The sequence below is a fragment of the Polaribacter sp. MED152 genome, assembly GCF_000152945.2.
GTDB lineage: Bacteria > Bacteroidota > Bacteroidia > Flavobacteriales > Flavobacteriaceae > Polaribacter.
The window spans coordinates 2,119,290-2,176,960 of the sequence record NC_020830.1; the positions used below are offsets into that span (position 1 = coordinate 2,119,290).

51 protein-coding genes and 1 riboswitch (2 of these 52 cut by a window edge) are annotated in these 57,671 nt (G+C 30.1%); of the genes, 36 read left to right on the forward strand and 15 right to left on the reverse strand.

The genetic code is table 11. The annotated features are described in order from the left end of the window. The 7 genes from MED152_RS09430 to MED152_RS09460 all read left to right on the forward strand — a co-directional run. A protein-coding gene (locus MED152_RS09430) for a TerB family tellurite resistance protein (protein WP_015481641.1) crosses the window boundary here: on the forward strand, window positions 1–164 show its 3' portion. The gene continues 601 nt to the left of window position 1, outside the view; 164 of the gene's 765 nt are visible here — the last part of the coding sequence; the start codon falls outside the window, past its left edge; it ends in the stop codon at window positions 162–164. Between the two features lie 226 nt (window positions 165–390). Continuing rightward, on the forward strand, window positions 391–3,864 hold the full coding sequence (ileS, locus tag MED152_RS09435; RefSeq protein WP_148284812.1) for an isoleucine--tRNA ligase: 3,474 nt from the start codon (window positions 391–393) through the stop codon (window positions 3,862–3,864). A gap of 4 nt (window positions 3,865–3,868) precedes the next feature. Further along, the gene (locus MED152_RS09440; RefSeq protein WP_015481643.1) at window positions 3,869–4,246 is read left to right on the forward strand and encodes a TraR/DksA C4-type zinc finger protein; all 378 of its coding nucleotides are present in this window, start codon (window positions 3,869–3,871) and stop codon (window positions 4,244–4,246) included. 46 nt (window positions 4,247–4,292) lie between these two features. Next, window positions 4,293–4,937, forward strand: coding sequence for a hypothetical protein (locus tag MED152_RS09445; RefSeq protein WP_015481644.1), 645 nt, complete (start codon window positions 4,293–4,295; stop codon window positions 4,935–4,937). 42 nt (window positions 4,938–4,979) lie between these two features. Next, on the forward strand, window positions 4,980–5,609 hold the full coding sequence (locus MED152_RS09450) for a lipoprotein signal peptidase (RefSeq protein WP_015481645.1): 630 nt from the start codon (window positions 4,980–4,982) through the stop codon (window positions 5,607–5,609). Between the two features lie 86 nt (window positions 5,610–5,695). After that, window positions 5,696–7,501 (forward strand): excinuclease ABC subunit UvrC, encoded by a 1,806-nt coding sequence (gene uvrC, locus MED152_RS09455; protein ID WP_015481646.1) that lies wholly within the window; start codon window positions 5,696–5,698, stop codon window positions 7,499–7,501. Beyond that, window positions 7,491–9,686 (forward strand): patatin-like phospholipase family protein, encoded by a 2,196-nt coding sequence (locus tag MED152_RS09460; protein ID WP_015481647.1) that lies wholly within the window; start codon window positions 7,491–7,493, stop codon window positions 9,684–9,686. The genes uvrC and MED152_RS09460 overlap by 11 nt, the downstream gene beginning before the upstream one ends. A 3-nt stretch (window positions 9,687–9,689) precedes the next feature. On the opposite strand, the gene MED152_RS09465 is transcribed toward MED152_RS09460, so the two are convergent. Continuing rightward, window positions 9,690–11,936, reverse strand: a complete 2,247-nt coding sequence (locus MED152_RS09465; protein ID WP_015481648.1) for an inorganic phosphate transporter — start codon at window positions 11,934–11,936, stop codon at window positions 9,690–9,692. A 270-nt stretch (window positions 11,937–12,206) separates the two neighbouring features. Between MED152_RS09465 and MED152_RS09470 the strand changes: the two genes are divergently transcribed. Together MED152_RS09470 and MED152_RS09475 are read left to right on the forward strand one after the other, a co-directional pair. Beyond that, window positions 12,207–15,011, forward strand: a complete 2,805-nt coding sequence (locus tag MED152_RS09470) for a TonB-dependent receptor (protein WP_015481649.1) — start codon at window positions 12,207–12,209, stop codon at window positions 15,009–15,011. Window positions 15,012–15,068: 57 nt separating this feature from the next. Further along, window positions 15,069–16,277 (forward strand): hypothetical protein, encoded by a 1,209-nt coding sequence (locus MED152_RS09475; protein WP_041383968.1) that lies wholly within the window; start codon window positions 15,069–15,071, stop codon window positions 16,275–16,277. Between the two features lie 65 nt (window positions 16,278–16,342). Here MED152_RS09475 and MED152_RS09480 read toward each other — a convergent pair whose 3' ends face one another. Beyond that, window positions 16,343–16,780, reverse strand: a complete 438-nt coding sequence (locus tag MED152_RS09480; protein ID WP_015481651.1) for a cation transporter — start codon at window positions 16,778–16,780, stop codon at window positions 16,343–16,345. A gap of 94 nt (window positions 16,781–16,874) precedes the next feature. Between MED152_RS09480 and MED152_RS09485 the strand changes: the two genes are divergently transcribed. Next, a complete protein-coding gene (locus MED152_RS09485; RefSeq protein ID WP_015481652.1) occupies window positions 16,875–17,747 on the forward strand; it encodes a DMT family transporter in 873 nt (290 codons plus the stop codon). Between the two features lie 53 nt (window positions 17,748–17,800). On the opposite strand, the gene MED152_RS09490 is transcribed toward MED152_RS09485, so the two are convergent. Both MED152_RS09490 and MED152_RS09495 read right to left on the reverse strand, forming a co-directional pair. Next, window positions 17,801–19,849 (reverse strand): pitrilysin family protein, encoded by a 2,049-nt coding sequence (locus MED152_RS09490; RefSeq protein ID WP_015481653.1) that lies wholly within the window; start codon window positions 19,847–19,849, stop codon window positions 17,801–17,803. A gap of 36 nt (window positions 19,850–19,885) precedes the next feature. Next, window positions 19,886–21,199, reverse strand: coding sequence for a pitrilysin family protein (locus tag MED152_RS09495; RefSeq protein ID WP_015481654.1), 1,314 nt, complete (start codon window positions 21,197–21,199; stop codon window positions 19,886–19,888). 255 nt (window positions 21,200–21,454) lie between these two features. Here MED152_RS09495 and rplU point away from each other — a divergent pair, with 255 nt between their 5' ends. The 15 genes from rplU to MED152_RS09570 all read left to right on the forward strand — a co-directional run bounded on the left by rplU (window position 21,455) and on the right by MED152_RS09570 (window position 35,430). Continuing rightward, window positions 21,455–22,120, forward strand: coding sequence for a 50S ribosomal protein L21 (gene rplU, locus MED152_RS09500; RefSeq protein WP_015481655.1), 666 nt, complete (start codon window positions 21,455–21,457; stop codon window positions 22,118–22,120). A 38-nt stretch (window positions 22,121–22,158) separates the two neighbouring features. Next, entirely contained in the window at window positions 22,159–22,419 is a 261-nt protein-coding gene (gene rpmA / locus MED152_RS09505; RefSeq protein WP_015481656.1) for a 50S ribosomal protein L27, read from the forward strand. A 115-nt stretch (window positions 22,420–22,534) separates the two neighbouring features. Beyond that, the gene (locus MED152_RS09510; protein WP_015481657.1) at window positions 22,535–24,442 is read left to right on the forward strand and encodes a sensor histidine kinase; all 1,908 of its coding nucleotides are present in this window, start codon (window positions 22,535–22,537) and stop codon (window positions 24,440–24,442) included. Between the two features lie 5 nt (window positions 24,443–24,447). After that, window positions 24,448–25,152, forward strand: coding sequence for a LytTR family DNA-binding domain-containing protein (locus MED152_RS09515; protein WP_015481658.1), 705 nt, complete (start codon window positions 24,448–24,450; stop codon window positions 25,150–25,152). A gap of 220 nt (window positions 25,153–25,372) precedes the next feature. Next, window positions 25,373–26,605, forward strand: a complete 1,233-nt coding sequence (locus MED152_RS09520; RefSeq protein ID WP_015481659.1) for a 3-deoxy-D-manno-octulosonic acid transferase — start codon at window positions 25,373–25,375, stop codon at window positions 26,603–26,605. Beyond that, window positions 26,606–27,163: a YeeE/YedE family protein gene (locus MED152_RS09525; protein ID WP_015481660.1), complete on the forward strand. Its 558-nt coding sequence runs from the start codon at window positions 26,606–26,608 to the stop codon at window positions 27,161–27,163. Between the two features lie 17 nt (window positions 27,164–27,180). Beyond that, window positions 27,181–27,594: a YeeE/YedE thiosulfate transporter family protein gene (locus MED152_RS09530; RefSeq protein WP_015481661.1), complete on the forward strand. Its 414-nt coding sequence runs from the start codon at window positions 27,181–27,183 to the stop codon at window positions 27,592–27,594. Continuing rightward, entirely contained in the window at window positions 27,595–28,587 is a 993-nt protein-coding gene (gene moaA, locus MED152_RS09535) for a GTP 3',8-cyclase MoaA (protein ID WP_015481662.1), read from the forward strand. It begins immediately after the preceding gene. Between the two features lie 201 nt (window positions 28,588–28,788). Beyond that, window positions 28,789–29,337: a GRAM domain-containing protein gene (locus MED152_RS09540; protein ID WP_015481664.1), complete on the forward strand. Its 549-nt coding sequence runs from the start codon at window positions 28,789–28,791 to the stop codon at window positions 29,335–29,337. Continuing rightward, window positions 29,334–30,521: a molybdopterin molybdotransferase MoeA gene (locus tag MED152_RS09545; RefSeq protein WP_015481665.1), complete on the forward strand. Its 1,188-nt coding sequence runs from the start codon at window positions 29,334–29,336 to the stop codon at window positions 30,519–30,521. The genes MED152_RS09540 and MED152_RS09545 overlap by 4 nt, the downstream gene beginning before the upstream one ends. After that, window positions 30,521–30,997, forward strand: a complete 477-nt coding sequence (gene moaC / locus MED152_RS09550) for a cyclic pyranopterin monophosphate synthase MoaC (RefSeq protein ID WP_015481666.1) — start codon at window positions 30,521–30,523, stop codon at window positions 30,995–30,997. The genes MED152_RS09545 and moaC overlap by 1 nt, the downstream gene beginning before the upstream one ends. Beyond that, window positions 30,990–32,093: a molybdenum cofactor guanylyltransferase gene (locus MED152_RS09555; RefSeq protein WP_015481667.1), complete on the forward strand. Its 1,104-nt coding sequence runs from the start codon at window positions 30,990–30,992 to the stop codon at window positions 32,091–32,093. Before moaC ends, MED152_RS09555 begins: the two co-directional genes overlap by 8 nt. Beyond that, complete coding sequence (locus MED152_RS09560; protein WP_015481668.1) at window positions 32,094–33,170, forward strand: HesA/MoeB/ThiF family protein; 1,077 nt, start codon at window positions 32,094–32,096, stop codon at window positions 33,168–33,170. Between the two features lies 1 nt (window position 33,171). After that, window positions 33,172–33,657 (forward strand): hypothetical protein, encoded by a 486-nt coding sequence (locus tag MED152_RS09565; RefSeq protein WP_015481669.1) that lies wholly within the window; start codon window positions 33,172–33,174, stop codon window positions 33,655–33,657. A gap of 3 nt (window positions 33,658–33,660) precedes the next feature. Continuing rightward, complete coding sequence (locus tag MED152_RS09570; RefSeq protein WP_015481670.1) at window positions 33,661–35,430, forward strand: DNA mismatch repair protein MutS; 1,770 nt, start codon at window positions 33,661–33,663, stop codon at window positions 35,428–35,430. Window positions 35,431–35,435: 5 nt separating this feature from the next. Here the strand turns inward: MED152_RS09570 and gldD are convergent, their stop codons facing one another. From gldD to mutY, 4 genes are read right to left on the reverse strand one after another with little or no spacing between them, the layout of a single operon-like run. Continuing rightward, complete coding sequence (gene gldD / locus MED152_RS09575; RefSeq protein ID WP_015481671.1) at window positions 35,436–36,002, reverse strand: gliding motility lipoprotein GldD; 567 nt, start codon at window positions 36,000–36,002, stop codon at window positions 35,436–35,438. Beyond that, window positions 35,995–37,323: a gliding motility-associated protein GldE gene (gene gldE, locus MED152_RS09580; protein ID WP_015481672.1), complete on the reverse strand. Its 1,329-nt coding sequence runs from the start codon at window positions 37,321–37,323 to the stop codon at window positions 35,995–35,997. The genes gldD and gldE overlap by 8 nt, the downstream gene beginning before the upstream one ends. Before the next feature lie 19 nt (window positions 37,324–37,342). Then, window positions 37,343–37,777 (reverse strand): single-stranded DNA-binding protein, encoded by a 435-nt coding sequence (locus MED152_RS09585; RefSeq protein WP_015481673.1) that lies wholly within the window; start codon window positions 37,775–37,777, stop codon window positions 37,343–37,345. A gap of 40 nt (window positions 37,778–37,817) precedes the next feature. Then, entirely contained in the window at window positions 37,818–38,861 is a 1,044-nt protein-coding gene (mutY, locus tag MED152_RS09590; protein WP_015481674.1) for an A/G-specific adenine glycosylase, read from the reverse strand. 141 nt (window positions 38,862–39,002) lie between these two features. Between mutY and MED152_RS09595 the strand changes: the two genes are divergently transcribed. Together MED152_RS09595 and MED152_RS09600 are read left to right on the forward strand one after the other, a co-directional pair. Next, the gene (locus MED152_RS09595; protein ID WP_015481675.1) at window positions 39,003–39,293 is read left to right on the forward strand and encodes an HU family DNA-binding protein; all 291 of its coding nucleotides are present in this window, start codon (window positions 39,003–39,005) and stop codon (window positions 39,291–39,293) included. A gap of 288 nt (window positions 39,294–39,581) precedes the next feature. Beyond that, a complete protein-coding gene (locus MED152_RS09600; RefSeq protein ID WP_015481676.1) occupies window positions 39,582–41,132 on the forward strand; it encodes a ribonuclease E/G in 1,551 nt (516 codons plus the stop codon). A gap of 84 nt (window positions 41,133–41,216) precedes the next feature. Here MED152_RS09600 and MED152_RS09605 read toward each other — a convergent pair whose 3' ends face one another. Next, window positions 41,217–42,272: an endonuclease gene (locus MED152_RS09605; protein ID WP_015481677.1), complete on the reverse strand. Its 1,056-nt coding sequence runs from the start codon at window positions 42,270–42,272 to the stop codon at window positions 41,217–41,219. 139 nt (window positions 42,273–42,411) lie between these two features. On the opposite strand from MED152_RS09605, the gene MED152_RS09610 reads away from it, so the two are divergent. The 7 genes from MED152_RS09610 to truB all read left to right on the forward strand — a co-directional run bounded on the left by MED152_RS09610 (window position 42,412) and on the right by truB (window position 49,782). After that, complete coding sequence (locus tag MED152_RS09610) at window positions 42,412–45,165, forward strand: carboxypeptidase-like regulatory domain-containing protein (protein ID WP_015481678.1); 2,754 nt, start codon at window positions 42,412–42,414, stop codon at window positions 45,163–45,165. A gap of 20 nt (window positions 45,166–45,185) precedes the next feature. Further along, window positions 45,186–46,607 carry a DUF5689 domain-containing protein gene (locus MED152_RS09615; RefSeq protein WP_015481679.1) on the forward strand — a complete coding sequence of 474 codons (1,422 nt, stop codon included), beginning with the start codon at window positions 45,186–45,188 and terminating at the stop codon, window positions 46,605–46,607. A gap of 66 nt (window positions 46,608–46,673) precedes the next feature. After that, the gene (gene mce / locus MED152_RS09620; RefSeq protein ID WP_015481680.1) at window positions 46,674–47,075 is read left to right on the forward strand and encodes a methylmalonyl-CoA epimerase; all 402 of its coding nucleotides are present in this window, start codon (window positions 46,674–46,676) and stop codon (window positions 47,073–47,075) included. 73 nt (window positions 47,076–47,148) lie between these two features. Next, window positions 47,149–48,027, forward strand: a complete 879-nt coding sequence (locus MED152_RS09625) for an ABC transporter permease (RefSeq protein ID WP_015481681.1) — start codon at window positions 47,149–47,151, stop codon at window positions 48,025–48,027. 3 nt (window positions 48,028–48,030) lie between these two features. Next, window positions 48,031–48,273 carry a DUF3098 domain-containing protein gene (locus MED152_RS09630; RefSeq protein ID WP_015481682.1) on the forward strand — a complete coding sequence of 81 codons (243 nt, stop codon included), beginning with the start codon at window positions 48,031–48,033 and terminating at the stop codon, window positions 48,271–48,273. A gap of 3 nt (window positions 48,274–48,276) precedes the next feature. After that, a complete protein-coding gene (locus tag MED152_RS09635; RefSeq protein ID WP_015481683.1) occupies window positions 48,277–49,074 on the forward strand; it encodes an undecaprenyl-diphosphate phosphatase in 798 nt (265 codons plus the stop codon). A 12-nt stretch (window positions 49,075–49,086) separates the two neighbouring features. Continuing rightward, window positions 49,087–49,782, forward strand: a complete 696-nt coding sequence (gene truB / locus MED152_RS09640) for a tRNA pseudouridine(55) synthase TruB (RefSeq protein WP_015481684.1) — start codon at window positions 49,087–49,089, stop codon at window positions 49,780–49,782. 5 nt (window positions 49,783–49,787) lie between these two features. Here truB and MED152_RS09645 read toward each other — a convergent pair whose 3' ends face one another. The 4 genes from MED152_RS09645 to MED152_RS09660 form a co-directional block, all read right to left on the reverse strand. After that, entirely contained in the window at window positions 49,788–50,153 is a 366-nt protein-coding gene (locus MED152_RS09645) for a hypothetical protein (RefSeq protein WP_015481685.1), read from the reverse strand. A gap of 89 nt (window positions 50,154–50,242) precedes the next feature. Then, a complete protein-coding gene (locus MED152_RS09650) occupies window positions 50,243–51,529 on the reverse strand; it encodes an APC family permease (protein ID WP_015481686.1) in 1,287 nt (428 codons plus the stop codon). Window positions 51,530–51,734: 205 nt separating this feature from the next. After that, a complete protein-coding gene (locus tag MED152_RS09655) occupies window positions 51,735–52,598 on the reverse strand; it encodes an RNA polymerase sigma factor RpoD/SigA (RefSeq protein ID WP_015481687.1) in 864 nt (287 codons plus the stop codon). 24 nt (window positions 52,599–52,622) lie between these two features. Next, complete coding sequence (locus tag MED152_RS09660) at window positions 52,623–52,814, reverse strand: hypothetical protein (RefSeq protein WP_015481688.1); 192 nt, start codon at window positions 52,812–52,814, stop codon at window positions 52,623–52,625. Between the two features lie 367 nt (window positions 52,815–53,181). On the opposite strand from MED152_RS09660, the gene MED152_RS09665 reads away from it, so the two are divergent. Continuing rightward, window positions 53,182–53,649, forward strand: coding sequence for a hypothetical protein (locus tag MED152_RS09665; protein WP_015481689.1), 468 nt, complete (start codon window positions 53,182–53,184; stop codon window positions 53,647–53,649). A 55-nt stretch (window positions 53,650–53,704) separates the two neighbouring features. Here MED152_RS09665 and MED152_RS09670 read toward each other — a convergent pair whose 3' ends face one another. Further along, window positions 53,705–56,056 carry a TonB-dependent receptor gene (locus tag MED152_RS09670; RefSeq protein ID WP_015481690.1) on the reverse strand — a complete coding sequence of 784 codons (2,352 nt, stop codon included), beginning with the start codon at window positions 56,054–56,056 and terminating at the stop codon, window positions 53,705–53,707. 74 nt (window positions 56,057–56,130) lie between these two features. Further along, window positions 56,131–56,223, reverse strand: a riboswitch (TPP riboswitch). Between the two features lie 193 nt (window positions 56,224–56,416). Between MED152_RS09670 and MED152_RS09675 the strand changes: the two genes are divergently transcribed. Beyond that, the gene (locus MED152_RS09675) at window positions 56,417–57,592 is read left to right on the forward strand and encodes a BamA/TamA family outer membrane protein (protein WP_015481691.1); all 1,176 of its coding nucleotides are present in this window, start codon (window positions 56,417–56,419) and stop codon (window positions 57,590–57,592) included. Here MED152_RS09675 and arfB read toward each other — a convergent pair. Next, window positions 57,589–57,671: the end of an alternative ribosome rescue aminoacyl-tRNA hydrolase ArfB gene (gene arfB, locus MED152_RS09680; RefSeq protein ID WP_015481692.1), read on the reverse strand. Its footprint extends 322 nt past the window's final position; 83 of the gene's 405 nt are visible here — the last part of the coding sequence; its start codon lies off the right edge, out of view — the gene reads right to left on this strand; the stop codon is at window positions 57,589–57,591. The genes MED152_RS09675 and arfB overlap by 4 nt on opposite strands.

Below are 57,671 nucleotides of genomic sequence, written 5' to 3' on the forward strand. Positions count from 1 at the left end.
ACGCAACAAATGATGAGGTTAAATCTGCCTACAGAAAGATGGTAAAAAAATACCATCCAGATAAAGTACAAGATTTGGGTGAAGAACATATAAAAGGTGCAAAAGAAAAATTTCAAAGCATACAAACAGCCTACGAAAACATTAAAAGTGAACGTGGAATGTAACCTATAATTTATTACGAAAAAGTTAAAGATTTCTATTAAAATAAGTAAACTTTAATTTTAAGTAACCACACTTAAAAATTACTAGAAAATCCTTAATTTCGCAGTCTCATTAAAAATGAGCCTAAATGAAAGCGAAAACTTTAATTTTTAGAGCTTTATGATGATCACATTGTAAGTTTCTAAAATGATAAAAGTTGAAAGCGCATCATGAATTAAAATAAAAAAAATCCAGATGAAATTTCCTGAATACAAAGGACTAGATTTACCAAAAGTAGCAGAAGAAATCTTAAATTCTTGGCAAGAGAATAATATATTCGAAAAAAGTATTACATCTAGAGAAGGTGCAGAACCTTTTATATTTTTTGAAGGTCCACCATCAGCAAATGGTTTACCAGGAGTTCACCATGTTTTGGCAAGAGCTATTAAAGATATTTTTCCTAGATATAAAACCATGAAAGGTTTTCAGGTTAAAAGAAAAGCTGGTTGGGATACTCATGGTTTACCTATAGAACTTGGTGTAGAGAAAGAATTAGGAATTACTAAAGAAGATATTGGTAAAAAAATATCTGTAGAAGATTATAATGCAGCTTGTAGAAAAGCGGTTATGAGATATACAGATATCTGGAACGATTTAACTCAGAAAATGGGGTATTGGGTAGATATGGAAGACCCATACATTACCTATGAACCAAAATATATGGAATCTGTTTGGTGGTTGTTAAAACAGATTTATAACAAAGAATTAATCTACAAAGGGTATACAATTCAGCCTTATTCACCAAAAGCAGGTACAGGTTTAAGTTCTCACGAATTAAATCAGCCAGGTACTTACCAAGATGTTACAGATACAACTGTTGTTGCACAGTTTAAAGCTATAAATGATACTCTACCAGATTTTTTACAAAACGAAGGTGATATCAATTTTATAGCTTGGACAACCACACCTTGGACATTACCAAGTAATACAGCATTAACTGTTGGCCCAAAAATAGACTATGTTCTTGTAGATACGTTTAATCAATATACATTTGAACCTGTAAAAGTAGTGTTGGCTAAAAATTTAATTAGCAAGCAATTTGGAGGTAAAAATGCATTTGAAGTAGAAAACAGAGAAGCATTACAAGACTACAATAAAGGCGATAAAAAAATACCATATTTTGTTGTAAAAGAATTTATTGGTAAAGATTTAGTAGGTATAAAATACAAGCAATTGTTAGATTATGCTTTGCCAAATGATAATCCTCAAGATGCGTTTAGAGTAATTTCTGGAGATTTTGTTACCACAGAAGATGGTACAGGAATTGTACATACAGCACCAACTTTTGGAGCAGATGATGCTTTGGTTTCTAAGCAAGCATCACCAGAAATTCCACCATTATTGGTAAAAGACGAGAATGATAATTTAGTTCCGTTAGTAGATTTACAAGGTAAATTTAGACCAGAAGTAAAAGATGATGTTTATGGTTTTGCAAATGAATATGTAAAGTCTGAATATTTAACGGAAGATGATCTTGCAGAAGAATTAAAAGTACAGCAAGAAAAGTTAAAAGATGTACTAAAAAATCAGAAGCAGTATTTATCTGTAGATGAACGTTTAGGTCTTAAATTAAAGAACGAAAACAAAGCGTTTAAAGTAGAAAAATACAAGCACAGTTACCCAAATTGTTGGAGAACAGACAAGCCAATTTTATATTATCCATTAGATTCTTGGTTTATCAAAATTACTGATGTAAAAGATAGAATGCACGAACTAAATAAAACCATAAACTGGAAACCAGAATCTACAGGAACTGGTCGTTTTGGAAATTGGTTGGCAAACGCAAACGATTGGAATTTATCTAGATCTCGTTATTGGGGAATTCCATTACCAATTTGGAGAACAGAAGATGGTAAAGAAGAAATCTGTATAGGTTCTGTAGAAGAACTAAAATCAGAAATGGCAAAAGCTATAAAAGCTGGAGTTTTAGATAAAGATATTTTTGAAGATTTCGAAGTAGGTAACATGTCTGATGAAAATTATGCGAAAATAGATTTGCATAAAAATATTGTAGATGATATTACACTAGTTTCAGCTACAGGTAAACCTATGAAACGTGAATCTGACTTAATAGATGTTTGGTTCGATTCTGGTTCTATGCCTTATGCTCAATGGCATTATCCATTTCAAAATAAAGAATTGGTAGATACTACTTGGAGAAAGGCAGATTTTATTGCAGAAGGTGTAGATCAAACACGTGGTTGGTTCTATACTTTACATGCAATTGCCACTATGATTTTTGATGATGTTGCTTATAAAAATGTGGTGTCTAATGGTTTAGTGTTAGATAAAAACGGTCATAAAATGTCTAAACGTTTAGGCAATGCAGCAGATCCGTTTACAACTTTATCCACTTATGGTGCAGATGCCACAAGATGGTATATGATTTCTAATGCCAATCCTTGGGATAATTTAAAATTCGATTTAGAAGGTATAGAAGAAGTAAAACGTAAGTTTTTTGGAACATTATACAACACCTATTCTTTCTTTAGTTTATATACCAATATTGATGGTTTTGCATATAAAGAAGCAGATATTGCTTTAAACGAAAGACCAGAATTAGATAGATGGATTTTATCTGAATTACATACTTTAATTAATAAAGTAGATAAATTTTATTCAGATTATGAGCCAACAAGAGCTGCAAGAGCAATATCAGATTTTACTCAAGAATACTTAAGTAACTGGTATGTACGTTTAAGTAGAAGACGTTTTTGGAAAGGTACTTACGAAACAGATAAAATTTCTGCTTACCAAACTTTGTATACGTGTATGACGACTGTTGCAAAATTAGCAGCACCAATTGCTCCGTTTTTTATGGATCGCTTGTATCAAGATTTAAATTCGGTAACGCAAAAAGAGCAATCAGAAAGCATACATTTATCAGATTTCCCTAAGTTCGATGAAAGCTTCGTTGATAAAAGTTTAGAGCGTAAAATGGAAAACGCACAAACAATATCATCTTTAGTATTATCACTTAGAGCAAAAGAAAAGATAAAAGTTCGTCAGCCATTGCAAAAAATTATGATTCCTGTTGATAATGCTCAGCAGAAAGAAGAAATTTTAGCAGTAGAAAACTTAATAAAACACGAAGTAAATATTAAACAAATTCAGTTAATGGAAGACGCTTCAGATATTTTAATCAAACAAATCAAACCTAATTTTAAAGCATTGGGCCCTAAGTTTGGTAAAGACATGCGTTTTATAGCAGCTGAAGTTCAGAAGTTTACTCAAGAAGATATTAACAAAATAGAAAAAGATAAAAACATTTCTATAGAACTTAATGGTAAAAATATTATTTTAGAAGCCTCAGATGTAGAAATTTCATCTAAGGATATAGAAGGTTGGTTGGTAGCGAACGAAGGTTCATTAACAGTTGCATTAGATGTTACCATAACTGAAGATTTGCGTAAAGAAGGTGTAGCAAGAGAACTGGTAAACAGAATTCAAAATGCACGTAAAGATGCAGGTCTAGAAGTAACAGATAAAATAAAACTAACAGTTTTAAATTTCGATAATTTACAACAATCTATAACTGATAATAAAGACTACATTATGAGTGAGACATTAACCCAAGAATTGGTTTTTGTAGATGAGTTAGAAGAAGGTACAAACATTGAGTTTGATGCCATTGAAAGTAAAATATTAATCGAAAAAATTTAGAAACATGCCAGATGTTAAAGTAAAATATTCTGAAGAAGATCTTAAAGAATTTAAAGCAATCATCGAGAAGAAAATTGCAAGAGCAAATGAAGATTTAGAGTTGTTGAGAGCAGCTTATAAAAATGATGCAAATAATGGTACAGATGATACTTTATCATCATTCAAATCTTTTGATGAAGGTTCTGATGTTATGAATAAAGAAGCAAATGTACAATTGGCAATAAGACAAGAAAAATTTATTAGAGATTTAAAAAACGCATTGTTGAGAATCGAAAACGGAACTTATGGTGTTTGTAGAGTTACTGGTAAATTAATTCAGAAAGAGCGTTTAAAATTAGTACCACATGCTACTTTAAGTATTGAGGCTAAAAGAGCTCAGTAATAATTACTAAAAAATTTATAAAGCTTCTTTTAAAGAAGCTTTTTTTATGAAAAATATTTTCCTACTCCTTTTAATAAGTTTAACTACTGTGATGTTTTCGCAGAAAAAAGTGATGAAAAAACTGCAAACAAATGCAGCAGAAATTACTGTTTACACAAAAGGATTGGACAATATTATACTCGAAAATTCATCTACAGAATTTATAGAAGTAATTTTAGAAGCAAAAAGTTACGATGAACAGCTTATTAAAATTACTGCAGATGATAAAACTGTAGCCGTTAATTTTGATTTTGAAGGCACAGAAACTAGAGAAGTAATCTTTAGAAAGTTTATAACAAAACGCTTGCAAAGAGCTACAGCAATAGTAAAAATACCAAAAGGTAAAAAAGTATATATATTTGGTGAAAATGTAGATGTAGAAAGCAAAAGTTTGCAAAATGATTTAGCAGTTTATTTAGACAATGGTATTGTAAAACTAAATACTGTAAAAGCTAACTTAATTTTAAAACTGTATTCAGGAAATGTTTATGCCAATTTAAAATACACAAATTATAAGGTATTTTCTAAGTCTGGAAAAATTATGGTTGATGGTGTAAAAAAAGAAAAAGAGTATGCAAAGGTTGTAAATACATCTCAAGATGAAACTACAATAAACTCTTTAAAAGCTAATATTTTCTTATCCACACAATAAACATAATAATATTACTATTTTTGTGACTTTAAAAATAATAAAATGTCTAAAAAAGCACTAGCTATTCTTACTATTCTAATTGCGATTATATTAGATCAAGTTATTAAAATCTACGTAAAAACTAATTTTATTTTAGGAGAAGAGGTTTTAGTTTTCGATTGGTTTCGAATTCATTTTGTAGAGAATAATGGTATGGCTATGGGTTTTGAATTTGGTGGTAAAACAGGTAAGCTGTTTTTAACCTTATTTAGAATTTTTGCTGTAGGTTTAATTATTTATTGGCTATCTAATAATATTAAAAGAAAAGTACACAATGCAGTAATTATTGGTATTGCTTTAATATTTTCAGGTGCTGTAGGTAATATTATAGATTCTATTTTTTACGGTGTTATTTTCGATCATCCAAAGCATAGTGTAGCTACATTATTTCCAGAAACTACAGATGGTGAGTTTTTTTACGGGAAAGTGGTAGATATGTTCTACTTTCCAATTTGGGAGGGTGTTTTACCAGATTGGATTCCTTTTGTTGGTGGAGAAATGTACACCTTCTTTCAATACATTTTTAACCCAGCAGATTCTTACATAACTATTGGAGTTGCTTTATTATTTATTTTTAGCAAACAAGCGTTTCCTAAAGAAGATAAAAAAGAAAAGCAAGCTGTAGAAGCATAATATATTTTCTATTTTTTAATATTTAGTACCAATAAATAAAAGCGCAAATTTGCCTGTTTAATTCTACATAAAAGTTATTTTTGTGTATGAATACTTCTTTAGAGCTTCAAATAAAAACACTGCCTTCTTCACCAGGAGTTTATCAATATTTTGATAAAGAAGAAAAACTGATTTACGTTGGTAAAGCAAAAAATTTAAAGAAACGAGTATCTTCTTATTTTACAAAAACACACGATAGTGGAAAAACTAGAGTGCTTGTAAAAAACATTAATACAGTAAAACATATTGTAGTTAATACAGAAACAGATGCACTTTTATTAGAAAATAATCTAATTAAAAAATACAAACCAAAGTATAATGTACTTTTAAAAGATGATAAAACTTACCCTTGGATTTGTATTAAAAAAGAACGTTTTCCTAGAGTTTTTATGACCAGAAGAGTTATTAAAGATGGTTCAGAATATTATGGTCCATACACTTCTGTTAGAACAATTAAAGCACTATTAGAATTAATAAAAGAACTCTACACACTTAGAACGTGTAAATACGATTTAAGCAGAGAAAAAATAAATACAGGCAAATACAAAGTTTGTTTAGAATATCATTTAGGCAATTGTTTGGGGCCTTGTGAAGCTTTAGAAACTGAAGCCCATTATAATAATTCCATTAAAGAAATTCGAAATATTATTAAAGGTAATTTTAAAGAAAGTTTAGAAAGACTAAATACTTTGATGATGGGTTTTGCAGAAAAAATGGAGTTCGAAAAAGCCCAAAGAATTAAAGAAAAATTAGATAGGTTAAGCAATTACCAGGCAAAAAGTACCATAGTAAATCCTACTATAAATAATGTAGATGTTTTTTCGATTATTTCAGATAAAACACATGGTTATGCTAATTTTATTAAAATATCTAATGGCTCTATTATACAGTCTCACACTACAGAAATTAAGAAAAAATTAGAAGAGTCAGACAAGGAATTGTTAGAACTGTTTATTTTCGAAATTAGACAAAGGTACAACTCAACATCACCAGAAATTTATGTTCCATTTCAAGTAAATATTGGTGAGAATGTAAAGGTTACTATACCAAAAGTAGGAGATAAAAAACGCATTGTAGAACTTTCAGAAAGAAATGCCAAATACTATAAATTAGAGCAATTAAAGCAAATTAAAATTGTAGATCCTGATAGGCATGTAAAAAGAATTATGGCTCAAATGAAGGCAGATTTGCGCTTAAAAGAAGAGCCAAGGCATATAGAGTGTTTTGATAACTCTAACATACAAGGTACAAACCCTGTTGCAGCTTGTGTTGTTTTTAGAGATGGTAAACCTAGCAAAAAGGAGTACAGACATTATAATATAAAAACAGTAGTTGGCCCAGATGATTTTGCATCTATGGAAGAGGTTGTTTTTAGAAGATACAAAAGGTTGCTTTCGGAAGGTGAATCTTTGCCTCAACTAATTATTATTGATGGTGGTAAAGGTCAATTATCATCTGCAGTTAAAAGTTTAGAAATTTTAGGCTTAAGAGGTAAAATTGCCATTATTGGTATTGCAAAACGTTTGGAGGAAATCTATTATCCAGATGACCCAATACCTTTGTATTTAGATAAAAAATCTGAAACCTTAAAAATCACACAGTTTTTAAGAAATGAAGCACATAGATTTGGTATTACCTTTCATAGAAACAAACGTAGTAAAAGCGCTATACAAAGTGAGTTAGAAAGTATACCAGATGTTGGTAAACAGACTATTACAACTTTATTACGTAAATTTAAGTCCGCAAAACGTGTAAAAGAAGCCAGTTTAGATGAGTTAAAAGCGGTTATTGGTAATGCAAGAGCATTAAAAGTGTACAATTTTTATCATTCAAAAAAAGAAAATGAAAAATAAACTGTTTCTAATTTTTTTACTTCCTTGGTTTGTTTTTGCACAACAAAATCAGCCTAAAGTAGGATTGGTTTTAAGCGGAGGTGGAGCAAAAGGGTTTTCACATATTGGCGTTTTAAAAGAAATAGACAAAGCTGGCATTCATTTAGATTATATTGCTGGTACAAGTATGGGTGCTATTATTGGTGGCTTGTATGCTGCTGGGTATTCTGCTGCTCAAATAGAAGATATTGTTGTAAACACAGATTTTATGACATTATTGAGAGATAAAATTCCTAGAAGCTCAGAAACCTTTTTCGAAAAAGAATATGGAGAAAAAACCGTAATTACATTACCTGTAAATAAAGGTAAAATCGGTTTTCCAAGAGGAATTTCTAAAGGTCAAAACGTTTTAAATTTACTCTTAGAATTGTTCGATTCTTTAGATGGCAACCAAGATTTTTCAAAATTACCTACGCCTTTCTTTTGTATTGCTACAGATGTAGAAAATGGGAATCCTGTTATTCTAGAAAGCGGTTCGTTACCAATTGCATTAAGAGCAAGTGGTTCTTTTCCTTCGTTATTAAATCCTGTAGAAGTTGGAGATAAACTTTTGGTTGATGGTGGTATTGCCAATAATTTTCCTGTAAGTATTATGAAAGACAAGGGAATAGATATTGTAATTGGTGTAGATGTAGAAGGGAAGCTGTTTGAAAAAGATAAAATAAATTCGGTTGTTGCGCTTTTAAATCAAATTGTTAGCTATCAAATGTATAACAAGTCTGATGAAGAAATTAAAAAGCTAGATGTATACATTCATCCAGAAATTTATGAATACTCTGTTGTAGATTTTGAAAGAAAAGAAGAAATCTTAGAAAAAGGAGAAATTGCAGCAAAGAAATACACAAAAGTATTTAAAGAAATTGCAGCAAAACAAACTGTAAAAAAGAAAAGACCCGAAATTAAAATGCATACTGAAAAAATGTTAATTTCAGACATTGCATTAAAGGGAAACAACAATTATACAAGATCTTTCGTACTTGGTAAATTGAATATTTTAGAAGGCGATAGTTTGTCTAGACAAGATATTACAAAAAGAATTTACTTGCTTTCAGCTACTAGAAATTATAATAAAATTGAGTATAATTTCATAAAAAAAGTGGATGGTTCTTACCTATTAAATTTCAATTTAACAGAATCTAATGAACGTGCAAACTTGAAATTGGGTGTTCATTATGATTTTTTATACAAATCTGGAGTTTTAGCAAATTACAATCATAAACGCCTTTTTGGAAAGAATGACATGCTTGCTGTTAACCTTATTTTAGGAGATAATTTAAGGTATGATTTAAACTATTTTGTAGATAATGGTTTTTACATTAGTTACGGACTTAGATCTAGGTATGACCATTTTAGAGCGAACTCAAAATTCAATTTGGCTATAGCAAATGATAATGATGTAAATAGTTTAAATATAAAATATACAGATATTACTAATCAGCTCTATTTACAAACCACTTTTGATAGAAAATTTGCAATTGGCATTGGTTTAGAGCACAAATATATTAAGGCAAGTACAGAAACGATTACTTCAAATGCTGGGGAAACCATTATAGATAACAGCGAGTATTTAAATTCTTATGGGTATATTAAACTAGATACATATGATCAGCAATACTTTGTTACAAAAGGATTTTTTGCAGATTTAGGAGCAAGATGGTTTATGAACTCTACAAATCATAACAAAGATTTTAAACCTTTTTTACAAACACAAGGAACCTTGGGTTTTGCAACTACTTTTTTCGATAAATTAACTTTTCAATTAACCAATGAAGCTGGCTTTACATTTAATAATCCAGAGTCTGATATTTTCGATTTTTATTTAGGTGGATATAATCAAAACTATATTAATAATTTTTCACGCTTTTATGGTTACGATTTTGCAAATCTTACAGATGATTCTTATGTAAAATCAGAATTAAACTTAAGGTATCGTTTTGCAGATAGGCATTATGCAACTTTTATTGCAAACTATGCAAGGCTAGACTCTAATGTGTTTAAAGACATAGATTTGTTTAGAGACATAAAATCTGGTTATGCAGCAGGTTATAGCTACAATAGCGTTATTGGGCCAATAGAACTCAAGTACGCTTGGTCTCCAGACACAAAACAAAATTTCTGGTTATTTAATTTAGGATTTTGGTTCTAAGAATTACACTTTAGTACTTAAATAAAACTCTTCGTAAGTTTCAAGTAAGTTCATAAGCGCTTTCATTAAATCTTTTGTTTCTAAAAGAATACTAAAGTAAAGTGTTGTGTTTTTAGGACTTGTTTCGTCTGTTCTAATTCTGGCAACTTGCTTTTCTATAGATAAAGAAACATTACTTAATAACTCTCTTTTTTGAATTAATAACGGATTTAAATCATCGAAATTACGCTCGTTAAAAATAGTAGAAATGATACCTAAAATGGTACTCAATTCATTATTAATAAGCTTTAAATCTTTAATTTGACCTTTCTTTAAATTCTTGTGGTTGTTATTAACATGCTTAAAACTTGCTCTAGAAATATAACTTATAGATTGTGCTGAATCTTGTAAATATCCTAAAACTGAAATATAGAATTTACTCGCTTGCACAGATGTTTCATCTAACGATTTAATGAAATAGAAAACATTGTCTTTTAAATCATCAATTTCATCATTTAACTTTTCTACGTGCTTATCTGTTTTTCTAAGTTTGTTTAAATCGTGATTTGCCAAATCATTTACAACATGTGTATACAATTTTTCAATTCTGGTGGCAACTTCAGAAACGTGTCCAGAACTTTCATCAATAACACCATTAATAGTAATTAATTCAGATCTTTCTATATATGTTTTTCTCTTTATTTCTTGCGCTTTTTTTCTATGCGCTATAGAATTCTTAGTAATTAAAGCAGCTACAACTACCAATAAAATTGGAATGAAAATAATATGTAAATGAATTAAATAAGCAACAATACCTGCAGCTACAAATGCCACTAAAGCAGTTAAAAACCAACCACCAATTACATTTAAAACCCCAGCAACTCTATATACTGCACTTTCACGACCCCAAGCTCTATCTGCTAGAGAAGTACCCATGGCTACCATAAATGTTACATAAGTGGTAGATAAAGGTAGTTTCATAGAAGTTGCTATAGAAATTAAAACACTAGCCATAACTAAGTTTACAGATGCTCTTACTAAATCAAAAGCAGGCATTTCTATAGTTTTATCATTTGGCAATTTTACGCTTGGTTTTTCAAATTTTGAGTTTATAAATGTTCTTGTTTTTTCAGGAAGCACATAATTAATACCCACATTTACAAACATGGCAAAACGCACAACTACTCTAGAAACGTTATTAGGTTGAAATTTTTCATGACCTTCACCTTGTCTAGATAAGTTAATACCTGTTTCAATTACAGATTTTGCTTTAGAAGATGTCCATAATGTAATAACCATAATTAAACCAGCAAGTAGTAATAACCACACATTAGATTTTACTTTCGCTGCTAAACTTGCCATAGAAAAGGTTTCTGCACTTACGCCAGAAACACTCCAGGTTTCATAAGAATTTAAAGCTGCAATTGGCACTCCAATAAAGTTTACTAAATCATTTCCTGCAAAGGCCATAGCTAGAGAAAATGTACCTATACCTATAATTAAAACAAGAATATTTAATTTAAAAATTTTGGTTAGTAGGTAGGATAGAGCCGTCCAAAGTACAAAGCTAATAGCAATAATGCTTATGGTATTACCCTCCATTACATGAGCAATGTTTTCGTAAAAATCTGTACCCTTTAAACCTTTAATTATAATAAAATAGGTAATTGCAGTAATTGCAAAACCACCAAATAAAGAATTAATATAGGTAGGTCTGCTAGCAAAGTTAAAAGAGTATATAAGTCTAGAGAAATATTGTACAATAGCACCAACACTAAACGCAACTACAACAGAAAGTAGAATACCTAATATTATATCAGTAGCTGTGTCGTAATTAATGTATTTCCAAATAGAGGCTATTCCTTCAGCATCATTTTGTGATATTTTAATAAAAGCAATAACTACAGCAGAACCAAGCAATTCAAATACAATAGAAACTGTAGTAGAAGTTGGCATACCTAAAGAGTTAAAAAGGTCTAAGAGCAGAATGTCTGTAATCATAACTGCCATAAAAATGAACATCACATCTTGAAAAACAAACATACTTGGGTTAAAGATTCCTTTTCTGGCAACCTCCATCATTCCGCTAGAAGATACAGCACCAAAGAAAACACCAACACTGGCAATAATCATAATATTTCTTACAGAAATTGCTTTAGAACCAATAGCAGAATTTAAAAAGTTTACAGCATCATTACTAACACCTACAACTAAATCTACAATAGCTAAAGCTGCTAGAGCAACTAGCATTAACACATAAGGATCTCCCATTTTTGGCGATTATTTTTATTTGGCAACAAAGTTAAATACACAGTAAGTTGATAATGTTATCTTAATGTTATGAAATTTATGCCCTATTTACAGAGGTAAATTTATAATTTTTATTTCTAATGCTAAGGTTTTAAGGTGTTTAAAAATTATTTTAAACCAATTTCTTCATTAACATTTGCTTAACAGGTTTTTAACCCAAGCATAATTTACAGCTAACAATCAATTTACAGATGAGGAACTACATTTGCAACGAAAATTTATTTACAAGAAATGAAGAAAATACTATTTATAACTTTATTATGCTTAAGTCAATTTATTAATGCTCAAGAAAAGGGTACATTAAAAGGTTTACTTTCAGATAAAGAATCAAACAATGAGCCTTTGCCATTTGCAAATGTGGTAATTAAAGGTACAACTATAGGTACAACTACAGATTTTGATGGTAAGTATACATTATCTGTCCCTGCAGGTAGTCACATTGTAGTGTTTAGTTTTTTAGGGTATAAATCAATTGAAAAACCATTTACAATTAAAGCAGGAGAAACTGTAACTATAAATCAAATAATGTCTGCTGAAGAAGGTGTTGCTTTAGATGATGTAGTAATTAAAACAACAACTACCAAAGATAATGCTAACGCACTTTTATTAGAGCAGAAAAAAGCCACTGTAATTAAAGAGAGTATAGGTTCTCAAGAATTAGCGAAGCAAGGTGTAAGTGATGCAGCAGGTGCAGTATCAAAAATATCTGGTGTATCTAAGCAAGAAGGTTCTAGTAACGTTTACGTGCGTGGTTTAGGAGATAGATATTTAAATACAACAATGAACGGTTTATCATTACCTTCTAATGATGTAAACAAAAAGAATATCGATTTAAACTTATTTCAATCAGAAGTAATACAAAGCGTTTCTATTAGTAAAGCATATTCACCAGAATTTTATGGAGACTTTGCTGCAGGTAATGTAAACATTGTTTCTAAAGAATATAAAGGTGATGGTTTCTTTGATGTTGCTGTAGGTACAGGAGTAAATACTAGAGCTGCAGGTAAAGACTTTAAGAAAACTAAAGGTACAGGTCATGTAGGTTTCTTTAGAAGATATGAGCACAACCCATTTGCACAGGTTTTATCTCATGGAATTGATCCAGAAAATGGTGGTGAACCAATTAACCTAAACATTGGTTTAAGTGGTGGTAAATCTTTTGATTTTGGAGATGATTCACGTTTAAGCTTATATGTTACAGCATCTTTTCAAAACGGATATGAATATAGAGAAGGGCCAGCAGTAGATTTTACAAATGTATTTAAGGTAAGATACCCAACAGCTCAAGAATACGAGTACACTACAGCTACAACTGTAATGGGTAATGCACTATATAAAATTAATGATGATCATAAAGTAAAATACACTTCAATGTTCTTAAACAGTTCATCAGACCAAGTAGGGTATTTTGGTGTGAATGGTTTAGGTGAAAATAGAGATGCTATTTTAAACACAGACGAAGGCTTTTTTCAATTAAATGTACAATTTAATCAAGATTTAATCTTTGTAAATCAATTAACAGGTGAGCATGACTTTTACAATGCTACAGACGAAGATCCAGAGTTTAAATTAACTTGGGGAATTGGTTTTAACAACGTTTTCTCTCATGAGCCAGACAGAAGAAGAATTAGTTTAGAGAATTATCAATTTTCATTAGATAATGATCCTACAACAAATGCATCTTTCTATAATAACATTGTATTTGACAACCAAAGATACTTTCAAAAAATTATTGATTCTGAATTGAACAGTAGAATTAATTTAGAGCAAGTAGTTTCTGATAATTTTAGCTTAAACTATGGTTTTAATGGAAGAAGAAAAACGCGTAATTTTGAGAATATTAGATATGGTTACGATTTTTTAACTCCAAATGTTGAAATCGCAGATCCAAATAACATAGATTCTGTTATAAATATTGAAAACTTTCGTAATGTTTATAACACAGAAGTATTTAATTCTGTAGATCCTTCAAGATATCCTACTGCTAATTTTCCTGGAAGAAATGAAAATACATATTTTGGTAAATTAAGTGTATTTGGTGCTTCTTTAGGAGGTGTATTACAAGTAGGAGAAAAATTAACAGTTGTTCCTGGTATTCGTTTAGAGTCTTTTGAGCAGTTTATATCATATGATGTAATTAACATCAATCCAAATGATCCTAAATTTAGAAACGCTAAAGAAACATTTTGGTTACCATCTTTAAACTTAAAATATGCTTTAAATGATGACCAAAACTTACGTTTCACATTTAGTAAAACAGTTTCTGTACCAGAATTTAAAGAAGTAGCGCCATTTGTATATGAAGGTGTAACACAAAGAATTGGTGGTAACCCAGATTTATTAGATAACCCGTCTTTTTCAGATGTATTTAATATTGACTTAAAATACGAATGGTTTATCAATAGAGGAGAAGTATTGTCTTTAAGTGCTTTTGGTAAACAAATTAACGATCCAGTTAACTTAGTTATTGCAAGTGATGCAACAGGTGTACAACGTTATTTTAGAACAGGAGATAAAGCAACTATTTTAGGAGTAGAATTAGAAGCAAGAAAAAACTTAATCACAGACGAAGATGATAATGCTCAACTTACTGCTGGTTTCAACTTTACATATATGCATACTGAGCAAGATTTATATGCCAATGTATCTGGAAGTGCTTTTACTACATCATTCAACAGAGCTACAGATCAGTTACAAGGTGCGTCACCAATCTTGGTAAATGCAAACATAAACTATAGCCCAACAAAATGGGAAAACTACAAACCAACTGCAACATTAGTATTCTCTTATTTTGCTGATAGAATTGATGCATTAGGATCAGGACAGATTGGTAATATCGTAGAAAAATCTGTACCAACCTTAGATTTTGTTTGGAAAAACAATATTGGAGAAAACATAGAAATCAACTTTAGTGCAAGCAATATTTTAGATCCAAGAATAGAAAGAGTAAGAGAAGGTACACCTTTAGGAGACATCGTTTTATCTGGATATAATAGAGGTAGTAATATTAGCTTAGGATTCAATTATAAATTTTAATAAAATAAAAAACTAATCACGAATTAATTAAAAATGAATAAATTAAACTTTAGAACAATGAGAAATAAATTTTTATTTGCAATGACAATTGCAGCAGCCTTATTCACGTCTTGTGGAGAAGATGGTACAGCTGATATCGTAATTAACGATAATAGTGTTACAAACAACACAACAAACAATACGAATGGTGGTGGAAACACAGGAAACCAAGGACAAACAATTGAGTTAAATGGTACTTACACTACTAACTTAACTTTAGATGCTGCAAACACGTATACTATTACTGGACCTACAGTTATCGAAGATGGTGCTACTTTAACAATACCTGCAGGTATGGTTATTAAAGCAGCAGCTACTGGTGCAGATGTATATTTAGCAGTAGCTCAAGGAGGTAAAATTATTGCAGAAGGTACTTCTTCTCAGCCAATTATTTTTACTTCTGGTGCAAACACACCTAATTCTGGAGATTGGGGTGGTTTAATTTTATTAGGTAAAGCACCTGTAAATTCAGTAACAGGTAGTGCAACTGCAACATCAGAAATAGGAAACTTACCTTATGGTGGTTCTGAAGCTGATGACAATTCAGGAACTTTACGTTATGTAAGAGTTGAATATTCAGGAGGTAAAGCATCTGGTCAGTCAGAAAACAACGGTTTTTCTTTCTATGGTGTAGGAAATGGAACTATTGTAGAGTACATTCAAATGTTTGAAGGTGCAGATGATGGTATTGAATTTTTCGGAGGTACTGTAAACGTATCTAATTTATCTGTAGTAAACTCTCAAGATGATTCAATTGACTGGACAGAAGGTTACACAGGTACTATTACAGATGCTTATGTTAAGCATGGTGTAAGTCATGATAAAGGTATTGAGGCAGATGGTTACAATACAGATGTAGGTAACAACTCTAACCCAATATACTTCTCTAAGCCAACTGTAACTAACTTAACTATTGTAGGTTTAGGTTCAGGTACTGGTAATGAAGCTATTCGTTTAAGAGCTGGTACTCAAGGTATCTTTTCTAACGTAAAATTAGAAGGTTTTGCTGAAGGATTTGACTTAGATGGAGATTCTGGAGATAACCCAACTGGAGCTGGTGTTTTAAGTGGAGATTTAAATGTAAACTCTGTTATTTTTGTAGACGTTACTGTTAACATGAAAAACGATACAGGAGAAACTTTTACAGAAGCAGATTTCTTAACTGTAGATCCAAATGCTACAGGTACAGATTATGCAACTTGGGGTGCAGGATGGACAAGATCGTAATCACAAATTGATAGATAAAAAAAAGCAGGCTTAAAGCCTGCTTTTTTTATTTTAAGAAATAGGAATTAAGCTTTTTTATCTTTACAACAAGCCATTTTACAATCTTCTTTACATTCCATTTTATTTTCGCTCATTTCGCATTTTTCTTTACAGTCTGCAGTACATTCATGCTTTTTAGCAGAAGGTTCAGATTTGATTGCAGAAGATTCTGAAGCTTTGTATAATTCACCTCCAGCAATACCATCTACAAAAGCAATAAGCTCTTTTTTAGAAGTAGTATTAGCATCAAACTGTATGTTAGCAATACTATCTTTAAAAACTACTTTTGCATCTAAAACACCTTCTTTTTTAGAAAGTTTAGATTGTATTGTTTTTGCACAACCAATTTCGCATGTCATACCAGAAATGGCTAAGGACACGTTTTCTTTTTGCACTTCTTTGGCACACCCTACTAAAATAAAACAAGCAAGTACTATCGTATAAACTATTTTTTGCATTCTCATTAGAAAATATTATTTAATTATTGTACAAATTTATCAATATTTAAATAGGTTTTTAAATAATTGTTCCACTTTTGCAAAAACTTTAACCAAGCTTATGAATAATCAACAACAGAAATGGTTGTATCTTCTTTTATTATCATTTGTTTGGGGAAGCTCCTTTATATTAATGAAGAAGGCTTTAATAGATTTAACGCCTGTTCAAGTAGGGGCTTTACGCATGTTAGTTGCTGGAGTTGTTTTATTGGCTTTTGGCTTTAAAAGTTTAAAACAAATAAAGAGAAAACACTACAAGTATATTTTTTATACAGCCTTGTTGGGTACATTTTTTCCTGTGTTTTTATTTGCTTTTGCAGTAAATGGTATAGATAGTTCTATAGCTTCTATTCTTAATTCATTAACCCCTTTTAATACATTTATTTTTGGAGTTTTAGCTTTTGGATTAAAATTTAAAAAAGAACAATTAGTAGGTATAGTTATAGGTTTAGTAGGTACAGTTGTACTTATTGTTAAAGGCGCAGATCTAAATCCGAATCAAAATTATTGGTTTACGTTATTAGTGGTAATAGCCTCTATAGGTTACGCTTTAAATGTAAATTTGGTTAAGAAATACCTAAGTGATGTAAGTGCTCTAAGTATTGTTACAGGTAATTTTTTATTATTAGTGATTCCTGCTTTAATAGTGCTTTATTTTTCTGATTTTTTTCAAACCATAGAGTTTACAGAATCTAAAACTAGTGCTTTAGGTTATGTGGCTGTTTTGGCTATTTTTGGAACAGGAATTGCCAAGGTTTTTTACAATAAAATGGTGCATTTGGCTTCGCCTATATTTGCATCGTCAGTTACTTATTTAATACCTATAGTTGCTGTTTTTTGGGGCATTTTAGATGGGGAAGAATTGAGCTTAATTCAATTATTAGCAGGTTTAATAATTTTGCTTGGAGTGTATTTATTGAATAGATCAAAATAAAAAAGAGCCAAAGTGTAACACTTTGACTCTTTTAACTAATATTTTAAAAAGACTTATTCAAAATCAGCGTCTGTAACACCTTCATTTACTTTAATCTCTTTAACTTCAAAGTTTAAATCCATTGGTCCTGTTTTAATACCAACTGAATATGGAAATAAAACTCCGTTTACGGCTTTGTAGTTTCCAAACGTAGTTGGCACTTTTACCTCTTTACCATCTGGAGTTTTAGCTGTTTTTACTTCTTTGGCTTTTAATCCAGTTTTCATGTCATAAAAAACCTCAGTATTATTAAACTTAACTACATAGTAGTTTACGCCATCTATTGGCTCAATTCTGTCTAAAGTACCTTTTTTGTAAGCCATATCAGAAAATGGTACTAAAGTAGCTTTAGCTTCATCTATTTGTGCTTGTGGCATATCCATTTTTTGACCTCTTGCTGATTGGTAACCAGTTTCACCATTAAAAACAGATTTCTGCATTACATTACCCATTACAGCAATTTCTTGCAATGTTTTATTTGGTGCAGATGATTTCATGGTCATAACTAATGGTGTACCCTGTATAGTTGCATTAGATACAATCATAGTAGTTTTAATAGCTTCTACTTTTTCTTTTCCTCCAATGGCTTCAATATACTTGTCAACTACTGTTTCTGCAGTCATACCAGCAGGAATTGGTAAAGTCATTGGTGGTTTAACAGTTGGGTTACCTTCTTTGTCGAAATATTTAATTACGTAATCTGTTTTTTCTAAATTCTTAAGAACATCAATACCCTTACCTGTAATTACAATTCTTGCTTTGTTACCTGTAAAGTATTTAATTGCAGCATTCTGTACATCATCTAAAGTTACTGCTTTAATATTCTTAATATAGTTTTCATAAAAATCTTCTGGCAAGTTGTAACGCTCAATATTTAATGCAAAGTTAGCTACTGTTCTTGGTTTTTGAACATCCATTACAAAACCTCCAATATATTCTTCTTTAGAGTTTTCTAATTCTTCAGCAGATACTTTTTTGTATCGCATTTTATTAATTTCTTTTTGTAACTCTACAACAGAACTATCTGTTACCATGTTTCTAACACTTGCTGTAGCTCTAAATGTACCTGCATATCTATTTTGTCTTAAACTAGAGTAAGAACCATAGGTATACCCTTTATCTTCTCTTAAGTTCATGAATAAACGAGCAGTACCACCACCACCTAAAATGTTATTTGCTAAAAGAGCTGCATAATAATCATCATCACCTAAAGTTAAATCTACATTATTAATAATTGCAATTTCTGACTGAACTGCATTATCCATATTAATAAAATCAATTTCAGTAGTTTCTACGTTTTTAGCTTCTGGAATTTCGTAAGCAGGGATTTCTCCTTTTTCCCAGCCAGAAAATAAATCTTTAACTAATGTTTTTGTAGCTTTTGGGTCAATATCACCTTCAATTACTAAATATGCATTGTTAGGCTTGTAGTAAGTGTTGTAGTTATTAATTACATCTTGTAACGTAATTTTTTCTACACTTTCTTTTGATGTAAATTCTCCAAAAGGATGATTTCTTCCGTAAGTTAAAACGTTTTCTACTCTTCTTGCAGCAGCAGTAACGCTTTTTTCGTTAGATTTAATTCCATCTAAAGTAATTTGAACTTCCTTGTCAAATTCTTCTTGAGAAAATACAGGATTCTGCATACCATCTGCCATTAAACCTAAAATTTCTGGAAAGTATTTTGTTAAAGATGAACCAAAAGCACCTGAACTAAAAAAGCTAATGTTTGCTCCGTAAAAATCTACTTTTTCGTTAAACTCATCTTTAGAGATAGATTTTGTTCCTCTACCTAATAAGCTTCCCATCATTCCAGAAACACCAGCAATTTCACCCTCTAAATAAGGTTTGTTATCTATAGTTAAGTTTGCAGAAACTCTTGGTAATTTATGGTTTTCTACCATAATTACTTTTAAACCATTGTCTAGTGTAAACTTAATTGGCTTACCTAATTTAACTACAGGATCTGGTCCTGGTTTAGGCATTGTACTTCTATCTATTTGTGCATTAATAGCCACTGTTGTAAGAAATAGCGCTACTAATGATAATATTTTTGTCTTCATAATTTATATCTTATTTTTAAACGAACTTCGATGTTATTATTTTGCTTCTGGTAAATATTCTAAAAGTAATCTTTGATTCGGATTTAGATATTTTTTAGCAACATCTCTAATTTCTTCTCTAGTAATTGATCTGTAAATATCAATCTCTGTATTGATTAAATTAGTGTCTCCATATAAAACATTGTAACGTGCTAAAGAGTTAGCAATACCTTCTACACTTGAGTTAGAATTTACAAAGTTGTTTTCGAACTGATTTTGTAATTTTTGAAAATCTTTCTCAGAAATTAATTCAGTTTGCATTTTTACGATTTCTGCATCTACTTCTGCAATAATATCTTTTAATTCTGTATCACCTTGTGGTAAACCATATAAGATATAAGTACCATAATCTTCTTGACTTAGGTTAATTGCACCAGCTTGTAATGCCATTTTCTTATCATCTACTAACTTTTTGTAAAGAACAGAACTTCTACCAGTACTTAAATAAGAAGAAATCATATCTAAAACTCTAGAGTCTCTAGTTTTCATAGATGGTGTTCTGTAAGCAGCCATAATTGCAGGTATTTGAATATTTGCATCATAGCCTTTAGCAGTCATCTGCTCAGTAATTGGGTCTTCTTTTGGGAAATTTCTAGTAATTTCTTCACCTCTTGGTATAGGTCCAAAATAGTCTTCAATCATTTTCTTTGCAGCATCTTTATCAATATCACCAGCAACCACTAAAGTTGCATTGTTTGGTACATAGAACTTTTTGTTAAATGCTAAAAACTCTTCTAAAGTAGCAGCATCTAAATCTTCCATTTTACCAATAGTTGTTCCTTTATAAGGATGCTTTTTAAAGATGTTTTCTTTTACATATTCTAAGAATTTAGAATAAGGTTGGTTGTCTACACGTAATCTTTTTTCTTCTTTTACAACTTCATTCTGAGTATCTACACCATCTTGACCAATAATTGGGTGTAATAAACGCTCAGACTCCATCCATAAACCTAACTCTAATTTATTAGAAGGAAAGATTTCGTAATAATAAGTTCTGTCATCTGTAGTGTTGGCATTATTTCTACCACCATTAGAAGAAACCATTTTGAACCACTCACCTTTTTTAATGTTTTCTGTTCCTTCAAATAATAGGTGTTCAAAGAAGTGAGCCATACCTGTTCTTCCTGGTTGCTCATCTTTAGCACCTACATGATACATTACAGAAGTTACAACAACAGGTGCTGAAGAGTCTTGATGTAATATTACATGCATTCCATTACTTAAATCATACTCTTCAAATTCTACCTGTTGAGCATTCATAGAAAACGCAACTAATACAGCAGAAGCAAGAGATAAAATACTTTTCTTCATTGATTTTTTTATTTAATTAATAATTTACATTTGTGTTTGACGCTTCATTTTACAGAATGTTACAGAAAATAAAGTTTTTTGTCAGTTACCAAAAATAACAAAGGTTTGCTAGAAAACATAATGAAATTAAAGGATAAATATTTTTTATTTTTAATATTTAGCTTTATTGCTGATTTCTAAAAAATATGTATATTTGCATCCGCATTTTCAGTAAGTTAAGTGCAATAATAAGTATAAATACGCAAAACAAATAGTATGTACGCAATCGTAGAGATAGCAGGGCAGCAGTTTAAAGTAGCAAAAGACCAAAAAGTATACGTTCATCGTTTACAAGGAGAGGAAGGATCAAAAGTAACTTTTGATAATGTTCTTTTACTTGATGATGCTGGAAACGTAACTTTAGGCGCCCCAGCTATAGAAGGAGCATCAGTAACAGCTCAAATTTTAAGTCACTTAAAAGGTGATAAAGTTATCGTTTTCAAAAAGAAAAGAAGAAAAGGATACAGAAAGAAAAATGGACACAGACAGTCTTTTAGCGAGATTCAAATTGAATCTATTGCAGCTTCTGGTACAAAGAAAACTGCTAAGAAAGCAGCTTCTAAGAAAACAGAAACTACTGCAGACGCTCCTAAGAAAGCTGCTCCTAAAAAAGCAACTAAGGCTAAAGCTGACGATTTAAAGAAAATTGAAGGTGCAGGTCCTAAGGCTGCAGAAGCATTAGTAAATGCTGGCTTAGATACATTTGCTAAAGTAGCTAAAACAGATGCTGCTAAATTAAGTGAAATTTTATCTGAAGCTAGTTCAAGATTATCTCATATTGTAACAGATACTTGGCCAAAGCAAGCTGGTTTAGCTGCGGAAGGTAAATGGGATGAATTAAAAGAATTACAAGATAGATTAGATGGTGGTATTGAAAAATAACTAACTAATTTAGCTTTAACTTATAAAAACTCAAGAAAATGGCACATAAAAAAGGTGTAGGTAGTTCGAAGAATGGTAGAGAATCAGAATCGAAACGTCTAGGTGTAAAAATTTTTGGAGGACAAGCTGCAATTGCAGGTAACATTATTGTTCGTCAGAGAGGTACAACTCACAATCCAGGAGAAAACGTTTACATGGGTAAAGATCATACTTTACATGCAAAGGTTGACGGAATTGTTGAATTTCAAAAGAAAAGAGATAACAGATCTTATGTATCTGTAACTCCATTTGAAGCTTAAGAAATTAAGTTCAAAACTAAAAAAGCTCAAACATTAATTTGTTTGAGCTTTTTTTATTGCTTACTTTTCACTCATAAAGGTTTCTCATTCAACTTTATAGAAAAATATTCTAGCTATGAAACAGCTTCTTTTCAGCTTCTTTTTGCTTTTTACAGTTACTTTAAAAGCGCAATTGGCAACAGATTTTCAAAAGATTGAAAATTTTATCATCGAAGAAAAATTAGATTCAGCCGTTTTTTACCTAAACAAATTAAAAGATGGTAAAGACAAGGTATTTTTAAAGAAAATGATTCTTAAAGATGAAATTTCTTATAAAGATTATTATCAATTTATTTCAAACCTAGCAAAAAGAGAAAATTTAGATTTTATTGCTGTTGCTAATTATATCAACAAAGAAGTTAAAACGCCTAAAATTAGTAAGGGTTTAAACAGAGATTTTTTTAATATTAAGTGGGTTTTAATAAGCAAACTTAGAAATGAAATCCATTTAGAAGAAGCAAATCAAGAGCAACTTAAATTAGAAAGCTATATATCAAAATTTAAGGATGCAAGTGATAATTACTTATGGGCAAGTACTAAAATACAAACACACCCTCTTGTAATTCATCTTATAGAAAAGAATATAACAGAAGGTAAAGAGTTAATTAGGAAAGGTGTAGCAATTGCAAAAGAGTTAGAAGATGTAGAATTAGAAATTACCTTCTTGAGCCATTCAAAAGGATTTTTAATTTATGAAAATAAACTAGAGGAATATATTGCTACTTGTGAATATATTCTAGAGTTAGAAAAACAGTTAGAGGAAAAAACTAGTTATTATTATGGTACCATTACAGATTTAGTAAATGCCTATATTTATAAAGGTGAAGACGATGAAAAGGTTTTAAAACTGATAGATGAATTGTACAATTCGTATTCTAAACTCTATTCTTATATGCTTTATGCACAACTTATGTCTACAGCAAAAGAAAAGCCAGAAATTAAAAATCTAATTCTAACAAAATTTAACACTTCTAATGTTTTAGAACTTGTAAAAAAGTTTGATGAGTTGGGTAAAGACCTAAATTTAAACGAATATTATCATCTTATAAATAAAAGTTCTGATGCTTTAGCAGAACACGATTATTTTGAGGAAGCTTTACAATACAAACACAAGGCACTTCAAATTACTAGAGATATTTATTCTGAAGACCTTACAAGATCGCTTACAAAATATAAAAACCAAGAAGCTTTAAAAATTAAAGAGGAAGAAATTGGTTTAGAAAAAGAACAAAGGCAATTGTATTTTATTATTGCATTGCTTTGTTTTGCATTGCTTATCATCACTTTTGTAGTGCTTAGAAAAATTAAAGATCAATCAAATGAATTAGCACGTAAGAATAAGTTAATTGAAATATCATTAGAGGAAAAAGAGACGCTAATTAAGGAGATGCATCATAGGGTTAAAAATAATTTTCAAATTATAAATAGCTTGTTAGATCTTCAAACGGATGAAATAAAAGATATAAAAGCGCTGCAAATATTAGAGAAAGGACGCAATAGAATTAAATCTATGTCTTTAATTCATCAAAAATTATTCAGAAGTAAATCTGGTTTAATCAACTTTAATGAATTTGTAGATTTGTTGGTGAAAGAACTTTCTTACCTGTATAAGTTGGAAGATAATTTAGATGTTACTGCAAATATTAAAGACATATTTTTTGATATTGATACAGCCATACCTTTAGCATTGGTGTTGAATGAAATTATAACCAATTCTTTTAAGTATGCGTTTGAAACAGAGAAAAATAATAAATTAGAAATTACTTTAGATAAGCAAGACAGTCAAGATTACTTATTAACGATAAAAGACAATGGTTCTGGTTTTACAAAAGATTTTGAAATTGAACAAACAACAAGTTCTGGTCTAAAATTGGTAAAAAGATTAGTTAGGCAATTGCATGGTAAGTTGACTATTATAAATAACGAAGGTGTTACTTTTGAAATTGAGTTTCAAGATACAGCAACTAGAAAAGAGATAAACTAAATTTTATGGGCAAAATTAAAATTTTGGTGGTAGAAGATGAGATTATCATAGCAGATAATATTTGTAAAACGCTAGAGAGCTTAAATTATAAAGTTTTTGAACCTGTAATTAATTTTTCTGAAGCAGTAGCTAGTATAGAAAGCCATAAACCAGATATTTGTATTTTAGATATTCAATTATCAGGTAAAAAAACAGGGATAGACTTAGCTAAAAAAATAAATGCAGAATATAAGTTTCCTATTATTTTTTTAACCGCAAATGCAGATTCTGAAACACTAAATAAAGCGAAAGAAGTATCGCCAAATGCATATTTGGTAAAGCCTTTTAGTAAAAATGAATTGTATACTTCTATAGAATTGGCCATTTCAAATTATGCAAAAAAGGCCTTAAAGTTTGACCAAAAAGCAGTTTTTGTAAAAGAAAAAGGAGGCTTTAGTAAAATAAAATTCGAAGACATTCTTTTTATAAAAAGCGATCATGTGTACGTAGAAATTATACTTACCAATCACAAAAAAATAATATCTAGAATTAGTTTAAATGAAATTTCAGAAAAATTAAATGCAAGTTTTCAAAGAATTCATAGAGGTTATATTATCAATCTCAACTACTTAGAAAAGGTAAATCAAGATGCCGTTTTTGTTGCAGATTTTGATATTCCAATTGGAAAAAAATACAGAGAGGATTTAATGCAAAAGATGAATTTATCTTAGTTTTTTAACTTTCAGAACATTATTAAAGTGTTTAAGAACATTTTTTATTAGATATACTTAAATTAACCTAACTTTAACCAAAGTATAATTTCTATTTAATAATGTTGGGGGATATTATAACTAATTAAAATTATACCTATAAGCCACTCTTAAAGAGTGGCTTTTTTTATGTAATAAATGTTACGTTACTACTTACTACTATTTTGTATTTTTACACCTTATGAGTTTTCTATATAATTTAGTAGTTTACCTAGCTAAATTTTTCTTAGTACTATTGGCAAACTTCAATAAAAAAATAAAGCTTTTTGTTGATGGTAGAAAAGAAACTTTTTCTAAAATAAGCGAGTTAAAAAACCAAAAAACAATTTGGTTTCATGTAGCTTCTTTGGGCGAATTTGAACAAGCTAGGCCTATAATAGAAGAATTAAAATGCTCACACTCAAACCATAAAATTTTAGTTACTTTTTTTTCTCCTTCAGGATATGAGGTTCGAAAAGACTACAAACTAGCAGATGTAATTTGCTATTTACCTTTAGACTCTAAAAAGAATGCAAAGCAATTTATAGAAACTCTAAATCCTGAATTAGCCATTTTTGTAAAGTATGAGTTTTGGCCAAATTTTTTAAATGAATTAAAAAACAAGGAAATACCTACAATTTTAGTATCAGGAATTTTAAGAGAAAAACAACTGTTCTTTAAAAGTTATGGAGGGTTTATGAGAAACTCTTTACACGCTTTTCATCATTTCTTTGTTCAAAATGAAACTTCTAAAGAATTATTAGCTTCTATTAACTATAATAATGTAACAGTTGCAGGAGACACTAGGTTTGATCGGGTTTCTAAAATTTTAGAACAAGACAATTCACTCGATTTTATCACTCAATTTAAAGACAATAAATACACTGTTGTTGCAGGTAGCACTTGGCCTGAAGATGAAGCGTTATTAATTAATTATATCAATAACAATGCATCAGAAAATGAGAAATTTATAATTGCACCACATAATATAAACAATGAGGCCATTGTGCAACTTAAAAAAGCTATTGCCAAAAAGACAGTCTTGTATTCGGATAAAGCACATAAAAAATTAAGCAATTATCAAGTGTTCATTATAGATACTATTGGTATTCTAACCAAAGTATATGCATCCGCAAATTTGGCATATGTTGGTGGTGGTTTAAAAACAGGACTGCATAATATTTTAGAACCTGCAACTTTTGGTATTCCAGTAATTATTGGTGATAAATTTAGTAAGTTTAAAGAGGCTGTAGATTTGGTTAAAATTGGTGGATGTATATCTATTCAAAACCAAAAAGAATTTACAGAAAACATGCTACAATTAAGAGATGATAAAAATTATAGAACCTTAACAGGTACTATTAACAAAAAATATATTGAAGACAATTTAGGAGCAACAAAACAAATTATGAATTATTTAAAAACGCAATTATAAATGGATTTTCTTTTAGAACCTTGGCCTTGGTTTATTGGTGGGCCATTAATAGCTTTATCATTATTCCTTTATTTTTATTTCGGTCAAAATTTTGGTGCATCTACCAATTTCGAAACCCTTTGTACAATGGCTGGTGCAGGCAAAGTATCTGACTATTTTAAGAAAGACTGGAAACAAAGAGATTTTGCTTTGTTATTTGTAGTAGGCTTAATTATTGGTGGTTTTATATCTGCTTATTTTTTAGTTCCAAATCCTGCTATTGATTTAAACCCAACAACAGTGCAAGAATTAACAGATATAGGTTTTTCTAATGTTGGAGAAACTTATTTTCCTGCAGAAATTTTTAGTGACGATGTTGTGTTTTCCTTAAAAGGATTTTTAATATTAATACTTTCTGGTGTGTTAATTGGTTTTGGAACAAGATATGCTGGTGGTTGTACTTCTGGTCATGCAATTACAGGTTTAAGTAGTTTACAATTACCATCATTATTCGCTGTAATTGGCTTTTTTATAGGTGGTATCATAGCAACATGGTTTATAATTCCAATATTATTTTAATACAAATTAAATAACAGATGAAAAATATAAAATTTCTAATATTAGGTATCTTTTTTGCAATTGTATTAAGTAAATCTCAAGCGATTTCTTGGTATCGTTTTTACGAAATGTTTAAATTTCAATCTTTCCATATGTATGGAATCATTGGTGGAGCTGTAGTAATTTCGGCTATTATTATGCAGCTATTTAAAAGCGGAAAAATAAAAGACATTAATGGTAATAAAATTGTGCCTAAACCTAAAAAGAAAGGTGTTATAAGTACTATTTTTGGTGGAACCTTATTTGGTTTAGGTTGGGGAATTTCTGGTGCCTGTGCAGCTCCTGTATTTGTAATTTTAGGTTTCAAATTTTTGCCAGCTTTAATCATTTTAATTGGTGCTTTAATTGGTGCTTTTTTATATGGTTTAATAGCAAAAAAATTACCCAACTAAATGAGTAAATTGGTAGATAATTTTGGTAGACAAATAGAATATGTTCGATTAGCGGTTACTGATCGTTGTAATTTACGTTGCCAATATTGTATGCCTGCTCATGGTATAGATATTGTACCAAGACAAGAACTGCTTACTTTTAAAGAAATGTATCGTTTAATTCGTGTACTCACAGAATTGGGTGTAAACAAGGTGCGTTTAACAGGTGGAGAACCTTTTGTTCGGAAAGATTTTGTAGGCTTTTTAGAAATGCTTTCTTATAATGATTTATTAGATGCTATTAATATTACTACAAATGGAGCTTTAATTTCGCATCATATTCATAAAATCGAGAAGTTACAGAAAGTTAAAAACATCAACTTAAGTATAGATAGTTTGCAAAGAGAAAAATTTGCAAAAATTACAAGAAGAGATGTTTTTCCTGAAGTGTATAAAACGTTTGAATTGCTAGAGAAAAGCAGTTTAAATTTAAAGCTAAATGTAGTAGTACAATCTGGTTTTAATACGGATGAAATTGTAGAATTTGTAAAACTTACAAAAGATAAAAATGTTGCAGTTCGTTTTATAGAAGAAATGCCTTTTAATGGAAAAGGTCAGCGTGAAATGCAAGAGAATTGGACGTTCAAAAAAATTTTAAATGAAGTGAAAACTGAGTTTGAGGTACAAGAAATTCAATCAGAAAAATCATCAACTTCTAGAAATTATAAAATTGAAAATCACTTAGGAACTTTCGGAATAATTCCTGCATTTACAAGAACCATTTGTAATGATTGTAATAGAATACGAATAACAAGTACAGGTACTTTTAAAAATTGCTTGTTTGATGATGGTGTTTTTAATCTAAGAGATTTTATAAGAAAAGGAGCAAGTAACGATGATTTAAAAGAACTCTTTTTATCTTTAGTAAAAGAAAAACCAGAAAACGGTTTTATTGCAGAAGCAAACCGTAAAAAAGGAAATGTTTCTGAAAGTATGAGTACAATTGGAGGCTAGTTATGGTTTATAGTTTTTCATTCATATTTGGTGGACTAATTTTGATGCTTGTAGTGCTTAAGTTAAAAAAAACAGATAGAAATATTTTTGACGAGACTAAATCTGTGGAAGGAATTTTTGCTGCTATTCTAGCTATTATTATCGGAATTGTTACATTATTTATTGGGTGGAAATAGGTCAAATTTTTAATTAGTAAAAGTTATGAATAACAAAAAAGTGCAATACACAAAAAAAGAATTTAAGATTGATTTAACCTGGAAACAAAGAATTTCATCTATGTTTTTTACGTCCATCATTTATGGAGCAGTATTGTTTCTATTTGATAGGAATCAAAACATAAACTCAATAATTTTTCAAGCAATCTTTTTTGGTGTTTTGTTTGTTTTGATATTTCCTTGGGCTATGAAAAAAATGCTATCTAAAAAAGTAAATAATATTAAACCTGATTTGCTGAATAATGAAACAGTTGAAGAAGAAATTTTTGCAAACTTATTTAGAGGTATAGAAGGTGTTGGAGGTAAGATCTTTTTAACCAATGAGCGATTAATTTTCAAAAGTCATTCTTTAAATATTCAGAAAGGGCAAACTGATATTAATTATTCAGATATAGTTTCTGTAGATAAAAGAAAAACCGCTAAATTAATTTACAATGGAATTAGAATTATCACAAAACAGGGAGTAAAATATGATTTTGTTGTAAACGATAGAAATATTGAATTGCAGAAAATTCAACAAAAACTTTCTAAATGATATCAGTAAAAGAAGCAAAAAATATTATTTTAAATTCAATTCAAGAATTTGGAGTTGAAGAAGTTCCGTTTCTTAAATCTGTTGGAAGAATTTTAAAGGAGGACATTGTTGCAGATAGAGATTTTCCACCATTTAATAGAGTTTCTATGGATGGAATTTGCATAAACTTTAATCAATTCAAAGAGGGGCAAAGAGCATTCAAAGTAGAAGGTATTCAAGCAGCAGGTAGTGAACAAATCACACTACAAAATCCTAAGAATTGTATTGAAGTGATGACAGGTGCAGTACTACCTAAAAATGCAGATACTGTAATTCGCTATGAAGATGTATGTATCAAAGATGGCATTGCTACTATTAATGTAGATGAGATTAAGCAACATCAAAACATTCATCAAAAAGGAAAAGATGGTAAAGCTGGTGCTGTTTTAATTCAGAAAAATAAAATCATTTCGGCTGCAGAAATTGGAGTTTTAGCTACTGTTGGTAAATCAAAAGTGAAAGTGGCAAAACAACCAAAAGTGATGATCGTTTCCACAGGCGATGAATTGGTTGGCGTAGAAGAAATGCCTTTAGAACATCAAATAAGAAGAAGCAATGTGTTTACGTTAGTTTCGTTGTTAGAAAGAATTCAGATTTCATCAGAAACTGCACATATTACAGATGATAAACCAATTTTAAAATCAAAAATAAAACGTTATTTGCAAGAATATGATGTATTGCTTTTTAGTGGAGCAGTAAGTAAAGGTAAGTTTGATTATTTACCCGAGGTTTTTGAGGAATTAGGAGTAGAAAAATTATTTCATAAAGTAGCTCAGAGACCAGGGAAACCTTTTTTCTACGGAAAAACGAGTGATTGTAATATCTTCGGTTTTCCTGGGAATCCGATTTCAACTTTTGTAAATTGTCTAGCATATTTTTATCCTTGGTATTACAAATCTGTAGGATTAGAAACCAAAGAAGAAACAGCTATTTTAACCAAAGATGTGGTTTTTAAACCAGGGTTAGAATATTTTTTACAAGTTAAGTTGAGCAATAAATATGGTCATTTGTTAGCAACACCAATCACAGGTAATGGCTCAGGAGATTTAGCAAGTTTGGTTCATGCAGATGCTTTTATTCATTTACCAAATGATAAAACTGTTTTTAAAACAGGTGAGAATTACCCAATAATAAGATATAGATAATGAGCGATTTTAGTCATTTAAATTCAGAAGGAAATCCTAAAATGGTAAATGTTTCTGACAAGAAAATTACCAAAAGAACAGCCATTGCAAAAGCAACAATGTTTCTAGGAAATGAAGTAATTGCTCATTTTTTAAATGACGAGTTAATTACCAAGAAAGGGCCTGTTTTTCAAACGGCTATTATTGCAGGGATTCAGGGTGTTAAAAAGACCTCAGATTTAATTCCTATGTGTCATCCATTATTAATTAATGGGGTAGACGTAGACATAAATATTACAGATGATGAACATGTAGATGTTATTTGTAAAGTTACAATTACAGGCAAAACAGGAGTAGAAATGGAGGCCTTAACAGGTGCAAATATTGCGTGTTTAACTATTTATGATATGTGCAAAAGCATCAGTCAGAAAATGATAATTAAAGAAGTGAAATTGTTAGAAAAAACAGGAGGAAAATCGGATATTAAAAATGGCTAAACATCAAAAACATACCAACTTAGTAAGAAGAAATAATGATAATTTTGCGCCTAATGAAATTGCTATTTTAGGAGCAAAATGTGATATCATCTCAGATTTAGTTTTTAAAGTTTCTCAAAATTTAAAGAACTATAAATTAGCGTATTTTGATGCTTCTCACGCTAAAAACGTCGAAGAAAATAAACTGTCAGAATATATTTTTCATCATGAAGGAAATTTACAGATCACCACAACTGGAGCCATAAATAAATACCAACAACGCTTAGATTTTGCCCAGTTTGATTACGTTTTTATTAACGGAAATCATTATCAAGGAGCAAAACAAATTTTAATATTAGACAAAGCCAAAGAAGCTTCTGTGTTAAAAAGATTAGATCAATTAGATAATATTCAATTTATCATCAAATTGGATTCAGAAACTGAGTTTTTTGACTTTTTAGTAGAGAAGTATCCAAATATTAAAAACAAACATTGCTATACAATTGGTGAGATTGATAAAATTACCAATCACATTCATAATTTAGTTCAAGAAAAAATTGCTCCCATAAAAGGTTTGGTTTTGGTTGGCGGAAGAAGTACAAGAATGGGTACAGATAAATCTGAACTCGATTATTTTGGAAAGCCACAAAAACAAAGAGCAAAAGAATTATTAGAACTTAATAATTTAGAAACATTTTATTCGGTTCAAGAAAGTAGTAATGAAAATGAAATTTCAGATAAATTTGTAAATCTTGGTCCTTTTGGTGGTATATGTTCTGCGTTTCAAAAAGATCCAAATTCAGCTTGGTTTGTATTGGCTACAGATTTACCATTTGTGAATGAAGAAATTATTCAATTGCTTTTAAAACATAGAAATCCGTCTAAAGTAGCCACAGCAATAAAAGGTAAAAACAAGGAATTTGTAGAACCTTTAATCTCCATTTACGAGCCCAAAGCATATCCTATTTTATTACAATATTTAGCTCAAGGTTATTCTTGTCCACGCAAAATGTTAATCAATTCTGATGTAGAAATTGTAGAAATAGATGATGATTTTATTAGAAACATAAACACTCCAGAAGAATTTAAAGCAGCAAAAGAAGAGATAAATTCATAAATGAAACCTACAAAAAATCAACTTTTTAAACGTCAAATTACTTTGTCAGAAATTGGTGAAGCTGGGCAAGAAAAGCTGCAGAATGCTTCAGTTTTAGTGGTTGGTTGTGGAGGTTTAGGTAGCCCAATTGCTGTGTATTTGGCTTCAAGTGGTATTGGTAGAATTCATTTAGTAGATTTTGATACGGTTGATATCAGCAATTTGCACAGACAAGTTTTTTATGCTTTAGATGATGTAGGCAAACCAAAAGCCGAAGTTTTACGTAAGTTTATACAACAAAGAGCACCTTTTACAAAAATAGAAGTTACCAACAAAGCTGTTTCTAAAGACAATATTTTTGAGTTGCTAGAAAACATAGATGTTGTAGTTGATGGCACAGATTCTTTACCAACAAAATATTTGTTGAATGATGCCTGTGTTCTAAAACAAAAACCTTTAGTGTATGGTTCTTTGTATAAATTTGATGGTTATGTTGCCTCGTTTAATATGCTTCAGCAAGATGGAAGTTATTCCGCGAATTTAAGAGATGCGTTTCCTGAAATGGCAACAGATGTTCCTAATTGCGAAGAAGCAGGAACACTAAATGCCATTGTTGGTTTTATTGCAACAGCTCAAGTTAATGAGGTTTTAAAAATAATAACAGGAGTTGGAAAACCGCTAAATAATGAATTGTTAATTTATAATTCGTTGCAAAACACACAATTAAAAATGAAGTTAAAATCTATTTTTACCAAAGATAAAATTAGCAAAATCTTCAAAGTACAAACTTATGTAGATGCAGCTTGTGCAAACCAAAATCCTGATTGGCAAATAACACCTGAAGAACTAAAAGAGAAATTAACTGATGATAATATTGAAATTATAGCAGTATTAAATAATTTGAAATTACCTTTTAAGGTGCATCAAACCATACATATTAATCAGTTTGATGCAGAAAAGATAGAGGTAGATCACAACAAAACCTATGTTATGGTTTGTCAGCGAGGTTTAAACAGTTACAGAGCTACAGAAAGATTAAAGAAAAAACACCCCAATTTAAAGGTGTTGAATTTAACTGGGGGAATTTCTAGTTATTAAAATGACGAGTAACAAAACTGGTATTGTAAAAATAGTTTCAGGTAAAAGACCTTGGTACGAAAGAATTTTGGCGTCGGTTTTTTATGGTTCAGGATTTTACCTAATTTTTTTGTTCTACAAAAATGTTGAATATACTTTTACAGAAGAGTATTATATAAGTAATTTAGAGGTTCTGTCTGCATTAGTAGTGATTTTTAGTTTTGCAGTGAGATATTCTTATACAGTTAATCATCATTTTGATTTTGATCGAAAAAGATATAGAAAGTATTTTTCAGTAGGTCCAATTGGAATTGGAAAATGGGAAAAGTTAAAAACTCTTATAAGAGTTTCTACTTTTTTAAACGGACAAGGAAATTGTGAAGTTAATATTTGGGATGTTCATAATAAGAAATACAGAATAGCTTATTTTTTTGAAGTAGAAGATGCTGTAACTTATGGCAGAACTTTGGCTGATAAATTAGAAATTAAATTTTTGGAAAGAAGTTAAAGAATGCAAAACCCAACAGAATTTTATAAGCAACAAAAGACTAAGTTAGAAGTTAAATCTACAAACCTTAGAAAAAAATTAATCAATTTAGGTATAATAAGGTTTGCAGTTTTTCTAGTGATAATTATCTCTGTTTATCTTACTTTTAGTGATATTCCTTTAGCTTTAACTCTTGGATTTTTAGGATTTTCTTTATTTACTTTTTTGGTGGTAAAATTCATTAGTATAAAAAGAGAAAAAGCAATTATTGATCTAAAAATTCAAATTAATTCTTTAGAAATCGAGGTATTACAAGGTAATTTTCACGATTTAGAAACTGGTAAAGAATTTGTTGATACTGCTCACTTTTATAGTAATGATATCGATTTGTTTGGTAAAGGTTCTTTCTTTCAATACACAAACAGAACAGCTACTTTAGAAGGTAAGAAAACCCTAGCTAACATTCTAACTTCTAATAATATTGAGGCTATACAAGCAAAGCAAGAGGCCATTGAAGAATTGTCGAACAAAGTAAGTTGGAGACAGCATTTTTCTGCTTTAGCGAGTCTAGTCACAGTTAAAGATACTTCGAATACTATTCTAAGTTGGATTGTAAATTATAAATCTGTTTTCTCTAAATATTTAGCTAAAATTCAAGTAGTTTTTTCTATTATTTCTGTTCTATTGATTGGTTTAATTTCATTCGGAACTTTATCTTTTTCTTTTCTAACTGTTTGGTTTTTTACAGGTCTATTTATAACAAGTAGGTATTTAAAGAAAACAAATAATTTATATGCTGAAGCAGGCAAAGCAAAAGAGACTTTTAAGCAATATCATCAACTATTAAATGAGATTGAAAAAGAGCAATTTGTTGCTGAAAACTTAATAGCTAAACAAACTGTAATTCAATCAGAAAACAAAAAAGCATCAACCATATTTAAAGAGTTTTCTAAAATATTAGATGCTTTTGATAATCGAAACAATATTGTAATTGCAGTTATAGGAAATGGCCTTTTTCTTTGGGATATTCTAAATGCTTGCAAAGTAGAAAAGTGGATTTCTAGCTACAAACACACAGTAGAAAATTGGTTTCAGGTGGTTGCTTATTTTGATGCACAAAACTCATTGGCCAATTTTAAATTTAATCATCCAGCATTTGTGTTTCCAGAAATTTTGGTAGATAAAGAAATTATAAAGTCTACGAATTTAGGGCACCCTTTATTAAAAGCTCATAAAAGAGTGGATAATGATTTTATAATTAATGATGCCCAATTTTATATAATAACTGGTGCAAATATGGCTGGTAAAAGTACTTTTTTAAGAACTGTTTCTTTAGCAATAGTAATGGCAAATTGCGGTTTACCTGTTTGTGCAGAAAGCTTCAAATATCATCCTATAAAATTAATTACTAGTATGCGAACTTCAGATTCTTTAACTGAAGATGAATCGTATTTTTATTCTGAATTAAAGCGCTTAAAATTTATTGTAGATCAAATACAAAAGGAGAAATATTTTATTATTCTAGACGAGATTTTAAAAGGAACCAATAGTAAAGATAAAGCTACAGGCTCTAAAAAGTTTGTCGAAAAATTATCTAAATCTAAATCAACAGGAATTATAGCTACTCATGATGTGAGCTTGTGCGCTTTAGAAAATGAATTCACAGCAATCAAAAATTATTATTTTGATGCAGAAATTAGCAATAATGAATTGCATTTTGATTACACCTTAAAAAACGGAGTTTGTAAAAATATGAATGCCTCTTTCCTTTTAGAAAAAATGGATATTGTGTAGTTGTATTATTCTTTCCACTCCAAGCTTTCCATTAATTTTAGAATATCACTTTTAATATAAGCAACAGCAGGTAAAATAGAGTCGTAATTTGGTTTTGCGTAAAAATATAAAGAGCCTTTTATAAAGTTTTTTGTACTATCTGTAGCATGAAATTGTAAGTGAGATGCTGCATTTCCTGTAATTTCATATAAACTACCAAACACTTTGTTTTCTTCGTTTACAAAATCTCTAGGTATAATTTGTTCAGCCTTAACAGCATGTTTAAAAACTAATTTTTCTGCTTCTGTTAAGAGTTCTGTTAGATTATTTTCTACAGGTCTGTAGGTAATGTCTATAGATGCTTTTAGGTTAGGGTATTTAATTTTTAGCCAATTATTCTTTTCATCTACAGTAATGCTCTGTGTAGGTATTTCAAAAAAATAAGGGCGTTCTAATTCTAATGATTTGTATTTATTTTCTGGATATTCTAAACTCAAATACCCTTTAGGTTTTGGCAATACTTCATCTTTACAAGAAGTAGTAATTACCAATATGAATACAGCTATTAAATACCTTAAAATTCTATTATACATTTCTTGTAGCTTTAACTTGTTTTATGCGTTTTTTATCTAACGCTTCAATAGTAAACGTATAATTCTTAAAGTTTATTTTCTCTCCTTTTTTAGGAAATTTACCTGAAATTTCTAAGATAAAACCAGCTAAGGTTTCACTTTCTCCTTTCTCTTCCTCAAAGATTTCTTCATCTTCATCATCTAAGACTTTACAGAAATCTTTAATAGTAGTTTTGCCTTCAAAAATGTAATTGTTGCTATCAATCTTAGAATATTGCAAATCATCATCATCAAATTCGTCATTTATATCACCTACAATTTCTTCAATAACATCCTCTAAAGTTACCAAACCACTTGTGCCTCCATATTCATCTACAACAATTGCTAAATGATTTTTACGATCCCTAAAATCGTCTAATAAATCATCTAACTTTTTATTTTCTGGTACAAAAAAGGCTTCTCTTACTAAAGATTGCCATTTAAAATTCTTTTTATTTAAATGTGCCAATAAATCTTTAGCATATAAAACACCTATAATATTGTCTATATTTTCTTTGTAGACAGGATTTCGAGAATATCCGTTTTCTAAAATTTTATTGAGCACAACTTCATAATTTTCTTCATCAGAAAGCGCAAAAATGTCTATTCTTGGTTTCATGATTTGCACAGTTTCTGTGTTACCAAAATTTACGATTCCTTCTAAAATCTTTTGCTCGTCTTTGGTTGTTGCGCCTTCAGAAGTAAGTTCTAATGCCTGTGACAAAGTCTCTACAGAAAAGTTAGAGTTTTTATTGCCTAATTTCTTTTCAATAAACTTTGTTAAAGCGATTAATGGTAGTGTAAAAGGAGTTAAAATTACATTTACAACATGTATAAATTTAGACATGTTTTTAGAAAAACGAAGCGCATTTCTAGATGCATATACTTTAGGTAAAACTTCACCAAAAAGTAAAATTAAAAAGGTAACCAATACAATTTCTATTAAAAATCGAATAGGTACCACAAAAAGATATAAGTTAAGCTGATAATCAAAACCACTAAATAAAGTTTCTGCTAAAGAAGCAAATAACAGTACAATAAGAATATTGATAAAATTATTGGTGATAAGAATAGTTGCCAATAACTTTCTGGGTCTTTCTAATAGAGTAACGATTACATTGGTTTCTTTACTTTCATTTGAAAGTTCGTTTAAATCTGTTTGAGAAAGAGAGAAAAAAGCAACTTCAGTACCCGAAATTAATGCAGAGCTAATTAAAAGAATAATAAGAGCAATTGCATTTATGCCAGTTATAAAATCAATTGATGCAAGTAGTAAGAATAAAGGTTCAGGATCTGGATCCAATTTTATGGTTTTTGGTTAATTAAAATGGTAAATCGTCATTTTCTTCTTCAACAATAGTATTTTTTGCAGGTGCTGCAGGTGGTTCTGTTTGCTGAATTGTATTTGAAGGCTCCGCATTTCTTTTTGTAGTTAGCATTGTCATTTCATTTACTTGAACTTCTGTAGAGTAACGTTTCACTCCATCTTGTTCCCATTGTCTGTTTTTTAATTTGCCTTCTACGTAAACTTTATCGCCTTTGGTTAAATATTTTTCACAAACCTTAGCCAGCCCATTTCTAACAACAATATTATGCCAATCTGTATTTGTTATTTTTTCTCCAGTTTGTTTATTGGTATAGCTTTCTGAAGTTGCTATAGGAAAACGACCCACACAATTTTGATCATCAAAATAATGCATTTTTACTTCGTCTCCTAAATTTCCTATTAAAATAACTTTGTTAATTGTACCTGCCATAGCTTGTTTGTTTCTTACTCAAATGTACTAAAAAAAATGATTAATTTTTGAGTTTAAAATCTTCTAGGAAATTTGCAATTAGAACTGGTACAGGATAATCTTCTATGTTTTTCCAAGAAATGTTTGCAGAAGTAAGCTGTTCTGTTTCTATTACCCAAAACTGTGTGTACAAATGCTGATGAGAGAGTTTGTGTACTATATCTTTTTTGTTAAATAACGATATTGAAACATCATTTGGAAAAAGTTCGTTAAACATTTCTGATGCTAGCAGCTCCTCTTTAGTGATCATATGAGTGTCTTCCAATAAAGGAAATTGATAAAGTCCTTGCCAAATACCCTTACCTTTTCTTTCTGTAAGAATTGTTTTATCATCTTTAGTTTTTACCACTAAATAGTTAAAGTATCGTTTTTTTACTTTTACTTTCTTTTCTTTTACAGGTAAAACTTCAATTAAATTCTTTTGTAAGGCTACACAACTTTCAGAAAAAGGACAAAACATACAAAATGGTTTTTTAGGTTTACATTGTATAGCACCAAAATCCATAATTGCTTGGTTAAAAGTACCTGGTTGTGATTTATCGATTAAACTTTGTGCCAGTTCTTTAAACTCTTTTATTCCTTTAGATGAATTAATAGGTGTGTTAATGCCAAAATACCTAGAGAGTACTCTATATACATTGCCATCTACAACTGCTGTTGGCTCATTAAAGGCAATTGAGGCAATTGCAGATGCTGTGTAATCACCAACACCTTTTAATTTTATGATGTCTTTAAACGTACTTGGAAACTCGCCATTAAAATCTGAAACAATTTGTTTGGCAGAAAAGTGTAAATTTCTAGCCCTAGAGTAATAACCTAAACCTTGCCACATTTTTAAAACGGTGCTTTCATCTGCATTTGCAAGGTCGAAAACTGTTGGAAAATTGGTCGTAAATTTCTGGTAATAGTCTAAACCTTGCGCAACTCTTGTTTGCTGCAACATAATTTCTGACAACCAAATAAAATATGGATTTTTAGTTTTACGCCAAGGCAAATCCCTTTTGTTTTGTAAGTACCAGAAAATTAAAGTGTTAGAAAATTTCATTTTTAAAAAATAGATTTGCAATATTACATTTTAAAATTCACATAATTTTAAGTCTTTAAGTTTTCGGAATTGATTAATTATCATATATTTGCATCCGCATTTTTGAAACAAAATAATTAAGAATATAGTAAAAATAGAAACATGACGAAAGCAGATATCGTATCAAAAATTTCAGATAAATCAGGAATCGAAAAAACAGATGTTTTAGCAACAGTTGAAGCATTTATGACTGAAGTTAAAGATGCATTAGAAAATGGTGATAATGTTTATTTAAGAGGTTTTGGTAGTTTTATTATCAAAACAAGAGCAGAAAAAACTGGTAGAAATATTTCAAAGAATACAACTATTAAGATTCCAGCTCATAATATTCCAGCTTTTAAACCAGCTAAAACTTTTACAGAAGGTGTAAAAAATAAAGTAGCTGTTAAATAACAAAATATTAATCTAAACCGTTAAAGGTTTGCAAAACACTAGAATTTATGCCAAGTGGTAAAAAAAGAAAGAGAGCAAAAATCTCTACGCACAAAAGAAAGAAAAGAGCTAGAGCTAATAGACACAAGAAAAAGTAAGCATTTGCTTACTTTTTCGTTTATTGTTTAGCGAAAAAATTACAAGTTCATTGACATCGAGGTTATTTAAACAAACCTCAAATGGTATTACAAATACCTGACAATATTAATCCATCTGCACAAATATGTGCAGTGTTAAAACCAGTTCAGTATGAAAACAGAATTAATAATTCGTAGTAATTCATCTGATATTGATTTTGCCTTATTAAGAGATGGAAAACTTATTGAATTAAATAATGAAACAACTGATAACAAATTCTCTGTTGGCGATATTTTTTTGGCCAAAATAGGAAAAGTGTTAACAGGTTTAAACGCTTCGTTTGTAAATGTAGGCTATCCAAAAGATGGTTTTTTACATTATCATGATTTAGGAGCGCAAGTAAACTCATTAAACTCGTTCATTAAGAAAGTAAGCACAGGTAGGTATAAAGAATTCACTTTAAAGAACTTTCGAAAGGAAGCAGACATCAACAAAGACGGTAGTATTAAAGATGTACTAAAAACAGGGCAAAACCTATTAGTACAAATAGTAAAAGAACCAATTTCTACAAAAGGCCCAAGATTAAGTTCTGAGCTGTCTATAGCAGGTAGATTTTTGGTCTTAGTTCCTTTTTCTAACAGAGTATCTGTATCTCAAAAAATTGCAGATCCTAAAGAAAAAGAACGTTTAAAAAGATTAGCGAAAAGCATTAAACCTAAAGGGTTTGGTGTTATTTTAAGAACTGTTGCAGAAGGTAAAAAAGTAGCAGAATTAGATAAAGATTTGCAAAACTCTTTAGAACGCTGGAAAACAATGTGTAAGAGAATACCTAACACAAACACTCCAACTAAAATTTTAAGCGAGCTAAACAGAGCATCTTCTATTCTAAGAGATGTTATGAATGAATCCTTCACAAATATTGTAACAAATGACGAAACTTTGAAAGTAGAAATAAAAGAGTATTTACAGGAAATATATCCTGAAAAGGAAAAGATTGTAAAACTTCATAAATCTACAGTTCCAATTTTTGAAAAATATGGAATAGAAAGACAAATTAAAACATCGTTTGGAAAAACAGTTTCTATGAGCAAAGGTGCCTATTTAGTTATAGAGCATACAGAAGCTTTACACGTTATTGATGTTAATAGCGGAAACAGATCTAACAAAGCAGGTTCTCAAGAAGATACAGCATTAGAAGTAAACTTAATTTCTGCCACAGAAATTGCACGTCAATTACAATTGCGTGATATGGGTGGTATTATTGTAGTTGATTTTATTGATATGCATAAAGCTGAAAACAGAAATAAATTGTTTCAGCATCTTAAAGAGCAAATGGCTTTAGATAGAACAAAACACAAAATTTTACCACCAACTAAATTTGGATTAGTGCAAATTACAAGACAAAGGGTTAGACCTGAGTTAAGTATAAAAACTACCGAGCCAAATCCGAATAAAGATGGTCAAGTAGAAGCTCCTATTGTTTTATTAGATAAAATAGAAGCTGATTTAGAGAAATTCATTTCTAAATTAGAGAGCAGCAAATCAACCAATAAAAAGATTCAATTACATATTCATCCTTTTATTGCTGCCTATTTAACTAAAGGAGTTAACTCAGTACGTTTTAAGTGGTACTTAAAACACAAAAAGTGGATTACAATTATACCTAGAGACGCTTACACATATTTATATTATAAATTTACTTCTGTTAAAGAAGAAGTTTAAAATGTAATAAGGCAATAATTTATTATCATAAAAAAACCCGAAACTTTTACAGTTTCGGGTTTTTTGTTTTTAGAATATTCTGTTTTATTTCTTTTTTTTAATCAAATACATATATACAGGGTAATGATCTGAATAACCACCTGTATAACCACCATATGAAAAACTTCTAAAAGGGTAGCCTTTAAACTGGCCTTTTCTATTGGTTAAAAAACGCTTATTAAAAATCATTGCTTTAAACATTTTATAATCAGAGAAGTCTTTTTCACCTTTATCTAATAAGGGTGATGAAATTAAGATCATATCAAATAAATTGATGTTATCTCTATATCCTAAGGTGTTAAAACCTCTTCTATGCAAATCTTCATAAGGGTTGTAAATGTCTAAATCACCCACTTCACTTTTATCACTTTTTGTTTTTAGAACTTCTTTAAAACTAGAGTTTGTTGGGTCATCATTAAAATCGCCCATTGTTATAATCTTAGCATTTGGGTCTTTCTCTCTAATTTGTGCTATAATTTTTGTGTTTTGGTATGCCGCTTTTTCACGCAAAGGCCTGCTTTTTGCTTCTCCACCACTTCTAGAAGGCCAGTGGTTTACAATAACATGTATTAATTCATCATCTAAATATCCAGAAACTAAAAGCTGATCTCTGGTATAAACCTTATATCCATTTCTATAAATATTAGGATTAAAAACTTCATGATGCACAGGTTTAAAATATCTTTTTTGATACAAGATTGCTACATCAATTCCACGTTTGTCTGGAGAATCATAATGTATAATTCCATACCCTTTTTTAGCTAAATTTTTAGACTTCACCAAATCTTCTAAAACACTAAGATTTTCAACTTCCGACACACCTAAAAGAGTAGGAGAAGTATTTGCTTTATCTGCCCCAATTTGCACAATAACACTACTTAACTTATCAATCTTATCCCAATAAACCTCGGACCTGTTAGACTTAAGCTCCATCATTGGGCTAGCTTCATCATTTATAGAAGTGTCGTTAATAGTATCGAATAAGTTTTCTAAATTATAAAATGCTATGGTTCTAATATTGTATTGCTTACCTTTTTTTTGAGCTTGTACTGTAAAGGCTACTATAAAAAGTAGCACTAAAAAAGATAGTGTTTTTTTCATTTCTTTAAGTTTTTGCAATAATATAAAACATATTGTATGCTGGAAATTATATAATGTTATATTAACATTAGGGTTTCTTAAAATATGTTAATTTTGCGCGAAATTGGTATTGAATATTTAATTAATTTAAAAAATTTTTATGAAACAAACTGTTTTAACAGTATTATTGTTTTGCTTCTTTATAACAGGGCTGCAGGCACAAAATATTGTAAAAGGAATTGTTGTTGATGGCGATTCTGAAAAACCTTTAAATGATGTTTCTGTTACTTTAAGCAAAAATAGTTCTTACATGGTAAAAACAGACCAAAATGGTGTTTTTACATTGCAAAAGTTAAGTAATGGCAGTTACATTTTACAAATTAAGTTAAAGGGTTACGAAGTTCAAAATTTTCCTGTAGAGCTTACTGGTAATTCAATTGATTTAGGAACTATTTTATTATATAAAGATTTTTCTATAGATCAAGATTTAAGTTTAATTACAATTACAGATGATGAATTAAATGATGATGCAAGTGCTGCAGATAATATTGCTGGTTTATTACAAGCTACAAGAGATATTTATTTAAGAACAGCCGCTTTTGAATTTAGTTCTTCTTTCTTTAGAATAAAAGGTTTAGATTCTGGTAATGGTAAAGTACTAATTAACGGAATTGAAATGAATAAGTTATATGATGGAAGAGCTCAATGGAGTAACTGGGGTGGTTTGAATGACGTTTTAAGAAATCAGGAATTTAGTAATGGTTTAGCACCATCTAACTATACTTTTGGTGGAATTTTAGGTTCTACAAATATAGATACTAGAGCTTCAGAACAAAGAGCAGGTACTCGTATTTCATATTCTTCATCTAACAGAAGTTATGTACACAGAGTTATGGCTACACATTCTACAGGTACTTTAGAAGGGGGTTGGTCTATGACGTTTTCTGGAAGTAGAAGAACTGGTATAGAGGGTTTTAATGAAGGTACTTCTTACAATGCCTACTCTTTATTTGCGTCTATAGAAAAGAAGATAAACGACAATCACAGCGTAAACTTCACCTCTATTTTTACACCTAATAGAAGAGGTAAATCATCTCCAAACACTCAAGAAGTTTTTGACTTAAAAGGTATTGCTTATAATGATTATTGGGGATATTTAAATGACAGAAAAGTAAACTCTAGAATTAAAGAAGTAGAAGAGCCAATTCTAATGTTAAATCATTATTGGGATTTGAATGATAAAACTTCTTTACAAACAAACGTTGCTTATCAATTTGGTAAAATAGGTAACAGTCGTTTAGATTTTAATGGAGGTGCAAATCCGAGTCCAACTTACTACCAATACTTGCCAAGCTTCTTTGAAAGAAATGATGATTTAGAAGGTGCGTATGAGGCTAGAGACCGTTTTGAGAATGATGGTCAATTAGATTGGAACAGAATTTTTGATGCAAACATTACAAACAGAGCAGCTGGTTTAAACAATGCTTATGTTTTGTATGAAGACAGAAATGATGATAAACAGCTTACTGTTAATTCAATTTTAAATTCAGAATTAACAGAGAATATTACTTTAAATGCAAAATTAGAATACAAAAGATTACGTTCTCATAGTTTTGCTGAGGTAATCGATTTATTAGGAGGTACAGGTTATTTAGATATAAATCCGTTTGCAGATACTATGGATGCTATGCAAAACAACTTGTTAGACCCAAATAGAGTGGTTGGAGTTGGAGAAACATTCAGGTACAACTACAAATTAAATTCAGATGTGGTTGGTGCTTTTACTCAAGCACAATTTAAATACAATAAAGTAGATTTTTATGGTGCTGTAAATGTTTCAAGAACCACACATCAAAGAGAAGGTTTATATCAAAATGGACGTTTTGTAAATAATTCTTTAGGCCTATCTGAAAAGTTAGATTTTACAAACTATGGTTTAAAAGCGGGTGCAACTTATAAAATTACTGGGCGTCATTTAATAGATGCAAATGTTGCTTATATGACTCAAGCACCTACAATTAGAAACTCTTTTTCTAACTCAAGAGAAAACAACACAGTTGTAGAAGATTTACAAAGCGAAAAAGTATTTTCTACAGACTTAAGTTACATTGTTAGAAGCCCTATTATTACGTCTAGATTAACAGCTTACTACACAAATGTACAAGATGCAACAGAAATATCTTTCTATTTTGCAGATGGTGTTGGAGGAGATAACACAGCATTTGTACAAGAGGTTTTATCAGGAATAGAAAGAAATCACATTGGTTTAGAATTAGGTATAGAAGCACAAGTAACTTCTACAATTAAATTAAAAGGTGCAGCATCAATTGGGCAATTTACCTATGCTAATAATCCAGATTTATACCTAACATCTGATGTTGCAGATAATGGTGGTTTTGATAGCAACTTTAGATCTAAAAACTACGTAGCTTTATTAGAAAACTACAAATTGGCTTCTGGCCCTCAAAATGCTTATTCAGTAGGATTTGAATACAGAGATCCAGATTATTGGTGGGTTGGTGCAACAACCAACTTCTTTACAAATACGTATGTAGATGTAGCACCTTTAACAAGATCTTCTAATTTCTATGAAGATGCAGATGGTTTACCATTTAGCGATTACGATCCAGAATTAGCCAAAGAATTATTACAACAAGAAAAGTTTGACGATTATATGGTTGTAAACTTAATTGGTGGTAAATCTTGGAAAATAGGAGATAAGTTTATTAGTGTTTTTGCAACTGTGAATAACCTATTTAACAAAGAATACAAATCTGGTGGATTTGAACAGGGAAGAAACGCAAATTTCAGACAATTAAGAGATGATAAAGCGTTAGATACTCCAGTTTTTGGTAACAAATATTGGTATGGTAGAGGTACAACGTACTTTTTAAATGTGAACTTAAGATTTTAATGATATTAAATAAATTAATTATGAAAACAAATAAAACAATCATCTTATTATTAGCTTTTGTAGCTAGTATATATTTTACATCGTGTGTAGAGGATGGAGATTTTACTGTACCTCAAAGTATAGGCGCAGAAGAAAATGCAGCAGTTGAAACAATAGAAGCAGAACTAGCAGATCCAAATAGCGGTTTAACAGAAATTTCTATTTCAAATTTAGCTGGCTTGGTTGTAAATGGTCAAGCAACAGAAATTACATCAAACATTGTTGTTAAGGGTTATGTAACATCATCAGACGAAACAGGTAATTTTTACAAAGAATTTTTTATTCAAGATAAGCCAGAAAATCCAACAGCTGCAATAAAAGTAGCTTTAGAATTGGTAGATTCTTACAACAAATTTAATATAGGTAGAGAGGTTTATGTAAGATTAAATGGGTTATATGTTGGTGAAGTTCGTTCAGGAGATGGTGTAGCAACAATTGGTGGTGATAAAAACGATGATGGAGATGAAGTAGAAAACTTATCTCTAAATCAATTAGAAACAAAATTATTTAGATCATCAAACACAGAAACTATTGTACCATTAAGCGTAAAATTCTCAGAAATTAACGCCAGTCATATTGGTATGTTTGTTCAAGTAGATAACGCTCAGTTTCCAACAACTTTAGCTGGTAAAACGTACGTTGATGCTAATGATCAGTTCGATACTCAAAGAACGTTACAAAGTTGTGATGGTTTTGGTTTTACAACCTTTATCTTAGAAACTTCTGCATTTGCAAGTTTTAAGTTTGCTACACTTCCAGAAGGTGGTGGTTCTATTTCAGGTGTTGTTTCTAAAACTTTTAATGGTAGTGATTTAGTTTTAGCATTAAATAATAATTCTGATGTGGATATGTCTGGAGCTAGATGTACACCTTTAGATATTAATGACTTTAATGTAATTGTAGAAGAAGATTTTGATTCTGGTGTAGATAACACAACATTCAATTTTCCTGGCTGGACAAACTTTGCTGAAGAAGGAAGCGAATTATGGACAGAGCAGGTTTTTAGTGGTAATGGTTATGGAGAATTCAGTACGTTTAGATCTGGAGATGACGTAAATGTTGGTTGGTTAATTTCACCAAGTATAGATATGGATGCTCAAACAAACGAGTTCCTAAACTTTCAAGTAGCACAGCACCATTTAGATTCTGTAGACAATACTTTAGAAGTATTTGTATCTACAGACTATGATGGTTCTAATGTAGCTGCTGCAACTTGGCAACCAGTCTCTGCAAACTTACCTGTACCAAGCGATTCTTGGTATGCATTTAAAGATTCTGGTTTGGTAGATTTATCTACTTATACAGGTACGCTTTATGTAGGTTTTAAAGTTACAGGTTCAGGTAATGACACTACCTTAGATGGTGCTTATATGATAGACGATTTTAAAGTATTAGCTCAATAAGCTTACTTTTTTAAATAAATCTAAAACCAGTAAAGTTTTCTTTACTGGTTTTTTTATTTTTACACTATGAATAAGATAGAACATATAGGTATTGCAGTTAAAGATTTAGAAAAATCAAATAAGGTTTTTGCATCGCTTTTTGGTGAAGAACACTACAAAATAGAAGAGGTTTTATCAGAAGGAGTAAAAACATCATTTTTTAAAACAGGCCCCAATAAAATTGAACTTTTAGAGGCTACAAATGAAGAAAGTCCTATTGCTAAATTCATAGCCAAGAAAGGCGAAGGTATACATCACATTGCCTTTGCTGTAGATGATATTCTTAGCGAAATAAAAAGATTAAAAGAAGAAGGTTTTGTTGTTTTAAACGAAACCCCAAAAAAAGGAGCAGACAATAAATTGGTAGCCTTTGTTCATCCTAAATCTACAAATGGTGTGCTTGTAGAATTGTGCCAAGAAATCAATTAGTTAAAATACTGCAAACTCTTCTTATCAACTGATTTCTAATTATTATCTTGCAATCGATTAAACCTTAAAATCAATGTCCAAAAAATTTGATTCTTATCAAAAAAGACGCTTACAATCTTCTTACATATCTGTTGTAATTAGTATTGCTTTGGTGTTATTTATGGTGGGTGTTTTAAGTTTAATAGTTTTAAAAAGCACAAAAGTTGCTAACTACGTTAAAGAAAAAGTGGCTATTACACTTTTTATAAAAGATAATGTTACTCAGAAGCAAATTAAAACATTTAGAGAATCTTTGTTAGAAGAAGAGTTTACTAAAAAAGCAATTTATACAAGTAAAGCTCAAGCAGCAAAAAGGTTTAGTGAGCAAATAGGTGAAGATTTTTTAGAGTTTTTAGGAGAAAATCCGTTAAAAAACGGAGTTGACATTTACCTAAAAGCAGACTATGTTACTCCAGAAAAAGTAGCTGAGTTAGAACAAAGGTTTCAAAAAAATGCTTTTGTAGCTGATGTTTCTTATGATAAACCATTAATAAATCTACTAACTAAAAATATAAAGCGTATTAGCTTTTGGCTTTTGGTTTTAAGTAGTTTTTTTGGCTTAGTAGCCATGATTTTAATAAACAGTTCTATACGATTATCTATCTATTCTAAACGTTTTAATATTAAAACAATGCAAATGGTTGGAGCTACAAAGAGTTTTATTAGAAGACCATTTATTTTTAGAAGCTTAAAATTAGGTTTGTTAGGTGCATTGATTGCATTAATGGGTATAGCAGTTATTATTTACTATTTAGACAAATACATACCAAGTTTAAACTTTTTAGAAGATTATGTTACCTTAACTTACATATCAGGTATTGTAATTTTATCTTCATTAATCATTACTTGGATTAGCACATTTTTTGCAACACAACGTTTTTTAAACTTGCAAACAGACGAATTATATTATTAAACTATGAAAAATAAGGTACAGCAAAAACCAGAGTTTTTATTTGGTAAAAGAAATTATATCATAATGCTTATAGGCATTGTGTTTATTACTGTTGGATTTATATTTATGTCTGGAGGAGGTAGTGATGACCCAAATGTTTTTAATGAAGAAATCTATAATTGGCAAAGAATTCGTTTGGCACCAACTTTAGTGATTATTGGTTTAGCTATCGAGATTTATGCAATTTTAGCAGATCCTAAAAAATAATATATGGACATTATAGAAGCTATTGTTCTTGGCGTAATTCAAGGTCTAACGGAGTTTTTACCAGTTTCTTCTAGTGGTCATTTAGAATTGGCTAAAGCTATTTTGGGTGATACATCTGTACCTGAAGAAAGTTTAACTTTTACTGTGGTTTTACATTTTGCAACAGCCCTTAGTACATTAGTAATTTTTAGAAAAGAAGTAGCAGAAATCTTAAAAGGTTTATTTCAGTTTAAATGGAATGATCAAACTAAATTTTCTATCAAAATTATTATTTCTATGATACCAGCTGTCATTGTAGGTTTATTGTTTGAAGAACAATTAGAAGCCTTTTTTGGAGGTAAAATACTTTTGGTAGGTATTATGCTTTTAGTTACAGCTGTTTTATTATTATTAGCAGATAAAGCCAAAAACACGAATAAAGAAGTCTCTTTTTCAAACTCAGTAATTATTGGTATTTCACAAGCTATTGCTATGTTACCAGGTATTTCTAGATCTGGAGCAACTATATCTACATCCGTTTTATTGGGTATAGACAGAACCAAAGCTGCTCGTTTTTCCTTTTTAATGGTGGTACCATTAATCTTTGGTAAAATAGGTAAAGATGTTTTAAGTGGAGATTTAAATTTTCAATCTTCAGAGATGTTACCAATAAGTGCAGGTTTTATAGCTGCATTTTTAGCTGGTATTTTGGCTTGCAAATGGATGATTGCTTTAGTGAAAAAAAGCAAACTGTCTTACTTTTCATTATACTGTGCAATTGTAGGATTTATAGCTATTGCTTACAGCTTATTCTCGGCATAAATTCAGTTGTTGATGACAGAAGAAGATTATAAAAACGGACAAGTTTTACTGATTGATAAACCACTTACATGGACCTCTTTTCAAGTGGTAAATAAATTGCGTTGGCATATTAAGCAACGATTTAACATCAAAAAAATTAAAGTGGGTCATGCAGGTACTCTAGATCCGTTAGCTACTGGTTTGTTAATTATTTGTACAGGTAAACAGACTAAAGAAATAAATACTTATCAAGGTCAAATAAAAGAATATACAGGTACTTTTACAATTGGATCTACTACACCTAGTTATGACCTAGAAACTGAAGTAGATGAAACGTTTTCTACAGAACATATTACTTCAGATTTATTAAAAGAAACTACCTTACAGTTTATTGGAGATATTCAACAAAAGCCACCTATTTTCTCTGCAATTAAGAAAGATGGTAAACGCTTGTATGAATTGGCTAGAAAAGGAGAAACAACAGAAATTAAATCGAGAACAGTTACTATACCTGAATTTGAAATTACAAAAGTAGCGCTACCAAATGTTGAATTTAGAGTTGTTTGTTCTAAAGGAACTTACATTAGATCTCTTGCTTACGATTTTGGAAAAGCACTTAACTCTGGTGCTCATTTATCTGTTTTAAGAAGAACAAAAATTGGAGAATTTTCTGTAGAAAATGCAGAATCTATAGAAGGTTTTATAGAAAAGCTAAAATCTGAAGATTAATTTTTTTATTCGTTTTTAATTTCTTCAAAGTTTAGAATGGCTTTTATTTTATGTTTAGCATTGGTGTCTAAATACAATTCTTGGTCTTTTAAAAGCTTAATTTTTTTCTCTTTTCCTTTTAGAATAGTGTACGTCTTTAAGATTTCACCATTTTTTTGAATACGAATACTAAATTTTTTCTTTCCTGTATTTTTTACAATCGCGTAACAATCTTGTCCATAATAAGGGTTTATTGCACCATCTTGACCTTTTCCTTTACCAGTTATGAGCATGTTTACATTTGCATCAAGTTCAAATTTATTTTCTTGAGAGTAAATTTCTAGGTTAGTAAATAATAGACAAACAAATAGCAGAGTAAAAACATTTTTCATAATAAATGAATTAAGATTGGTAACGATTAAAACTCTAAATTACTGAAAATGAATGTTTAGAATTGTTAATGAATAGCCAAAATAATGTTTTACTTTTTTTGACTAGAAGTACTTTTATAGAACGTTTCTACCAAAAAACTGAGGAATATTATACCTAAAGCACTATAGACGCCAATTTTGTTTTCTTCAAATTGCTGATATAGAAGAGTAAGAAAAGCAATAAAACAGATTATTGTTGCTATCAAATGTATCAACTTATTTGAATTTAAAGTTTCATGTTTTTTAAAACCAATGAAATTTACAATGGTAAAAATTAGTAAAAAACCAGAACTACCAGCTGTAGATATACTTTTTAAATCAATTGTATTTACCAGAGCAACCGCTAAAATTGCAGTAATTAAAAACCCAATTGGTTTACCCCAAAACTTATGACTGAAATATTTAGGCAGTTCATCATCTTTAGCAATATCAAAATTTACTCTTCCACTTCCTAAAACTGTTGCATTTATTGCAGAAAATGTAGAAATCATAGCTGTTATTGTAATTATGGTAAAGCCTATTTTACCTAAGGTTGGCTCTGCTGCTTTAGCCAAAACATATTCTTCTGCACTTGCAATAGCATCAAAAGGTAAGGCTCCAATAGTTACAATGGCAATTAAAATATAGAGAATAACAACAAATCCAACAGCTCCAAAATAAGCTTTCTCTGTATTTTTTTCTTTGTTTTTTAAATCTCCAATTGAGTTTGCAATCAATTCAAAACCCTCATATGCTACAAAAATAACCATACCACCAGAAAGTAAAAGAAGTGGAGCTTCCCAATTTTCAGGAGAAAGTTGATCTAAATTCGAAGTGTTTTGAGATATTCCATAAAAACCTACAGCAATAAAAGCAATAAGAATTATTAATTTAACAACTACAGAAACAGATTCTATAGCACTTACAAGTTTTATACTTAAATAGTTAATAAAAAGTGCGAGTAGAATAATGGCTGTTTGAAAAATCTTAACATCAACCTCATTATTATCAGTAATTGAAATAAGTTCTGCACTGTAAGAGCCAAAAGCAGAGGCGTATAAGGCTAACATTACAATGTAACTAATCCATAGCAAATTATTAATACCACCAGCAAATATTCCATTTCCAAATTGATGATGTACAAAGCGAACTGTACCTCCGTTTTCTGGATATTTTTTAGAGAGTTTGGCATAAGAATATGCAGTAAGTAACGCAATAATTCCTGCAAACAAAAAAGCGATGGGTGTACCACCTTTCGCTAGAGAAACTGCTAAACCAAGAACAGCGAAAATACCTCCACCAACCATACCACCAATACCAATAAATATGGCATCTTTAAGCCCTATTTTAGCACTCATATTTTTTTATAAATTAAGTATTTAAAGGTTTATTCGTAAAAATAAGGGAAACTAAAAATACTAACAACTAAAGTTTAAGAGAAGTTTTATTCTTAAACATTTTATTTTATTACTGGATTAAGGAAAATATAAAAATGCTAAAATATACAAGTGATATACATTTTAGCATTTTTAAGTTTTCTTGAAATAAACTAGATAGTAGTTTCTATCCTAAATAGTAACGTAAAACTTCGGTTCTAGATTTGTTTTGTAAACGTCTAATAGCTCTTTGTTTTACTTGTCTTACTCGTTCTCGAGTTAAATCGAAAGTTTCACCTATTTCAGACAGGCTTGATGCTGTGTGGTTACCTAAACCGAAAAACATTTTTATTACTTTAGCTTCTTTATGAGACAAAGTTTCTAAAGCTCTATCAATTTCTATATCTAATGATTGTTTCATTAAATTTTTATCTGGTCTTGGAGATTCATCAGACTTTAACACATTGTATAAATTAGAATCTTCACCTTCTCTAAAAGGGGCGTCCATAGAAACATGTCTGCCAGAGTTTTTCATAGATTGAGCTACATTTCTAACTGTAGTGTCTAATTCATTTGCAATTTCTACATAAGTTGGTATTCTTTCATTTCTTTGCTCTAACTTAGAATATACTTTGTTGATTTTGCTAATACTACCAATTTTATTTAAAGGTAAACGAACAATTCTTGATTGTTCTGCTAACGATTGCATGATAGATTGTCTAATCCACCAAACTGCATAAGAAATAAACTTGAAACCTCTAGTTTCGTCAAAACGTTTAGCAGCTTTTACCAAACCTAAATTACCTTCATTAATTAAATCAGATAATTTTAAACCTTGATTTTGGTATTGTTTTGCTACAGAAACAACAAATCGTAAGTTAGCTTTTACCAATTTATCTAGAGCTCTTTGATCACCAGCTTTAATTTTAAGTGCCAATTCTACTTCTTCATCAGCAGTAATTAGGTCTATTTTACCTATCTCTTGAAAATATTTTTCTAAAGATTTGGTGTCTCTGTTGGTTACTTGCTTTACAATTTTTAATTGTCTCATATATCGATTTTAATTTTTAAGTTCTTAAATAAATAGATTACAATCTCCACAGTCTTTTACCTCTCCATAGTAAGTTTCTCTATACTTATGTATGGTTTTTACAGGGAAACCTAATACGTGTTTTTTAATATAAACTACTTTAGAGTTTAAAATACCCATTGCAGATGAGTAGTATTTTTCTTGTTTTGTACTTCGTTTAATTTGAATTAATTTCATAATAGTAATGGTTAGAACGCAAACAATTTGCGTTCATTTATTAATAAGTAATACATAATAATTTACCAGTTAGCAGAAAAGCTAGAAGGCAGAGGAATAAAATGGTACTGCAGCTTTATAAATAGAAGAATTAATAATCTGTTTGTACGCTTTAATTTTCATAGATGGCGAAATTACAAAAAATAAGCCGTTTTTGCTAAAAATTGACGTTTTTTATTCGTTTTTAATCAAAAATGGACTAAAAATGACCAAAAACGACAAATTTTGATATTTTATTGAATGAGTCAAACACACTATGTTTTGGGTCAATAGAAACTGTAATGGGATAGTACATTTGTACCATAATTAAATAGTAAACGAAAAGATTATGAAAACGATAAAAAGATTTACAGCAATTTTAGCCATGGCTTCTATAGTATTTGTGGCTTGTGATGCTAAGAAAGAAAAAGAGTATAATTTAGATTTAAATGATGGTACATCAGTATTTTATAATTCTAATGATGAAGATGCTTTAAGAATTAATGGATGGACCTCTTTTAACGCAACTAACGAAACTTTAATTGGTTTAGAAGAAACAGATTATGATTTGCCAATGACTAGTTTAGAAAACTTAAATGATCCTATTGCAAACCTATCTAACTCTATACCAACTTCATTAAAAACAGAAGAGGTTTTAGAAGATATTGAGGATGTGCAAGAAGAGTACACAAAATTGATTAACGAAAAGAATGAACCTCTAGATAACGTTAAACAAAACATGGAAGAACTTGTAGAAAAGTTCGATGATTTAAGAGAAGAATTGAATGAAACAGTAGAAGACTATATTACTGAGTAATATAGCACATAAAGTGAAAGTAAAAAGGGAAGTTATTAACTTCCCTTTTTTTTGTTTAAAATCTTAAGGTTGCCCCAATTAAAAAGTTTCTAGTTGCTTGTGGGTAGTACCCTGCACCATCAACAGTAGTAACTGTACCAGGTACAGAAAAATCATCATCATAAGTAAAATAATAACCTCTATCTACATATTCAGTATCAAAAATATTATTAATTAATGCTGTTAATGTAATTGAATCGAAGATTTTATTTGGTGTAATTGTGTACACAATATTTATATCGCTTGTAAAGTAGCTTTCTAAAACATCGTTTGTAGAAATTGCGCTACTTAAGTTGCTTAAAAACTGTTCACCAACATATTTTGATAATAATGTTAACTGTAAATTATCTGTTGGGTTATAGATAAACATATTACCTACAATTACATTTGGTGAGAACGAAATATCTGTATTCCCTAATAATTCAGGAGTTGTATTCCCATCTCTTGTAATAAAAAAGTCTCTGTTTTTGTTGGTGCTAAAAGCGGCATTTGGTTTCCAAGAAAATTTATCAGAAAATCGAATATCAGCATCTATTTCTAAACCTAATCTATAACTGCTACCAGATGTTTCTCTTACAGGAGCTCCTACATCATCTAAGGCACCTGTTAAAACTAACTGATTCTTATAATCCATATAATAAACGTTAGTATTTAATTTAACTTTACCATTATTTAAACGCCAACCTACTTCTAAATCGTTCAAAGTTTCTGGTGTAGAAACTCCATTCTCAAAATCGTTTCTATTAGGTTCTCTATTTGCAACAGCAAACGAAGCATATAAATTGTTGTTTGCATTTACATTATAAGTTAAACCAAATTTTGGATTAAAGAAATCGAAATTAGCATCTACATCTATAGGAGCTCTGTCTGAAGTTAAACCTTGAGTTTGATAAGACACAAAACGCCCTTGTAAATCTGCATAACCAGATAATTTTTCTGAGATGTAAAAATTAGCTTTTGCAAAAAGTGAAAAGTCATTTTTTGTAGCATCAGAAAAATAGTAACGATCTCTAATTTCTGTATTTGGCGCTAAATCAGACCCCCAAATAACTTCACCAAAATGATCTCCAGTATAATTTGAGTAAGAGATTCCTGTAATTAAATTTAATTTTTCGGTTTTGTAATTTGTATTAAAGTTAGCTACGTAAAAATCATTATCTAACCAACGTCTTACAATAACATCACTGCCATCTGCAATTAAATTATTAAAATCTGCAGCAGATTCTCCTGGTTTGTATTGCTCAAAAAATCCAGATCCTTTAGTATAATTCAAACCTAAAGTAGTACTCCATTTTTCATTTAACTGCTCATTCCAATGCAATTGATAATGGTTTTGCCCATAATCATCTACTTCATTTTCATAGGTATATGGGTTTTGTCTTCTATCTTGTGCTAACTGGGTAGCATCTAAACCAAACCAAGATTGGTAAGTTCTTTCTTCACCACCAAAAGTTATGGCTTTTATAAGAGTGTTATCATCTGAATAACTACCTTGTAAATAGTACGATTTTAGATCTGTAAAAGCTCTATCTACATAACCATCAGAATAAATGTCAGACAAACGTCCTGCAAATTCTATATGGTCGTTAATTTTACCTGTACTAAATTTTACAGTATGCTTACGTGTGCCAAAAGAACCAAAAGAATTCGAAATTTCTCCATAAGCTTCTTCAGAAACAGCATCTGTTAAAATATTTAAACTTGCACCAAAAGCACCTGAACCATTGGTTGATGTACCTACACCTCTTTGCAGTTGTAAGTTTTCTGTAGACGATGCAAAATCACCTAAATTAACCCAAAAAGTTCCATGACTTTCTGCATCATTATAAGGTATACCATTTACGGTTACGTTAATTCTTTCTCCATTAGAACCACGGACATTCATGTAAGTGTAACCAACACCTGCACCTGCATCTGAAGATGAAATAACAGAAGGTAAATAGTTTAACAAAATAGGAATGTCTTGTCCTAAATTACGCTTTGCGATTTCCTTTTTAGATAAATTAGAAAACGTTACAGGAATATCTGCATTTACCCTTACAGCATTTACAAGAACTTCATCTAATACAGTATTTTCATATTGCAGGGTAAAATTGGCAGTTACATTTTCATTGGTAATTACAATGCCTTGTAAATAGCTTTTGTAACCTAGATAAGTTACTTGAATAAAATGTTCACCTTTTGGCAAATTTAGTAGGTAAGAACCATCTGCTTTTGTAGTGGTACCTCTCTGTAAATTTTTTGCATAAACAGTTGCATTGGCTAAAGGTTCGTTGTTTTGGTCTACTACTTTTCCTGAAAGTTGGTAGGACTGTGCGTTTACAAGTATACTTGCAAACAAGAATAAAAAATTGATAGTTTTTTTCATTTTAAAAAATTTAAAACGAATAAAAAGAGGTAATTATTCTTGTAATTAATAGTGAATAATTAGTGTGTCATTCAAAGATGACTTTGTTAAACATCCCTAAACAGCATTACCTGTTCTAGGTTCATTGGGTATGATCTCAGCTTTTTACAGCACCCCTTTTGAGAACGCTGCAAAATTAAGTGCTAAAAATGTATTATGAAATAGAAATATGCTTTTTTTTACTTTTAGTATATGGTGTAGAAAATTAAGGAATAGAGCACATCATTACTATCTGTATTCAATAAATTTGTTACTCACTTAAAAGCGATGTATTTAAATTACTTATTTGAATTCATATTCTTTTACTTTAGACACCAACCCATGAAATTATATAAAAAAGCAGTGCTATTTGTTTTTGTTTTAGCACTAAGTGTAACAACTCAATCACAAGAAAAAGAAAACGAGAGTGGCTTAGATAAATTTGTTGAATACTTTACCTTTTATCCTAATAAAAATAAAGTAGCTAAAGACTCAAGTTTATATTTAGCTAAAATTATTACAGCACCAATTGTAAGTTATTCACCAGAAACCAGCCTTGGTTTTGGTGTAGGAGCAAAATATTTATTCAAATTTAAAGGAAGTGGAGAAGAGACAAGAACATCTAACATGCCAGTTTCTTTATTATATACATTAAACAGTCAGTTTTTTATTTTCTCAGGATTTGAAATCTTTACCAATCAAGAAAAATGGGTAATTTCAGGTAATATTTTATTTCAGAACTATCCAAGATTGTATTATGGAATAGGCCAAAATACACCTGAGGAAAATGAAGAAATTTACGATACATATCAATTTTTATTTGAACCAATTTTATTAAAGCAAGCATTTACACGTTATTTATTTTTAGGTGGTGGAGTTAGGTATAACAAAATTTACGATACTAAAATAGAGCCAAATGGATTGTTAGAAAGCACGCAACCTTCTGGTTTTAATGGCTCAACTTCTGTAGGTTTTGAGTTGGCTGCTTTGTATGATAGTAGAGATAATATTTTAAATGCTTCTAAAGGATGGTATTTAGAGCTAACCAAAGGTTATTATGGTACAGCTTTAGGAGGTACACATCAATTTGAATTAACACGTTTTGATTTGCGTCATTACTTAAAAATATCCCAAAAAAATGATGATGTCTTAGCATTTCAAGCGATTGGTCATTTTGCAAATGGAGATGCACCTTTGTCTGAATTGGCTCTTTTTGGAAACGAAGAAACAATGCGTGGTTACATAGAAGGTAGATATATTGAAGAAAATTTACTAGCAGCTCAAGTAGAATACAGAAAAACGTTTAAAGATAGCAGATTAGGGATGGTGGCTTTTTTAGGAGCTGGAGATGTTTTTAATAAATCTAAAGACTTAAGTTTACGTGATTTAAAATTAAATTACGGAGTTGGTTTACGTTTTATGTTAGACAAGAAAGAAAAATTAAATATTAGATTCGATTTTGGATCTGGAAGTAATACAGATGGTAATTTTTACGTAAATATTGCAGAGGCTTATTAATCTATTCTAGGTTTTTTCCGCAACGCTTTTTTTAAAGAATTACGTTTATTCTTCTCAACATTTTTTAAAATAGAAGATC

Coding starts and splice junctions, on each gene's coding strand:
- MED152_RS09440 (WP_015481643.1), top strand. CDS start 3,869: ATGCCAGATGTTAAAGTAAAATATTCTGAAGAAGATCTTAAAGAATTT.
- MED152_RS09445 (WP_015481644.1), top strand. CDS start 4,293: ATGAAAAATATTTTCCTACTCCTTTTAATAAGTTTAACTACTGTGATG.
- MED152_RS09450 (WP_015481645.1), top strand. CDS start 4,980: ATGTCTAAAAAAGCACTAGCTATTCTTACTATTCTAATTGCGATTATA.
- uvrC (WP_015481646.1), top strand. CDS start 5,696: ATGAATACTTCTTTAGAGCTTCAAATAAAAACACTGCCTTCTTCACCA.
- MED152_RS09460 (WP_015481647.1), top strand. CDS start 7,491: ATGAAAAATAAACTGTTTCTAATTTTTTTACTTCCTTGGTTTGTTTTT.
- MED152_RS09465 (WP_015481648.1), bottom strand. CDS start 11,936: ATGGGAGATCCTTATGTGTTAATGCTAGTTGCTCTAGCAGCTTTAGCT.
- MED152_RS09470 (WP_015481649.1), top strand. CDS start 12,207: ATGAAGAAAATACTATTTATAACTTTATTATGCTTAAGTCAATTTATT.
- MED152_RS09475 (WP_041383968.1), top strand. CDS start 15,069: ATGAGAAATAAATTTTTATTTGCAATGACAATTGCAGCAGCCTTATTC.
- MED152_RS09480 (WP_015481651.1), bottom strand. CDS start 16,780: ATGAGAATGCAAAAAATAGTTTATACGATAGTACTTGCTTGTTTTATT.
- MED152_RS09485 (WP_015481652.1), top strand. CDS start 16,875: ATGAATAATCAACAACAGAAATGGTTGTATCTTCTTTTATTATCATTT.
- MED152_RS09490 (WP_015481653.1), bottom strand. CDS start 19,849: ATGAAGACAAAAATATTATCATTAGTAGCGCTATTTCTTACAACAGTG.
- MED152_RS09495 (WP_015481654.1), bottom strand. CDS start 21,199: ATGAAGAAAAGTATTTTATCTCTTGCTTCTGCTGTATTAGTTGCGTTT.
- rplU (WP_015481655.1), top strand. CDS start 21,455: ATGTACGCAATCGTAGAGATAGCAGGGCAGCAGTTTAAAGTAGCAAAA.
- rpmA (WP_015481656.1), top strand. CDS start 22,159: ATGGCACATAAAAAAGGTGTAGGTAGTTCGAAGAATGGTAGAGAATCA.
- MED152_RS09510 (WP_015481657.1), top strand. CDS start 22,535: ATGAAACAGCTTCTTTTCAGCTTCTTTTTGCTTTTTACAGTTACTTTA.
- MED152_RS09515 (WP_015481658.1), top strand. CDS start 24,448: ATGGGCAAAATTAAAATTTTGGTGGTAGAAGATGAGATTATCATAGCA.
- MED152_RS09520 (WP_015481659.1), top strand. CDS start 25,373: ATGAGTTTTCTATATAATTTAGTAGTTTACCTAGCTAAATTTTTCTTA.
- MED152_RS09525 (WP_015481660.1), top strand. CDS start 26,606: ATGGATTTTCTTTTAGAACCTTGGCCTTGGTTTATTGGTGGGCCATTA.
- MED152_RS09530 (WP_015481661.1), top strand. CDS start 27,181: ATGAAAAATATAAAATTTCTAATATTAGGTATCTTTTTTGCAATTGTA.
- moaA (WP_015481662.1), top strand. CDS start 27,595: ATGAGTAAATTGGTAGATAATTTTGGTAGACAAATAGAATATGTTCGA.
- MED152_RS09540 (WP_015481664.1), top strand. CDS start 28,789: ATGAATAACAAAAAAGTGCAATACACAAAAAAAGAATTTAAGATTGAT.
- MED152_RS09545 (WP_015481665.1), top strand. CDS start 29,334: ATGATATCAGTAAAAGAAGCAAAAAATATTATTTTAAATTCAATTCAA.
- moaC (WP_015481666.1), top strand. CDS start 30,521: ATGAGCGATTTTAGTCATTTAAATTCAGAAGGAAATCCTAAAATGGTA.
- MED152_RS09555 (WP_015481667.1), top strand. CDS start 30,990: ATGGCTAAACATCAAAAACATACCAACTTAGTAAGAAGAAATAATGAT.
- MED152_RS09560 (WP_015481668.1), top strand. CDS start 32,094: ATGAAACCTACAAAAAATCAACTTTTTAAACGTCAAATTACTTTGTCA.
- MED152_RS09565 (WP_015481669.1), top strand. CDS start 33,172: ATGACGAGTAACAAAACTGGTATTGTAAAAATAGTTTCAGGTAAAAGA.
- MED152_RS09570 (WP_015481670.1), top strand. CDS start 33,661: ATGCAAAACCCAACAGAATTTTATAAGCAACAAAAGACTAAGTTAGAA.
- gldD (WP_015481671.1), bottom strand. CDS start 36,002: ATGTATAATAGAATTTTAAGGTATTTAATAGCTGTATTCATATTGGTA.
- MED152_RS09585 (WP_015481673.1), bottom strand. CDS start 37,777: ATGGCAGGTACAATTAACAAAGTTATTTTAATAGGAAATTTAGGAGAC.
- mutY (WP_015481674.1), bottom strand. CDS start 38,861: ATGAAATTTTCTAACACTTTAATTTTCTGGTACTTACAAAACAAAAGG.
- MED152_RS09595 (WP_015481675.1), top strand. CDS start 39,003: ATGACGAAAGCAGATATCGTATCAAAAATTTCAGATAAATCAGGAATC.
- MED152_RS09600 (WP_015481676.1), top strand. CDS start 39,582: ATGAAAACAGAATTAATAATTCGTAGTAATTCATCTGATATTGATTTT.
- MED152_RS09605 (WP_015481677.1), bottom strand. CDS start 42,272: ATGAAAAAAACACTATCTTTTTTAGTGCTACTTTTTATAGTAGCCTTT.
- MED152_RS09610 (WP_015481678.1), top strand. CDS start 42,412: ATGAAACAAACTGTTTTAACAGTATTATTGTTTTGCTTCTTTATAACA.
- MED152_RS09615 (WP_015481679.1), top strand. CDS start 45,186: ATGAAAACAAATAAAACAATCATCTTATTATTAGCTTTTGTAGCTAGT.
- mce (WP_015481680.1), top strand. CDS start 46,674: ATGAATAAGATAGAACATATAGGTATTGCAGTTAAAGATTTAGAAAAA.
- MED152_RS09625 (WP_015481681.1), top strand. CDS start 47,149: ATGTCCAAAAAATTTGATTCTTATCAAAAAAGACGCTTACAATCTTCT.
- MED152_RS09630 (WP_015481682.1), top strand. CDS start 48,031: ATGAAAAATAAGGTACAGCAAAAACCAGAGTTTTTATTTGGTAAAAGA.
- MED152_RS09635 (WP_015481683.1), top strand. CDS start 48,277: ATGGACATTATAGAAGCTATTGTTCTTGGCGTAATTCAAGGTCTAACG.
- truB (WP_015481684.1), top strand. CDS start 49,087: ATGACAGAAGAAGATTATAAAAACGGACAAGTTTTACTGATTGATAAA.
- MED152_RS09645 (WP_015481685.1), bottom strand. CDS start 50,153: ATGAAAAATGTTTTTACTCTGCTATTTGTTTGTCTATTATTTACTAAC.
- MED152_RS09650 (WP_015481686.1), bottom strand. CDS start 51,529: ATGAGTGCTAAAATAGGGCTTAAAGATGCCATATTTATTGGTATTGGT.
- MED152_RS09655 (WP_015481687.1), bottom strand. CDS start 52,598: ATGAGACAATTAAAAATTGTAAAGCAAGTAACCAACAGAGACACCAAA.
- MED152_RS09660 (WP_015481688.1), bottom strand. CDS start 52,814: ATGAAATTAATTCAAATTAAACGAAGTACAAAACAAGAAAAATACTAC.
- MED152_RS09665 (WP_015481689.1), top strand. CDS start 53,182: ATGAAAACGATAAAAAGATTTACAGCAATTTTAGCCATGGCTTCTATA.
- MED152_RS09670 (WP_015481690.1), bottom strand. CDS start 56,056: ATGAAAAAAACTATCAATTTTTTATTCTTGTTTGCAAGTATACTTGTA.
- MED152_RS09675 (WP_015481691.1), top strand. CDS start 56,417: ATGAAATTATATAAAAAAGCAGTGCTATTTGTTTTTGTTTTAGCACTA.